The organism is Flavobacterium sp. HSC-61S13 (assembly GCF_024171535.1).
GTDB lineage: Bacteria > Bacteroidota > Bacteroidia > Flavobacteriales > Flavobacteriaceae > Flavobacterium.
Map to the genome: position 1 here is coordinate 1 of NZ_JALJZV010000004.1, position 57,671 is coordinate 57,671.

At 38.6% G+C, this 57,671-nt stretch carries 54 protein-coding genes and 2 tRNA genes (1 of these 56 running past the window's edge); 36 read left to right on the forward strand and 20 right to left on the reverse strand.

The genetic code is table 11. The annotated features are described in order from the left end of the window. Nucleotides 1-547 precede the first annotated feature (547 nt). A complete protein-coding gene (locus L1275_RS04915) occupies nt 548-1,336 on the reverse strand; it encodes an alpha/beta fold hydrolase (protein ID WP_253470418.1) in 789 nt (262 codons plus the stop codon). 219 nt (nt 1,337-1,555) lie between these two features. Here L1275_RS04915 and L1275_RS04920 point away from each other — a divergent pair, with 219 nt between their 5' ends. Further along, the gene (locus L1275_RS04920; protein ID WP_253470420.1) at nt 1,556-3,118 is read left to right on the forward strand and encodes an NAD(P)/FAD-dependent oxidoreductase; all 1,563 of its coding nucleotides are present in this window, start codon (nt 1,556-1,558) and stop codon (nt 3,116-3,118) included. Nucleotides 3,119-3,187: 69 nt separating this feature from the next. On the opposite strand, the gene L1275_RS04925 is transcribed toward L1275_RS04920, so the two are convergent. After that, a complete protein-coding gene (locus L1275_RS04925) occupies nt 3,188-4,477 on the reverse strand; it encodes an aminopeptidase P family protein (RefSeq protein ID WP_253470422.1) in 1,290 nt (429 codons plus the stop codon). A gap of 235 nt (nt 4,478-4,712) precedes the next feature. Here L1275_RS04925 and L1275_RS04930 point away from each other — a divergent pair, with 235 nt between their 5' ends. The 10 genes from L1275_RS04930 to L1275_RS04975 all read left to right on the forward strand — a co-directional run bounded on the left by L1275_RS04930 (nt 4,713) and on the right by L1275_RS04975 (nt 17,121). Beyond that, the gene (locus tag L1275_RS04930; protein ID WP_253470424.1) at nt 4,713-5,567 is read left to right on the forward strand and encodes a ChaN family lipoprotein; all 855 of its coding nucleotides are present in this window, start codon (nt 4,713-4,715) and stop codon (nt 5,565-5,567) included. Nucleotides 5,568-5,748: 181 nt separating this feature from the next. After that, nucleotides 5,749-6,561 carry a succinate dehydrogenase cytochrome b subunit gene (locus L1275_RS04935; RefSeq protein WP_253470426.1) on the forward strand — a complete coding sequence of 271 codons (813 nt, stop codon included), beginning with the start codon at nt 5,749-5,751 and terminating at the stop codon, nt 6,559-6,561. 17 nt (nt 6,562-6,578) lie between these two features. Next, complete coding sequence (locus tag L1275_RS04940; protein WP_253470428.1) at nt 6,579-8,579, forward strand: fumarate reductase/succinate dehydrogenase flavoprotein subunit; 2,001 nt, start codon at nt 6,579-6,581, stop codon at nt 8,577-8,579. 52 nt (nt 8,580-8,631) lie between these two features. Beyond that, nucleotides 8,632-9,375, forward strand: coding sequence for a succinate dehydrogenase/fumarate reductase iron-sulfur subunit (locus L1275_RS04945; protein ID WP_253470430.1), 744 nt, complete (start codon nt 8,632-8,634; stop codon nt 9,373-9,375). A 504-nt stretch (nt 9,376-9,879) separates the two neighbouring features. Then, nucleotides 9,880-10,908 carry a homocysteine S-methyltransferase family protein gene (locus L1275_RS04950; protein WP_253470432.1) on the forward strand — a complete coding sequence of 343 codons (1,029 nt, stop codon included), beginning with the start codon at nt 9,880-9,882 and terminating at the stop codon, nt 10,906-10,908. A 99-nt stretch (nt 10,909-11,007) separates the two neighbouring features. Further along, nucleotides 11,008-13,680, forward strand: a complete 2,673-nt coding sequence (metH, locus tag L1275_RS04955; protein WP_253470434.1) for a methionine synthase — start codon at nt 11,008-11,010, stop codon at nt 13,678-13,680. An 86-nt stretch (nt 13,681-13,766) separates the two neighbouring features. After that, on the forward strand, nt 13,767-14,723 hold the full coding sequence (gene metF, locus L1275_RS04960) for a methylenetetrahydrofolate reductase [NAD(P)H] (protein ID WP_253470436.1): 957 nt from the start codon (nt 13,767-13,769) through the stop codon (nt 14,721-14,723). Nucleotides 14,724-14,919: 196 nt separating this feature from the next. Continuing rightward, nucleotides 14,920-15,477, forward strand: a complete 558-nt coding sequence (locus L1275_RS04965; protein WP_253470438.1) for a hypothetical protein — start codon at nt 14,920-14,922, stop codon at nt 15,475-15,477. A gap of 12 nt (nt 15,478-15,489) precedes the next feature. Beyond that, entirely contained in the window at nt 15,490-16,026 is a 537-nt protein-coding gene (locus L1275_RS04970; RefSeq protein ID WP_253470439.1) for a hypothetical protein, read from the forward strand. A 324-nt stretch (nt 16,027-16,350) separates the two neighbouring features. Beyond that, a complete protein-coding gene (locus L1275_RS04975) occupies nt 16,351-17,121 on the forward strand; it encodes an amidohydrolase (protein ID WP_253470441.1) in 771 nt (256 codons plus the stop codon). Here the strand turns inward: L1275_RS04975 and L1275_RS04980 are convergent. Beyond that, on the reverse strand, nt 17,105-18,706 hold the full coding sequence (locus tag L1275_RS04980) for an Ig-like domain-containing protein (protein WP_253470442.1): 1,602 nt from the start codon (nt 18,704-18,706) through the stop codon (nt 17,105-17,107). The genes L1275_RS04975 and L1275_RS04980 overlap by 17 nt on opposite strands. 66 nt (nt 18,707-18,772) lie before the next feature. Beyond that, nucleotides 18,773-19,456, reverse strand: coding sequence for a ComF family protein (locus L1275_RS04985; RefSeq protein WP_253470444.1), 684 nt, complete (start codon nt 19,454-19,456; stop codon nt 18,773-18,775). A gap of 153 nt (nt 19,457-19,609) precedes the next feature. Here L1275_RS04985 and L1275_RS04990 point away from each other — a divergent pair, with 153 nt between their 5' ends. The 4 genes from L1275_RS04990 to L1275_RS05005 all read left to right on the forward strand — a co-directional run bounded on the left by L1275_RS04990 (nt 19,610) and on the right by L1275_RS05005 (nt 22,424). Next, nucleotides 19,610-19,822 carry a hypothetical protein gene (locus tag L1275_RS04990; RefSeq protein ID WP_253470446.1) on the forward strand — a complete coding sequence of 71 codons (213 nt, stop codon included), beginning with the start codon at nt 19,610-19,612 and terminating at the stop codon, nt 19,820-19,822. After that, entirely contained in the window at nt 19,822-20,211 is a 390-nt protein-coding gene (locus L1275_RS04995) for a YchJ family protein (RefSeq protein ID WP_253470448.1), read from the forward strand. Before L1275_RS04990 ends, L1275_RS04995 begins: the two co-directional genes overlap by 1 nt. Nucleotides 20,212-20,349: 138 nt before the next feature. After that, on the forward strand, nt 20,350-21,747 hold the full coding sequence (gene aspA, locus L1275_RS05000) for an aspartate ammonia-lyase (protein WP_253470875.1): 1,398 nt from the start codon (nt 20,350-20,352) through the stop codon (nt 21,745-21,747). A 38-nt stretch (nt 21,748-21,785) separates the two neighbouring features. After that, nucleotides 21,786-22,424 (forward strand): NAD(P)H-binding protein, encoded by a 639-nt coding sequence (locus L1275_RS05005; protein ID WP_253470450.1) that lies wholly within the window; start codon nt 21,786-21,788, stop codon nt 22,422-22,424. A 66-nt stretch (nt 22,425-22,490) separates the two neighbouring features. On the opposite strand, the gene L1275_RS05010 is transcribed toward L1275_RS05005, so the two are convergent. The 10 genes from L1275_RS05010 to L1275_RS05055 all read right to left on the reverse strand — a co-directional run bounded on the left by L1275_RS05010 (nt 22,491) and on the right by L1275_RS05055 (nt 35,194). Then, nucleotides 22,491-23,066 (reverse strand): YceI family protein, encoded by a 576-nt coding sequence (locus tag L1275_RS05010; RefSeq protein WP_253470452.1) that lies wholly within the window; start codon nt 23,064-23,066, stop codon nt 22,491-22,493. 336 nt (nt 23,067-23,402) lie between these two features. Beyond that, nucleotides 23,403-24,944 carry a glycine--tRNA ligase gene (locus L1275_RS05015; protein ID WP_253470454.1) on the reverse strand — a complete coding sequence of 514 codons (1,542 nt, stop codon included), beginning with the start codon at nt 24,942-24,944 and terminating at the stop codon, nt 23,403-23,405. 101 nt (nt 24,945-25,045) lie between these two features. Further along, nucleotides 25,046-25,768 (reverse strand): BlaB/IND/MUS family subclass B1 metallo-beta-lactamase, encoded by a 723-nt coding sequence (gene bla / locus L1275_RS05020; protein ID WP_253470456.1) that lies wholly within the window; start codon nt 25,766-25,768, stop codon nt 25,046-25,048. Between the two features lie 130 nt (nt 25,769-25,898). Next, nucleotides 25,899-26,321 carry a DUF4190 domain-containing protein gene (locus tag L1275_RS05025; protein ID WP_253470457.1) on the reverse strand — a complete coding sequence of 141 codons (423 nt, stop codon included), beginning with the start codon at nt 26,319-26,321 and terminating at the stop codon, nt 25,899-25,901. Nucleotides 26,322-26,428: 107 nt separating this feature from the next. Then, on the reverse strand, nt 26,429-27,004 hold the full coding sequence (locus L1275_RS05030; protein WP_253470459.1) for a hypothetical protein: 576 nt from the start codon (nt 27,002-27,004) through the stop codon (nt 26,429-26,431). A gap of 192 nt (nt 27,005-27,196) precedes the next feature. Continuing rightward, complete coding sequence (locus L1275_RS05035; protein ID WP_253470461.1) at nt 27,197-28,738, reverse strand: acyl-CoA carboxylase subunit beta; 1,542 nt, start codon at nt 28,736-28,738, stop codon at nt 27,197-27,199. A gap of 6 nt (nt 28,739-28,744) precedes the next feature. Then, nucleotides 28,745-30,184, reverse strand: a complete 1,440-nt coding sequence (gene accC, locus L1275_RS05040) for an acetyl-CoA carboxylase biotin carboxylase subunit (RefSeq protein WP_253470463.1) — start codon at nt 30,182-30,184, stop codon at nt 28,745-28,747. Nucleotides 30,185-30,188: 4 nt separating this feature from the next. Then, complete coding sequence (locus L1275_RS05045) at nt 30,189-30,674, reverse strand: acetyl-CoA carboxylase biotin carboxyl carrier protein subunit (protein WP_253470465.1); 486 nt, start codon at nt 30,672-30,674, stop codon at nt 30,189-30,191. 157 nt (nt 30,675-30,831) lie between these two features. Beyond that, nucleotides 30,832-31,887, reverse strand: a complete 1,056-nt coding sequence (gene thiL, locus L1275_RS05050; RefSeq protein ID WP_253470472.1) for a thiamine-phosphate kinase — start codon at nt 31,885-31,887, stop codon at nt 30,832-30,834. A 100-nt stretch (nt 31,888-31,987) separates the two neighbouring features. Next, entirely contained in the window at nt 31,988-35,194 is a 3,207-nt protein-coding gene (locus tag L1275_RS05055; RefSeq protein WP_253470474.1) for a DUF2723 domain-containing protein, read from the reverse strand. 179 nt (nt 35,195-35,373) lie between these two features. On the opposite strand from L1275_RS05055, the gene L1275_RS05060 reads away from it, so the two are divergent. The 8 genes from L1275_RS05060 (at nt 35,374) to L1275_RS05095 (ending at nt 40,848) form a co-directional block, all read left to right on the forward strand. Further along, a tRNA-Gln gene (locus L1275_RS05060) sits at nt 35,374-35,444 on the forward strand. Between the two features lie 134 nt (nt 35,445-35,578). Then, nucleotides 35,579-35,649: transfer RNA gene (locus tag L1275_RS05065), tRNA-Gln, on the forward strand. A gap of 766 nt (nt 35,650-36,415) precedes the next feature. Continuing rightward, nucleotides 36,416-37,729, forward strand: a complete 1,314-nt coding sequence (locus tag L1275_RS05070; protein WP_253470476.1) for a hypothetical protein — start codon at nt 36,416-36,418, stop codon at nt 37,727-37,729. 8 nt (nt 37,730-37,737) lie between these two features. After that, nucleotides 37,738-38,940, forward strand: coding sequence for an HNH endonuclease (locus L1275_RS05075; RefSeq protein ID WP_253470478.1), 1,203 nt, complete (start codon nt 37,738-37,740; stop codon nt 38,938-38,940). A gap of 10 nt (nt 38,941-38,950) precedes the next feature. Next, nucleotides 38,951-39,367 carry an SMI1/KNR4 family protein gene (locus L1275_RS05080; protein WP_253470480.1) on the forward strand — a complete coding sequence of 139 codons (417 nt, stop codon included), beginning with the start codon at nt 38,951-38,953 and terminating at the stop codon, nt 39,365-39,367. 122 nt (nt 39,368-39,489) lie between these two features. Continuing rightward, nucleotides 39,490-39,804, forward strand: a complete 315-nt coding sequence (locus L1275_RS05085; RefSeq protein ID WP_253470482.1) for an EndoU domain-containing protein — start codon at nt 39,490-39,492, stop codon at nt 39,802-39,804. Beyond that, nucleotides 39,801-40,154 (forward strand): hypothetical protein, encoded by a 354-nt coding sequence (locus tag L1275_RS05090; protein ID WP_253470484.1) that lies wholly within the window; start codon nt 39,801-39,803, stop codon nt 40,152-40,154. The genes L1275_RS05085 and L1275_RS05090 overlap by 4 nt, the downstream gene beginning before the upstream one ends. Before the next feature lie 274 nt (nt 40,155-40,428). Further along, nucleotides 40,429-40,848, forward strand: coding sequence for a helix-turn-helix domain-containing protein (locus L1275_RS05095; RefSeq protein WP_253470486.1), 420 nt, complete (start codon nt 40,429-40,431; stop codon nt 40,846-40,848). A gap of 314 nt (nt 40,849-41,162) precedes the next feature. Here L1275_RS05095 and L1275_RS05100 read toward each other — a convergent pair whose 3' ends face one another. From L1275_RS05100 to L1275_RS05120, 5 genes are read right to left on the reverse strand one after another with little or no spacing between them, the layout of a single operon-like run. Continuing rightward, complete coding sequence (locus tag L1275_RS05100; protein ID WP_253470488.1) at nt 41,163-41,945, reverse strand: enoyl-CoA hydratase/isomerase family protein; 783 nt, start codon at nt 41,943-41,945, stop codon at nt 41,163-41,165. Nucleotides 41,946-41,955: 10 nt separating this feature from the next. After that, a complete protein-coding gene (locus L1275_RS05105) occupies nt 41,956-43,428 on the reverse strand; it encodes an ATP-binding protein (RefSeq protein WP_253470490.1) in 1,473 nt (490 codons plus the stop codon). Then, nucleotides 43,429-43,968 carry a CopD family protein gene (locus tag L1275_RS05110; protein WP_253470492.1) on the reverse strand — a complete coding sequence of 180 codons (540 nt, stop codon included), beginning with the start codon at nt 43,966-43,968 and terminating at the stop codon, nt 43,429-43,431. Nucleotides 43,969-43,976: 8 nt separating this feature from the next. Beyond that, nucleotides 43,977-44,993 carry a ferrochelatase gene (hemH, locus tag L1275_RS05115; RefSeq protein ID WP_253470494.1) on the reverse strand — a complete coding sequence of 339 codons (1,017 nt, stop codon included), beginning with the start codon at nt 44,991-44,993 and terminating at the stop codon, nt 43,977-43,979. 19 nt (nt 44,994-45,012) lie between these two features. Beyond that, a complete protein-coding gene (locus tag L1275_RS05120; RefSeq protein WP_253470496.1) occupies nt 45,013-45,888 on the reverse strand; it encodes an AraC family transcriptional regulator in 876 nt (291 codons plus the stop codon). A 232-nt stretch (nt 45,889-46,120) separates the two neighbouring features. On the opposite strand from L1275_RS05120, the gene hemA reads away from it, so the two are divergent. From hemA to L1275_RS05170, 10 genes are all read left to right on the forward strand, one after another. Further along, nucleotides 46,121-47,380 carry a glutamyl-tRNA reductase gene (gene hemA, locus L1275_RS05125; protein WP_253470498.1) on the forward strand — a complete coding sequence of 420 codons (1,260 nt, stop codon included), beginning with the start codon at nt 46,121-46,123 and terminating at the stop codon, nt 47,378-47,380. Further along, nucleotides 47,373-48,299, forward strand: a complete 927-nt coding sequence (hemC, locus tag L1275_RS05130) for a hydroxymethylbilane synthase (RefSeq protein WP_253470500.1) — start codon at nt 47,373-47,375, stop codon at nt 48,297-48,299. The genes hemA and hemC overlap by 8 nt, the downstream gene beginning before the upstream one ends. A 34-nt stretch (nt 48,300-48,333) precedes the next feature. Further along, complete coding sequence (locus L1275_RS05135) at nt 48,334-48,999, forward strand: uroporphyrinogen-III synthase (RefSeq protein ID WP_253470502.1); 666 nt, start codon at nt 48,334-48,336, stop codon at nt 48,997-48,999. Nucleotides 49,000-49,041: 42 nt separating this feature from the next. Further along, on the forward strand, nt 49,042-50,067 hold the full coding sequence (hemE, locus tag L1275_RS05140; protein WP_253470504.1) for a uroporphyrinogen decarboxylase: 1,026 nt from the start codon (nt 49,042-49,044) through the stop codon (nt 50,065-50,067). Between the two features lie 63 nt (nt 50,068-50,130). Next, nucleotides 50,131-50,493: a hypothetical protein gene (locus L1275_RS05145; RefSeq protein WP_253470506.1), complete on the forward strand. Its 363-nt coding sequence runs from the start codon at nt 50,131-50,133 to the stop codon at nt 50,491-50,493. Nucleotides 50,494-50,547: 54 nt separating this feature from the next. Next, complete coding sequence (hemF, locus tag L1275_RS05150) at nt 50,548-51,450, forward strand: oxygen-dependent coproporphyrinogen oxidase (RefSeq protein ID WP_253470508.1); 903 nt, start codon at nt 50,548-50,550, stop codon at nt 51,448-51,450. Nucleotides 51,451-51,490: 40 nt separating this feature from the next. Continuing rightward, complete coding sequence (gene hemB / locus L1275_RS05155; protein ID WP_253470510.1) at nt 51,491-52,483, forward strand: porphobilinogen synthase; 993 nt, start codon at nt 51,491-51,493, stop codon at nt 52,481-52,483. 77 nt (nt 52,484-52,560) lie between these two features. Continuing rightward, nucleotides 52,561-52,986 (forward strand): c-type cytochrome, encoded by a 426-nt coding sequence (locus tag L1275_RS05160; RefSeq protein ID WP_253470511.1) that lies wholly within the window; start codon nt 52,561-52,563, stop codon nt 52,984-52,986. A 239-nt stretch (nt 52,987-53,225) separates the two neighbouring features. Then, nucleotides 53,226-53,690 carry an N-acetyltransferase gene (locus L1275_RS05165; RefSeq protein ID WP_253470513.1) on the forward strand — a complete coding sequence of 155 codons (465 nt, stop codon included), beginning with the start codon at nt 53,226-53,228 and terminating at the stop codon, nt 53,688-53,690. Further along, the gene (locus L1275_RS05170) at nt 53,687-54,217 is read left to right on the forward strand and encodes a hypothetical protein (protein WP_253470515.1); all 531 of its coding nucleotides are present in this window, start codon (nt 53,687-53,689) and stop codon (nt 54,215-54,217) included. Before L1275_RS05165 ends, L1275_RS05170 begins: the two co-directional genes overlap by 4 nt. Nucleotides 54,218-54,486: 269 nt before the next feature. On the opposite strand, the gene L1275_RS05175 is transcribed toward L1275_RS05170, so the two are convergent. Next, nucleotides 54,487-54,897 (reverse strand): hypothetical protein, encoded by a 411-nt coding sequence (locus L1275_RS05175; protein ID WP_253470517.1) that lies wholly within the window; start codon nt 54,895-54,897, stop codon nt 54,487-54,489. Nucleotides 54,898-55,245: 348 nt separating this feature from the next. On the opposite strand from L1275_RS05175, the gene L1275_RS05180 reads away from it, so the two are divergent. The 3 genes from L1275_RS05180 to L1275_RS05190 form a co-directional block, all read left to right on the forward strand. Continuing rightward, nucleotides 55,246-56,847 carry a fumarate hydratase gene (locus tag L1275_RS05180; protein WP_253470520.1) on the forward strand — a complete coding sequence of 534 codons (1,602 nt, stop codon included), beginning with the start codon at nt 55,246-55,248 and terminating at the stop codon, nt 56,845-56,847. 200 nt (nt 56,848-57,047) lie between these two features. Further along, entirely contained in the window at nt 57,048-57,524 is a 477-nt protein-coding gene (locus L1275_RS05185) for a methylated-DNA--[protein]-cysteine S-methyltransferase (RefSeq protein WP_256499788.1), read from the forward strand. A gap of 58 nt (nt 57,525-57,582) precedes the next feature. Beyond that, nucleotides 57,583-57,671: the beginning of a serine hydrolase gene (locus tag L1275_RS05190; RefSeq protein WP_253470522.1), read on the forward strand. 1,069 nt of this gene lie beyond the right edge of the window; only the first 89 of its 1,158 coding nucleotides appear in the window; the start codon lies at nt 57,583-57,585; the stop codon falls past the right edge of the window.

Genomic DNA, 57,671 nt, shown 5'->3' on the forward strand with positions numbered 1-57,671 from the left:
GATACGCTGATACGCTGATACGCTGATACGCTGATACGCTGATACGCTGATACGCTGATACGCTGATACGCTGATACGCTGATACGCTGATACGCGCATGGGCATATAGGCTTAAAATTAGATATGTTGTAAGGCTGTTCCGTTTTTACGTGATAAAGCGAATTCGCATATCTGCGCATGGGCATATAGGCTTAAGTAGGTAGGTTGCAAGGCTGTTCCGTTTTTACGTGATAAAGCGAATTCGCATATCTGCGCATGGGCATATAGGCTTAAAATTAGATATGTTGCAAGGCTGTTCCGTTTTTACGTGATAAAACGAATTCACACATCTGCGCATGGGCATATAGGCTTAAGTAGGTAGGTTGCAAGGCTGATCTGTTTTTACGTGATAAAGCGAATTCGCGTATCTGCGCATGGGCATATAGACTTTTAAGAGCATTATGTTTTGTAAGTACTCCACCGATCACTGATTACTGATCACTGATTACTGATCACACAGATTACTGATCACACAGATTACGAATCACGAAAAACGAATCACGAAAAACTATTTTAGCTTAAAAAACTTTCCTAGAACATCAAGTAATTCTGTTTCGTTTTCAATGTGTACCATATGTCCGCCTGAAGTGCTGACTAGTTGAACGGGGCTTCCTTCAATTTGATCGAGGGCTTCTTCATACGGGATCACCGTATCGTTTTTTCCTAGGATTAATAAAATTGGATAGGGAGCAAAATGAAAGATGACTTCACGATCTGGGCGGATTTTCATGCCTTCCAGTGCGGCAATCATACCTTGTTTGGAGGTTTTTAAAGCTTCGGATTTCGCTAGCTCAATTGCTTTTGGGAATTGTTTTTGTGCAGCTTCTCCAAAAAGATTTGAAATAGACATGGTAACAAAAATAGAACTGTTCTTCTTAACTAACTCCATGGCGCGATCGCGATTGATTTGACGTTCCTCGCTGTCGGCGCGTGAGGTAGAAGCTACTAACGCTAAACTGCGTACGCTATCGGGATAAAGTTCGGCAAAAGCCAGTGCAACATAACCACCCATCGAATGTCCTATTAAAGTGACCTTACGAAGTTTTAGTTCGGAAATAATAGCGTATACAGCATCAGCCATGTCCTCCATGTTGTGTACATAACCCGTGCAACCTGTCTCTCCATGTCCAAGTAAATCAATGGCAATAACGCGATACTTGGATTCAAAGTAATTCATACAAGCATCCCACATAGACGAGTTTTCCAAAAAGCCATGTAAAAACACCAACGCATTGCCTTTACCGCTCTCCTTAAAAGAGAGGGTGGTGTTTTTGTGAATAATTTGTTTTGTTATCATCGAGTGTAGCCGTTAACTGCAAAAGTACAATTTATAAAAAAGTAACGAGTCATCAATAAATATTTTATTTTGGCGTCTCCTTCGGATCGGGCTGTACGTTTAATCTTTTGTTGCGCAAGCTACACAAAAGGATAACACTACCATCCCTGACGCAATAGCCTACTATTATTTCGTTTGACGTAAAAAAAACTTACTTTTGCAGTCAATTATTCCTTTAGAATGGCTCAAAATATCAGTTTACGAATTTCTCCTGCGGAAGCGGCAGATGAAAATATACTTAAAGCGAGGATAGCACAGGCTGTTAAAGCGCCAATAAGTAAGATCAATGCCTATCAAATCATTAGAAGATCCTTGGATGCGCGTTCGAGAAATATTGTGATGCAATTGCAGATCAATGTTTTTGTTGACGAAGTATTTAAAGATGCTTTTGAGTTTTTTCCGAATCTGCAAAATGTAAGTAATGCTCAGCCAGTTTATATTGCTGGAGCAGGGCCAGCGGGATTATTTGCTGCCTTGGAATTGATTGAGTTGGGGTTAAAACCGATTATTATTGAGCGAGGAAAAGATGTACAAAGCCGTAGACGTGATTTAGCGGCTATGAATAAAGAGGGTATTGTTAATCCTGAATCCAATTATTGTTTTGGTGAAGGAGGTGCGGGAACGTACTCGGACGGAAAACTCTATACGCGATCTACCAAGCGGGGTAATATCATAAAAAGTTTACAGTGGTTTCATTATTTTGGAGCATCAGAAGATATTTTACAAGAAGCGCATCCGCATATAGGTACTAATAAATTGCCGGCGATCATTGCCAATATGCGTAAGGGAATTGAAGAATGTGGAGGTGAAGTATTATTCGATACCAAATTGACTGATATTCAAGTGGAGGGCGATCAACTTAAGGGGATTACGCTTAACGATGAAATCAAAATTAAAACGAATCATTTGATCTTGGCAACGGGGCATTCTGCTCGCGATATTTTTCGAATGTTGGATGCTAAGAAAATTTATATAGAAGCCAAGCCTTTTGCATTGGGTGTTCGGATTGAACATCCGCAAGCGTTAATAGATCAAACGCAGTACCATTGTGGAATTGGCGAAGCTAGAAATCCTTTATTGCCAGCGGCATCATATTCTTTAGTAAGTCAGGAAGCTGGTCGCGGTGTTTTTTCTTTCTGTATGTGTCCGGGTGGGATTATCGCTCCGGCCAGTACGGATGAAGGGGAATTAGTAGTTAACGGTTGGTCTCCGTCAAAACGCGATGGGCTTTATGCTAATTCTGGTATGGTGGTGACGGTTGATGAAAAAGATTTTGCTCAATACGGTTTTACGGGGCCTTTGGCGGCAATGGAATTTCAACAACTAATTGAACGCAGAGCATGGTCTGCGGGTGGTGGTAAATTAAAAGCGCCAGCACAAAGAATGACTGACTTTGTCGGTGGAAAAATGTCTGCTTCATTACCGGATTGTTCTTACCTACCAGGGATCACATCTAATTTATTAGATCAAGTGTTGACTAAAGAAGTACGTGTTGCTTTGCAACAAGGATTTGTTTCATTTGGAAATAAGATGCGTGGGTATTATACAGAAGAGGCGGTAGTTGTGGCAACGGAAAGTAGAACTTCATCGCCAGTGCGTATTCCTAGAGATGAGACTACGCTAGAACATGTTCAAATCAAAGGATTGTTTCCTTGTGCAGAAGGTGCTGGTTATGCAGGTGGTATTATATCTGCCGCTATGGACGGTGTCAAAGTGGCTCAAGCGGTTTTTAGAAAACAGTAACAAGAAAATAGTGATAAGAAAACAGTAGCCGCTGAACAGTTCAATTTCTGTTCAGCGGTTACTGTTTTACTAATTCATCAAATCCTCAATTTCATCCGCTAAAATTGGGATGTTTTTCATAAGGTTGATCGGTTCTCCTTGTTGTTGTATTACAACGTTGTCTTCAATTCGAATTCCAAAACCTTCTTCTGGGATGTAAATACCGGGTTCAACGGTAAAAACCATATTGGCTTCCATCGGGAGGTGTAGTAATCCGTAATCGTGTGTGTCTAGACCCATGTGGTGTGAGGTTCCGTGCATAAAATATTTTTTGTAAGCGGGCCAGGCTGGATCTTCATTTTGTATATCGGCTTTATCGATTAGACCGAGACCTAATAGTTCTGAAGTCATAATCTTACCTACTTCTTCGTGATAGGATCTCCATAGAGTACCTGGGGCCAACATTTTTGTAGCTTCATTTTTTACGCGTAATACCGCATCATAAACTTGGCGTTGACGTTTGCTGTAGCGACCATTAACGGGTATCGTTCTCGATAGATCACTGGAGTAATTGGCGTATTCTGCAGCCGTGTCAAACAAGATGATGTCGCCTGATAAGCATTGCTGATTGTTTTCAATATAATGCAGTACATTGCTGTTGTTTCCTGCTGCGATAATCGGGGTATAGGCAAATCCTTTGGAGCGATTTCTTATAAATTCGTGTATTAATTCTGCTTCGATTTCGTATTCCCAAACTCCGGGTTTTACAAAATTCAAAATGCGTCGAAAACCTTTTTCGGTAATGTCGCAGGCCTGTTGAATTAATGCAATTTCCTCGGGTTCTTTGATCGAGCGAATCTTTTGAAGTATCGGATTGCTTTTTGCAACGCGGTGAGCGGGATAGGTTTCTTTCCACCATTTGATAAAACGATCTTCGCGTGTTTGTGTTTCTACAGCAGAACGATAGTGCTCGTTGGTGTTGATATACATGGTTTCGGCATAAGCCATTAATTCCTTTAGAACCTTTTGGAAGTCATCAAGCCAATATACCGTTTTGATACCGGATACTTCAAAGGCTTGTTCTTTGGTTAATTTGGCGCCTTCCCAAACAGCGATGTGCTCGTTGGTTTCGCGTACAAAGAGAATTTCTCGTTGACTCTCGAAGGGAGCATCTGGAAACAAAACTAAAACCGACTCCTCTTGATCAACACCACTCAGATAAAAAATATCACGGTGCTGGGCAAAGGGTAAAGTGCTGTCGGCGCTTACAGGATATATATCGTTGGAATTGAATACGGCTATGCTGTTTGGGGACATAGCTGCTGTGAATTTTTTTCTATTCTTAATAAATAAATTACTGTCTATCTGTTTATATTTCATAATTTTGATGTTTAATTCCTACATGGTTTTTCAAAGTTACAGACTTTTCTTTTAATACGCTTTTAAACCGATGTGAAATCTAGTTGTAATCGGTGGATTTGGAGCTTTTAAGGCGAGTTGACTGAAGGTATCGATGGTGGCTGAAGAATCGTTATAAATATCAATAATAGATTAAAATCTTTATTATAGGGCTATTGCGAGCTAAGGAATATTGAAAAACACAAAATAACTATTCATGAAACAGTATATCATTGCCCTCATTATATTTATAAGTCCGATATTGGTTCAGGCTCAAAATCCGCTACCATATGTCTTATATACCAAGGATGGAAAGCAAACGAACTTTAACAAACTGATTAAAGATGCTTCTAAAAAAGACGTGGTACTTTTTGGTGAATTTCACGATAATTCTATAGTGCATTGGTTGCAATTAAAACTGGCTCAGGCATTGGTAGAAAAACAAGCTGTTGTGTTTGGCGCTGAAATGTTTGAGGCGGACAATCAATCGGGATTGGATAAATATTTAGCTGGTGAGGTCGATCAAAAAGGAATGGATTCCCTGGTGCGTTTATGGAATAATTATAAAACAGATTATAAGCCATTGGTCGATTTGGCGAAGAATAAAAACCTGGATTTTTTTGCTACAAATGTGCCGAGAAGGTATGCGAGTAAGGTATTTAAAGAGGGGGTTGAATCCTTGGATTTGTTGAGCGATCAGGAAAAAGTTTGGATGGCACCTTTGCCATTTCCATATGATAAAAATTTGCCGGGTTATCTTAAAATGATGAAAATGTTTGAGGATCATGCAAATGATAATTTGCCCAAGGCACAAGCGATAAAAGATGCTACTATGGCATATTTTATAAAAAAGAATCACGTGCCTAATACGTTGTTTTTGCATTTTAACGGCAGTTATCACAGCGATAATTACGAGGGTATCAATTGGTATTTGAATATTTATAGTCCTGATTTAAAGGTGTTAACGATTTCAACGGTATCTCAACAAGATCTTTCTAAGTTGGAAAAAGAACATTTTGATAAAGCGGATTATATTATTGTTACAGATATGGATATGACTAAAACATTTTAGTTTTTTTTAAATATTTGTTAACATTTTGGCTTTTTTAGTAGTGTAATTTTTTTTTTCCTTTAAAACAAAGGGGTTTCAGCTTGTTTATACCGAATATAAATAAATACGCTCCTTTGTTAGTGTGTGGATTTAACTGTATTTTTGTTTTGATTTTTTTCACGAAAACTATTAAAATTACACTATGGCAAAATCTGCACTTTTAAAGTCGTCAATCGGTAAGAAATACTGGATGGCTCTTACGGGTTTATTTTTATGCGTGTTTTTGGTAGGTCACTTAGCAGGTAACCTTCAGTTGATCTTCGGTACTCAGTTGCAGTTCAACGAGTATGCCTTGTTCATGACTTCCAATCCAGCGGTAAAAATTCTTTCTTACGTAACGTACATTTCAATCTTATTCCACGCAATTGATGGAATTTTATTGACAATCCAAAACAAAAAAGCACGACCAATCGGTTATGCCAAGAACAATGCTGCTTCAAACAGCGCTTGGCAGTCGAGAAACATGGCGGTTTTGGGGACGTTAATCTTGGTATTCATTGCCACTCACATGATGAATTTTTGGGCGAAGATGCATTTTGAAGAAATGCCTTTGCACACAACGACTATTGAGGTACAACCGGGTATGGCTCAAGATTTTTATGTGACCACTCAAGGAGGATATTTGCCTAAAGATGGAGTAGAAATTAAAAATAAAACTGATTTTTATGATCCGACTGCTAAAGTTAAAATAGCACAAGGGTACAAAGATTTGCATACCATAACTGTTGCCTTTTTTAAAGATGCAAAATACGGTTTGGCATTTACTGCTTTTTATGTGTTTTCAATGTTGGTTTTAGCCTTCCACTTAATGCATGGATTTAAAAGTGCTTTCCAGTCTCTAGGGGCTAATAATCCTAGATATAATGGTTTGATTTCAGCTACAGGTATAGGGTTCTCTATTATCGTGCCTTTGCTATTTGCTATCATTCCAATTTACATTCATTTTATTAAGTAGTCATAAAACAATTGATTATGAAATTAGATTCAAAGATTCCCAATGGACCTATCGATAAGAAATGGTCAGAATATAAAGATCACATCAGTTTAGTAAACCCTGCAAACAAACGTAATATCGATGTCATTATCGTGGGTACAGGTTTAGCTGGAGGTTCTGCTGCTGCGACATTAGCTGAGTTAGGATATAACGTTAAAGCTTTTTGTTATCAAGATTCTCCAAGACGTGCGCACTCGATTGCGGCTCAAGGAGGTATCAATGCTTCGAAAAACTATCAAGGTGATGGGGATTCGGTTCATAGATTGTTCTACGATACCGTAAAAGGTGGAGATTATAGAGCTCGTGAGGCAAACGTTCACCGTTTAGCTGAAGTATCAGAAAACATCATTGACCAATGTGTAGCTCAAGGAGTTCCTTTTGCACGTGATTATGGTGGACTTTTAGACAACCGTTCTTTTGGTGGTGTACAGGTTTCTCGTACTTTTTATGCTAAAGGACAAACTGGACAACAATTGCTTTTAGGAGCTTATTCTGCTATGAACCGTCAAATCGGTCGTGGTAAAATAAAAATGTACAACCGTCACGAAATGTTAGATATCGTGGTTGTTGACGGTAAAGCAAGAGGAATTATCGCTCGTAACTTAATCAGTGGTAAAATCGAACGTCATTCTGCTCACGCAGTAGTTATCGCTACTGGTGGTTATGGAAACGTATTCTTTTTGTCTACCAATGCAATGGGTTCTAATGCTACAGCAGCTTGGAAAGCGCACAAAAGAGGTGCTTACTTTGCAAACCCTTGTTATACGCAAATTCACCCTACATGTATCCCGGTTACAGGAGATCACCAATCAAAATTAACTTTGATGTCGGAATCGCTTCGTAATGATGGACGTATTTGGGTGCCAAAGAAAAAAGAAGATGCCTTGGCAATTAGAGAAGGGAAATTAAAACCGACTCAAATTGCTGAAGCAGATAGAGATTATTATTTAGAAAGAAGATATCCTTCTTTCGGTAACTTAGTGCCTCGTGATGTGGCATCTCGTGCTGCTAAAGAGCGTTGTGATGCAGGTTATGGTGTTAATGCTACTGGAGAAGCTGTTTATTTGGATTTCGCTTCTGCAATCGAACGTTACGGGAAAGAGCAAGCGAGAATCCAGCATTTAGATGAAAACGATGCCAAATTGGTTTACAAATTGGGTCGTGATCTAGTGGAGAATAAATATGGAAACCTTTTCCAAATGTATGAGAAAATCGTTGACGAGGATCCATATGTTACACCGATGATGATTTATCCAGCAGTTCACTACACTATGGGTGGAATCTGGGTGGATTATAACTTGATGACAACCATTGAAGGATGTTACTGTATCGGAGAAGCAAACTTCTCAGATCACGGAGCAAACCGTTTGGGGGCATCGGCATTAATGCAAGGTTTGGGTGATGGATATTTCGTATTGCCTTACACGATCGGAGATTATTTATCTCAGGATATTCGTACAGGTGAAATTCCTACAGACCTTCCAGAATTTAACGAAGCAGAGAAAAACGTTACCGATATGATTGATCACTTGATGAATAATAAAGGAACGCATTCTGTAGATTATTTCCATAAGAAATTAGGGAAAATCATGTGGGATAAGGTAGGTATGGCTCGTAATGCTAATGGGTTGACCGAAGCGATGAGCGAGATTGCTGTTTTAAGAGAAGAATTTTACAAAGATGTTAGAGTATCGGGTAGTGCAGACAGCTTTAACCAAGAATTGGAAAAAGCATTAAGAGTAGCCGATTTCTTAGAACTAGGAGAATTGTTTGCTAAAGATGCCTTGCATAGAGAAGAATCTTGTGGTGGACACTTCCGTGAGGAACACCAAACTGAGGATGGTGAAGCGAAACGTGACGATGAGAACTTCGCATACGTAGCTGCTTGGGAATACAAAGGCAATCCAAGTGAATCAGTGCTTCATAAAGAAGACTTGGTTTATGAAAACATTAAATTGGTAACTCGTAGTTATAAATAATATTGAGTATTAGATCTCTTTTAGATCAGTATTCACTGTAAAAATTCGATATATGAATCTTACTTTAAAAATATGGCGTCAGAAAAACGCCCAAGATAAGGGTCAGATGGTTGATTATAAAATCAGCGGAATTGAACCTGATATGTCTTTCTTGGAAATGTTGGATGTTTTAAACAACCAATTAGTAGAGAAAGGCGACGATGCTGTAGCATTTGATCACGATTGTCGTGAAGGAATCTGCGGTATGTGTTCGTTGTTTATCAACGGAGAAGCTCATGGACCAGACCGTGGTATCACCACTTGTCAGTTGCACATGAGAAAGTTTAAAGATGGTGACACGATTTACATCGAGCCGTTTAGAGCGAAAGCATTTCCAGTAATCAAAGATTTAGTTGTTGATAGAACTTCTTTCGATAGAATTCAACATGCAGGTGGATTTATTTCTGTAAATACTTCGGGTAATACGCAAGATGCCAACAACATTCCTATTCCTAAACACGATGCAGACCGCGCTTTTGATGCAGCTACTTGTATCGGTTGTGGGGCTTGTGTGGCTACTTGTAAAAACTCTTCAGCAATGTTGTTCGTTTCTGCAAAAGTATCTCAATTCGCTTTGTTACCCCAAGGACGTATTGAAGCTACAGAACGTGTGTTGAACATGGTAGAGCAAATGGATCATGAAGGTTTTGGTAACTGTACCAATACGGGAGCTTGTGAAGTAGAATGTCCAAAAGGAATTTCTTTGGAAAACATCGCTCGTATGAATAGAGAATATTTAAAAGCTAGTTTTAAATAAGCAACCTATATTATTTTAAAAAACCGGCTATCTCAAACTGTAGATAGCCGGTTTTTTGTTTAAAGATGTTGGTGTTTAAACGGTTCTTAATTTGGTTCCGGTTACACATTTCACGTGGAATGTGATGTAGTATTCTATCAAATACAGATCTAGATGTTGGAATTTACTTTTTTTTTTATACATTTGAAGCTTCTAATAAGAATAATGACAAACACTAGATTAAATATGGCAATGATGATGATGTGGAGAAATTCCGCAGAGGTCGCTATTGCTTAAAATCTAACGAAGATATAAAGTTAAAGCCTCTGAAATTCAGGGGCTTTTTTTTTGAGTAAAAATATGAGAACAATTACTTTAAACAGCGGTATGATGATGATGCACATGATGATGTGCCTCCGAATTGTTGTATCCAAAAGTTGACGAGTAGTTAGAAAAACCACTTTAGTTTAAGCCCCTTTGGATCTTCCAAAGGGGCTTTTTTTATTAAAATTAATGCATGTTAGTATGGGAAATGAACGTTTAAATCGTTATGAACAATTGTATAAAGCTTTAGAATCGCGCATTTTGATTTTGGATGGAGCCATGGGAACCATGATTCAAAAGCATCACTTCTCGGAAGTGGATTATCGCGGAGATCGCTTTCGCGAGTTTGAATACCCACTTCAGGGAAATAATGATTTGTTGTCGTTGACACAACCGGAAGCTGTTTTGCACATCCATCAGCAATATCTGGAAGTGGGAGCTGACATTATTGAAACCAATACCTTTTCGAGTACCACTATCGGAATGGCGGATTACCACATGGAAGACTTGGTATATGAGTTAAACTTCGAATCGGCTAGAATTGCCCGTACAGCAGCAGATCAATATACTGCAAAAACACCGTTAAAACCGCGCTTTGTGGCGGGAGCTATAGGTCCAACAAATCGAACGGCGAGTATGTCGCCAGATGTGAATGATCCGGGATATCGCGCCGTAAGCTTTGATGATCTGCGGCTGGCTTATAAACAGCAGGCAGATGGACTTTTAGACGGGGGCTGCGACATTTTTCTTGTCGAAACCATCTTTGACACCTTGAATGCTAAAGCGGCTTTATTTGCTTTAGAAGAGGTTAAAGAGGAACGCGGGGTTGATGTCCCTATTATGGTCAGCGGTACCATTACCGATGCTTCGGGTAGAACGCTTTCGGGTCAAACAGTGGAAGCTTTTTTGATCTCGATTTCACATATTCCCCTGTTGAGTATCGGATTGAATTGCGCTTTGGGTGCCGATCAGCTAAATCCTTATTTAAAAACTTTGGCTAGAAATACACCTTTGGCAATTTCAGCCTATCCCAATGCTGGTTTGCCGAATGCCTTTGGTCAGTATGACGAAACTCCAGAAGAAATGGAAGCTCTGGTACGGGCGTATTTTGAAGACGGTTTGGTCAATATCGTTGGAGGTTGCTGCGGAACTACTCCCGATCACATTCGCCTCATTGCAGAAACGGCACTACAATTTAAACCGAGGAAATTAACGCTTTCGCTTTTGTAAAAAAAACCACACAAGTATGGCTAGGCTGTTTTGGAGATCAACACAGTTCCAAGATGATGAAGCGGATGTGTAATCCTAATGTGAAAATATAAGCTACAAATGAATACAACAGATAAATATTTAAAATTATCGGGACTAGAGCCCTTAATTGTAACACCGGAAACCTTGTTTGTCAATGTCGGTGAGCGAACCAACGTGACGGGGTCTAAGCGGTTTCTGCGACTGATACAGCAAGAAAAGTACGAGGAGGCCTTAGAGGTAGCCCGGGCACAGGTTGATGGAGGTGCTCAGATCATCGATATCAATATGGATGAGGGTATGTTAGACGGAGTGTATGCGATGACGAAATTTTTAAATCTAATTGCTTCCGAACCCGATATTTCAAGAGTGCCTATTATGATTGATAGTTCTAAATGGGAAATCATTGAAGCGGGTTTAAAAGTGGTGCAAGGAAAAAGTATCGTGAACTCCATTAGTTTAAAAGAGGGAGAAGCGGCCTTTAGGCAGCATGCCAAATTGATTCGTAGATATGGTGCGGCTGTAGTGGTGATGGCTTTTGATGAAGACGGTCAGGCAGATACTTACCAACGCCGCATCGAAATCTGTGAACGTTCGTACAATATATTGGTTGACGAAGTGGGGTTTGCGGCAGAGGATATCATCTTTGATCCCAATATCTTTCCAGTGGCTACGGGTATGGAGGAGCATCGGAGAAATGCCTTAGATTTTTTTGAGGCCACAAAATGGATACGCAAAAATTTGCCTTATGTCAATGTTTCGGGCGGAATAAGCAATGTGTCGTTTTCTTTTAGAGGAAATAATTATGTCCGTGAGGCGATGCATGCAGCTTTTTTATATCATGGTATTCAACACGGTTTGTCGATGGGGATCGTCAATCCGGAGATGTTGATGGTATACGACGAGATTCCCAAAGATTTATTGGAGCGCGTAGAAGATGTATTGTTGGATCGAAGGGATGATGCTACCGAGCGCTTGTTGAATTTTGCCGATCAATATCAAAACGAATCAAGTGCGCATCAGGAAGCACCAAAAGAATGGAGGAATGAAAGTTTGCAAAACCGTATTACTCATGCCTTGGTAAAGGGGATCGATGAGTTTATTGAATTAGATGTGGAAGAGGCGCGTTTGTTAGCGGAAAAACCCATTCAAGTCATTGAGGGCAATTTGATGGAGGGCATGAGTGTTGTGGGCGACTTATTTGGAGCGGGGAAAATGTTTTTGCCGCAAGTGGTGAAATCGGCTCGAGTGATGAAAAAAGCCGTGGCATATCTGTTGCCGTTTATCGATAAAGCCAAGGACGGGAGCTCCAATTCTTCGGGTAAGATATTGATGGCTACGGTCAAGGGAGATGTTCACGATATTGGAAAAAATATCGTAGCGGTGGTATTGGCTTGTAATAATTTTGAGATCATTGATTTAGGGGTCATGGTCAGCCCTGAGCGAATTATTCAAACCGCTATTGAACAAAAAGTGGATGTAATTGGCTTAAGCGGATTGATCACGCCATCTTTAGATGAAATGGTTTATTTGGCCAAAGAACTCGATCGTTTAAAGATTGATATTCCGTTGATGATTGGTGGAGCCACTACGTCTAGAGCACACACCGCAGTCAAAATTGCGCCTGAATACTCTTTTTCGGTAGTGCATGTGAATGATGCCTCGCGGGCGGTTGGCGTAGCGGGTAATTTAGTCAGTAAAAAACAGGATTATGCCTCGGAAATTAGACGGGAATATGCCGATTTGCGTACGGGATATTTAAACCGCGCTCGCGAAAAGGACTTTTTGAGTATAGCGGATGCGCGTAAAAACAAATTACAGTTGGATTGGACTATAGATACACCGGTTAAACCAGCTTTTTTAGGAGTACAAAATATCGATGTAAACATCTCCGATCTAACGGAATATATCGACTGGTCTCCCTTTTTTAGATCCTGGGATTTGCACGGTAAATATCCGGAAATTCTAACGGATACGGTCGTTGGTGAGCAAGCTCAAATTTTGTGGGATGATGCCCAACAGATGTTGGAGGAGATTCAAAGAAACCAAAGCCTAAACGGAAAAGGCGTATACGGAATCTTTGCTGCTAATCAGGTTAATGACGATGATATCGAAGTCTATGATCAAGAGGGAAATGTGCTGGATACCTTACTTTTTTTACGCCAACAGCTTCAAAAATCCAAAGGCAAGCCCAATGTGTCCTTAGCGGATTTTGTGGCTCCAAAGAGCAGTGGAATCTCGGACTATATCGGTTTGTTCTGTGTGACTACTGGATTTGGTGTTGATGAAATAGCCAAACAATATGAAGCGCAATTGGACGATTATTCCTCGATTATGATTAAGGCGTTGGCCGATCGATTTGCCGAAGCATTTGCCGAGTATTTACACGCTAAGATCAGAAAGGAGATCTGGGCTTATGACCGAATCGAGAACTGGACCAATGAGCAATTAATTCAAGAGAAATATCAGGGAATTCGTCCTGCTCCGGGTTATCCGGCATGTCCGGATCACTTAGAAAAAGAAACGATATGGAAATTGTTAGATGTCGAAAATAGGACGGGGGTAGTTTTAACGGAGAACCTTGCCATGTGGCCGGCTTCATCGGTTTCGGGCTACTATTTTGCTCATCCTCAAAGCCGATATATCGGTTTGGGTAAAATCAAAACGGATCAGGTAAAGGATTATGCGCAACGTAGAAATTGTACGTTGGAGTATGCTGAAAAATGGTTAGCTCCTAATTTGACAGAATTATAAATAACAACTTAGAGATGCCGATATCAATTACTTAATTCAGTTAAGTTGTTTGAAGTGAGGTGTTTATATAAAGATAGTAAAAAAACATGAAAGTAACAGAACATTTTGCATTGGCTCAGAAAAAGGCTCGTTTTTCTATAGAAATTTTACCGCCTTTAAAAGGGCAGAACATACAGTGTATTTACGATAATATTGAACCTTTATTAGAGGCTAAACCGGCCTTTATAGATGTGACTTATCATCGAGAGGAGTTTGTTTATAAGGAAAAGGAAAATGGATTGCTCGAAAAGAAAATTGTTAAAAAAAGGCCCGGTACCGTAGGTATTTGTGCCGCGATTCAGGAAAAATTTAAAATAGATGCCGTGCCGCATATACTGTGTGGTGGTTTTACGAAAGAAGACACGGAGAACTTTTTGATAGACTTGGATTTTTTGGGGATAGATAATGTGGTGGCGCTACGTGGGGATGCGATTAAAAACGAAACCTACTTTAGAGCAGAAAGTAAGGGGCATCATTTTGCCAATGAACTGGTGAGTCAAATCCACGACTTAAACAACGGGATTTATTTGGATACAGACTTAGAGAACAGTCATGCTACGAGTTTTTGTATTGGGGTAGGTGCTTATCCGGAGAAACACATGGAGGCGCCAAGTTTGGATGACGATATTCGGTTTTTAAAACAGAAGGTTGATTCTGGGGCGGACTACATCATTACTCAAATGTTTTTTGACAATCAAAAGTATTTTGAATTTGTCGAAAAATGCCGCGTTGCTGGAATACTGGTACCGATTATTCCGGGTTTAAAACCCATTACTACTAAAAGACAATTGACCCTAATCCCACATCGATTTAAGGTTGATTTCCCGGAAACCTTGGTTTTGGAGGTCAATAAAGCAAAGGACAATCAGGCCGTAGCGCAAATCGGATTAGAATGGTGTAAACAACAAAGTGAAGAACTATTGAAATCAGGAGTCCCATTGGTTCATTATTATTCTATGGGGAAATCCGAATTGATTCAGCATATCGTTAAGGAATTGTTTTAATAGATGCCTATGTGCCTATATGCGAATACGCGTATAGGCCCATTCTTGTCTGATCGTATCCTCGTATCCTCGTATCTGCGTATAGTTTTAAGCTAGAAAAACGAATTATTTATCAGTAGTCATAATTTTATCTTAAATCGTTATTTTTAGGCGGCTTTTGTTGTTATGTTTGGGTTTTTATAAAAAGATTGTAAGTATGAAGTATTGGACTTTAATGGTTGGTTTAACGGTGTTGGTTCTGGGGACTAGCTGTAATATTATAAAACCCAAAGATGGATATAGTGATTTGCCTAAGGGGTGGAAGGAAATCGTTGTTCCGTTGAGTGATTTCGATCAGGCGCAGCGCTCTGAAATCACTAAAATTAATGGGGTTCAGTTGCAGCAAGAATTAAAGAAACATCCCAAAGCGCTAGTTAGGTTTGTTGTCAACTATTGTCCTGCGAATAGAGATTTAAAGGGATTTGAAGACTATACTCAAGAAAACGGTTATCGTGTATTTATAGTAATGTATGATTTCCGCATGCCTTATATGATTTTTAATCAAGCGATTGTCAGTCCTGTTTTTGCAATAGATACACCGTATTATAATACAAAAAACGTCAATAAATCGACAAAGAGTTTTATCAACCAAATGCTGGGTAAAGAGGTGGATGAAAAAATAGCCTATGAGTCGTTTTATGTATTTAATTCTGGGGTCTATATCCCAGAGGGATCTAAGTTGATTACTGAGGAATTAAATAGCGTTCAGAAATAACAAAACAGTCCTATGAGAAAAATAGTAAATATTGGAGTATTCGTGATGGTTTGTATGATCATGACTTCTTGTGTAGTAGCTGGTTTGACTAATGATTATAACAAACTACCAGATTCATGGAAAGCCATTGTTGTGCCTTTAAAATCTTTTGATCAGGTGAGTCGGGGAGAAATTACAAAAATCAACGGCATGCAATTGCGGGAGGAATTAAAAAAATATCCTGAGGCTGTAGTTTATATAATATCGAATCACCGTCAAGATATCGTTTCTATTAAGCAATTGGAAGATGATGTACAGAAACGGGGCATCAAGTTATTTTTGGTTATGGATGGCTATTTCTTTGCTAATGTGACTTATGATCAGCGAATGTATAGTCCCGTTTTTGTTATGGATAACGATTTTTATAAGAAAAAATATGCGGATGCTTACAAAAGGTATTTCATCAATGACATGCTAGGTCGAGATCGAAAAACCAAACTAAATTCAGATTTTCTGTTTTTCTTTAAAAATGGGGAATCGGTATCCTCTCAAAATTCTTATAAATTTTAACGGAGAGCCTATACGCCCATTTGCACATACGCGTATCAGCGTCTAAAGCCTATATGCCTATTCGCAGATACGCGAATTCGCTTTATCACGTAAAAACGGAACAGCCTTTCAACTTATCTGCTTTTAAGTGCATGTGTTTATTCGTCCATCAGCGTCTAAAGCCGATATGCCCATTTGCAGATAAGCCTATTCGTCTTTACACGTAAAAGGGATCAGCCTTTCAAGCTATCTGTTTCTAAGCCCATATGCCTATTCGCACATGCGCCTATCAGCCAATCCGCGTATCTGCATAATTTTACCTAACTTTGTTAGAAACGACAAAAAATGAAAATAGCTTTAATTCAGGCACCGTTGGTTTGGGAAGTCATCGATGCTAATCTGAGGTACTTCGAATCCAAAATAGAACAGTTGGAGGTGGATACGGATTTGGTGGTACTACCAGAAATGTTTACTTCGGGCTTTACCATGAACCCGGAACGCGCTTTTGAAGTGATGGATGGGTATGCTGTATCATGGATGCAGAAAATGTGTATGCAAAAAAGTATCGCTTTGACAGGTAGTATGATTATTAAAGAAAAGGGCAATTACTACAATAGGATGTTTTTTGTGTTTCCCAATGGTACCTATCAAACCTATGATAAGCGCCATCTTTTTTCCTTAGCGGGAGAAGAGAAAAAATATAAGGCGGGTTCTCAAAGACTAGTGGTAACCTATAAAGATTGGAAAATTTGTCCGTTAGTGTGTTATGATTTGAGGTTTCCAGTTTTCGCTCGAAATCAAGATGAGGCTTATGATTTGTTGATTTATGTTGCCAATTGGCCCGATCAACGCATTTATGCTTGGGACAGTTTGTTTAAGGCACGTGCTATCGAAAATATGGCTTATGCTGTTGGTGTCAATCGCGTGGGGACAGATAGCGGAAATAATGTGTATTCTGGACACTCACAGGTATTGGATTATATGGGAGCATATATAGTGCCTCCTCACAATGGTGAAGCGGTATTGTATGCCAAACTAGAAAAAGCCAATTTAATTCAGGCTAGAAAGAAATTGGCTTTTTTATCAGATGGTGACTCATTTATTTTGAAAGACTAAATACTTGATCGATGTCCCAATTGGCGCGAACGTCAATTTCGTCGGGATAGTAAATAACTTCTTCGGGTTGTCGTCGATCAAAGAAATAACCCGTATCCCATTTGCCATTAGCGTTGTCGTCATAGATGGCGCGTAACAGGTATTTTTTAGGCGGTAACACATCAAAACGAAGTTGTGTTTCCGCTGTTGTTGATAAACTCGCGACTACTTCTTCTTGAGAATTTAATACTTCAACGATAATTGGGAAACGTTTAGCGCCTGTCAGATTAACAACGAGGTTTCCATAGTCGGTATACTGTTTGGTTTCTACCTTATAATTGAGGGTATCGTTGCTCTTTCCGAAAAAGTCGGTTATTGCTTCAGGCAATAACTGAATGTTATACTTGTCTTGTTCTTTCTTTTCAAACTCCAAAGAAATCTCTTGTAGGAAAGCTTGTTGGACGATCTTAAACGGAACGGCAACAGTGTCTTTATTAGTGATAAAGATTTTTGTCGAATCAATTTTTGTAAAAGGCGTACTTGTTTTCAGCCTAAAAACATCTCTGAAATCCAAAATTCCCCCTTGAGCTGGACTAACAGAAAGGGTGTCAACAGCTTTCATCTTACGCGGACGAACGGTAAATTGCTGTTCGTAGTCGCCCTTTTTTAATTGAACTAATAAGGAGTCTACTTCCATTTTAGGAAACCACACTTGTAGGGAATCCTTGTTCGCCAATTTGGTGATGGCATGAGCTACATCGTTGTTTTGATTTTTTATCTTTAAATCGATTTGGTCAACGTCTCCGCTATAAGGTAAATACCACTTGTTTTCAGAAACTTGTGAAGGTCTATTTACTTTGAGTTTCTCTTGCGATTTAAACAGGTTTAGCTCAAAAGTTTGTTCGGTTGGTATCGTAATGGGATCCTTTAAAAAGGCGATTTGATCTTGATCTGGATCAAACTTAAAATTGTTGTTTTTATCTTTTAAAGCAATGATGTAATAGGTGCCTTCTTTGATGTTTTCGATGGCAAAACTGGTCAAACTATCCAGTGTGTTGGTTACATAAAGCGGTTTTTCCTTATAAACGGTAGAATCTTTGAAATTCGTTGCATCGTAAAGCATGACGTTGACAAAATTGGAAGGTTTTTTCTTATAGGCTTCCCGGATGTTTCCATGTACTTTTAGAGAATCGATATAGCTACCTGTTGAAAAAATGTACTTAAATTGCTTTAGCGCATTGCCCTCATTGTTATCGGTGATGCTTTCTCCAAAATTAAAACTATAGGTGGTATTGGGTTTTAAGGTATCGATGATTTTAATGGTCAATTCCTTTTTAGGAGTACCCATCGGACTGATATCCGGTGCGGTTTCCATAGGTGGAGATACGATCAATTGTTGATTGATATTTTTCAATTTAATATATTCATCAAATTGGATTTTGATGACCTTCTCATTAAAATTGATTGAATGATTTTCAGGATTGCTTCGAAGCATGACCGGTGGAAGCGTATCTTGGTCTCCACCGCTGATAAAGCCTCTTTTAGCGCAACTGGCAAAAGTGGTTATTAAAATAAAAAAAAGGGCAATCTGACGTATTCTCAACATGATATAGCTTTTATCCGACAAATTAACGACTATATTTTTTAGGAATAAAATCTAGTTGTAAAAAGTTTATTGAGTTTGTGCTAAACACAGTATACTGATGGTGCTATTGGGAATTTCCAACAACTTTTTCCCGCAGGACTCTAGGGTGCCACCAGTGGTTAGTATATCGTCTACTATCAAAAAATGTTGTCCATGGTGATGAGGCTGCGAGTTGATGCTGAATCGTAATGGGTTGGGTGTAGTGCGTTCAAATAATTTTTTTTGAGTTTGCGAAATGGTAAAAACTTTCTGAGTAAGCAGTTGTTTGTCAACGGGTATTTTAAAAGCTTCTGAAAGTGCTTGTGCAAAACCATCTACCTGATTATATCCTCTGGTTTTTTGCTTCTTTTTGTGTAGGGGCACTGGAATAATGCTGTCGACTGTAGCCAGCCAGGAGAGGTTCTGTAATTGAAAAGCATAAATTTGCCCGAGATAATAACTGATCTGTGGTTGGTTTTTGTATTTTAGGTGATGGAAGAGGCGTTGTACCAAGCCTTCCTTGGTGAAATACAACAGGCAGGAACAGTTTTGGAGGCTCAAGCGACCATAAAATTTATCCAATGCATCGTTGTTTCGATACAAGTGTTGCCCGGTAAAAGGAAGTTGATGGAGACAATTTGTGCATAGGATTTTTTGATTGCGCAATAAGGCGCTTTCGCAACCGAAACAGAGCTGAGGGAAAAACACGTCGATAATATTTTTAATAATCATATCGATACTTTATAAGGGGTAATTCAAATTTATTGAATATCAATTTAGTATGTTTATTTTTTAACTATAAAAAAAGTACGGGAACTTTTTAATTAAAATTTTAAATTCGAAAGAACCTTTTACCTTTGAATATTGAATTTAGAACTAGAAACAATGGAGAACACATTAGAGAGCGCGCAAAAACATATCATGCAATTGATGGTGACTATAGCGCAAAATGATCATCAGAACGCAAAATTACAGTTAGATGAAATTCGCGAGATGATTTTGGAGGGCTTGGACCATGCCGCAGCAGATGAAGAATTGGTGAAATGGAGTAAATTCTTGAAGATAGTCGATGAATTGGAAACCAAACTGACTGTATAATGGACGCTGCGTTAAAAAAACCGTGTTTTTGCGGTACGGATAAAACTTTTGAGCACTGCTGTAAACCGTTTTTGGAGGGTACATCGCTACCGCAGACGGCAGAAGAATTGATGCGTTCGCGATATACGGCTTATGTGCTGGTCAATGCGGACTATATCATTAAAACGACACATCCCAAAACGCGATATCTGCATAAAAAAAGCGACATATTAGCATGGGCGAACGACAGTGAATGGTTGCGTTTAGAGGTGATTGCTGCTCAGGATAATCAAGTGGTTTTTAAAGCGTATTATCGCGATAAAAATCAGCAGATCGTCACGCACTTAGAAAATTCTTTATTCGAAAGGGTTGGTGGGACTTGGTATTATCTAACCGCTGTTTTTGATTGATACTTCTGATTGGAGGGGCTTTATTTAAGACATCTTAACTAAATATCTTATTTGATCTGCCTCAAATAAACGGGATTTTTTTATTAGATACTAGTAAAATGCTTTAACTTGTTGACTCATTAAAAAACTAAATATATGATGGAATCTATTCGTATAGAAAGTGATCTTTTGGGAGAATTGGAAGTTCCTACAACAGCCTATTACGGGGTACAAACACAGAGAGCGATAGCTAACTTTAAAATATCCAATCAAAAATTATCGGATTATCCGGAATTCGTCAAAGCTTTGGCTAAGGTTAAATGGGCTGCTGCTAAGACAAATTATGAGTTAAATATCTTGCCTGAAAACATTTATGATGCTGTACATAAGGCCTGTTTGGAGATTATCGACGGACAATGGTTAGACCAGTTTCCGATTGATATGATTCAAGGTGGTGCGGGTACATCAGTAAATATGAATGCCAATGAGGTGATAGCCAATCGCGCATTGGAATTCTTGGGACATACTAAGGGGGAATACCTGTATTGTTCGCCTAACGATCATATCAATTTATCACAATCAACCAATGATGCCTATCCTACATCCTTAAAAATAGCGCTCTTCACCATGAATAAAAGCTTGGCTGTTGAGCTGTATAATTTAGCGATGGCTTTTCGTGCTAAGGGGATGGAATTTGCTAAGGTTATAAAAATGGGTCGTACTCAATTGCAGGATGCTGTTCCGATGACTTTAGGACAGGAATTTGAAGTCTTTGCTTTTACCTTGGAAAAGGAGTTGAAATCACTAGATGCGGCGGCTCAAAGTTTTTTAGAGATCAATATGGGGGCCACGGCTATTGGAACAGGGCTAAATGCCTTGCCGGGTTATGCGCATTTGTGTGCAACTAATTTGGGTACTATCGTCAATGAGGCGGTTATTTCTGCGCCGAATCTCATTGAAGCGACTTCTGATACGAGTGGTTTGGTTGCTTATTCGTCTGTATTAAAAAAGATTGCGATTAAATTATCGAAGATATGCAATGACTTGAGATTGTTGTCTTCTGGACCGCGTGCTGGTTTAAATGAAATTAATCTACCGCCTATGCAACCCGGGTCTTCGATTATGCCGGGTAAAGTGAATCCCGTGATACCCGAAGTGGTTAATCAGGTTTGCTTTAAAGTAATCGGTAACGATCTAACGGTGACCATGGCGGCAGAAGCGGCGCAGTTGCAGCTCAATGTAATGGAACCGGTGTTAGCTCAATCATTGATGGAGTCGATGACTTTTCTCGAGCATGCGATGAATACCTTACAAGAAAAATGTATTGTTGGAATCACGGCCAATGAACAACATACCAAAGATACCGTTCAACACAGTATTGGTATAGTAACTGCTTTAAATCCGTATATCGGTTATAAGGCGAGTACATCGATAGCAAAAGAAGCTTTGCAAACGGGAAAAGGAGTTTATCAGCTCGTTTTAGAACGTCAATTGTTAACCAAAGAAAAATTGGATGAAATTTTAAATCCAGAAACGATGTTAAAACCGCATGAATAATCTAGTTTATTAAGGTTGAGGATCATTAAAAAATAAATATGTTAAAAGCAGTTGTTATTGGTGCCACAGGCGCTACAGGAAGTGAACTCGTCAAGCAATTGTTACAAAGCGATTCCTTTGAAAAAGTCACGGTTTTTGTTCGTAGAGATTATTCGTTAATTCACCCGAAGTTGGAAGTACATCGGGTTGATTTTGACCAACAAGAGCTGTGGACCGATTTGGTGGTTGGTGATATAGCTTTTTCAGCTATGGGGACTACTTTAAAAGCGGCAGGTGGAAAAGAGCAACAATGGAAAATAGATCATGATTATCAGTTGAACTTTGCCAAAGCTGCCAAGAATCAGGGTGTACCTAGTTTTGTATTGGTATCAGCGATTGGAGCAAATGCGAATTCGAGTATTTTTTATTCGAGAATGAAAGGTGCCTTGGAGCAGGCTGTTTTGCATTTGAACTTTAAAAAGTTATTGATTTTTCAACCGGGGTTATTGATACGGCCACATACTGATCGAACAGCAGAGAAAACTTTTGAAGGGATCATACGGTTTTTTAATAGTATAGGATTGGCTCGAAAATACCGCCCTATAGCCGTGTCGGATTTGGCTAAGAAGATGATTGAAAAGAGTTTGAGTTCCGATGATGCTGTACAGGTCATTACAACGAAAGAGCTATTCTCTTAATAATAAAAAGGACGTTTCTCGGCTAGGGAAACGTCCTTTTAAGTTTAAAACAGGGTGTTGTTTTAATTATGCTTTTTTGGCAAACTCTAAATTCACATTAATAGTAACATCTTTAGCAATAGCTTGTCCTGAAGGATCGTAAGCTACGTCGAAATCAAAACGATTAATTGTAGTAGTAGCTTGGAATCCCATTTTTTGATTTCCTTGGCCATCATCTTTTAATAGACCTCCATAAACCAAGTCAAATTTTACGGGTTTAGCAATACCGCGGATCGTTAAAATTCCATCTAATACATACTTTGTATCCGAAACCTTTTTTATCGATTTTGTAGTAAAGCTAATCGTTGGGAATTTGTCTGTGTTAAAGAAATCATTCGTTCTCAAATGATCGTCACGCATACTAACGCCAGTATTGATGCTTTTCGCTTGAATGGTGAAATCAAACTTACCATCGGTTAAATCGGCCTTGTTGCTAGTAAATGTACCTTCATATTGATCGAACTTACCTTCGACAAAGGAGATGCCTAAATGTTTAACTGAAAAAGTTAAAAAAGAGTGCATTTGATCAACCTTCCAAGTTGTTTGTGCGAACATACTCGCAGATGCGAATACCGCAACAAATAAATAAATAAATTTTCTCATGGCTTTTTGTTTTTGTTAAGTACAAATTTAAGGAGCTATCGCCTCAACTAACTTAATCTAGGTTAATAAATTCGTGATTCGTGATTCGTGATTCGTGATTCGTGATTCGTGATTCGTGATTCGTGATTCTTTGTAAATTTTAGTAATTAAAGTTACTAATTTTTTTTAATATGAGGGCGTTTTTAACTGATAATTAGTCTAGTAGCTGGTTTTTTCCATTCTTTCTCAGTGCTATATGCAAATTTATAACACCCACTGCTGATCACTATTTTGCTGATTACTGATTACTGATCACAAAAAAAAGAGCCACATGTTAATGTGGCTCTTTTTATATAATTACATTCTACGTAACCAGTTTCTGATGGAAACTTCGTCGTTGATAATGTTTTTAAGGTTTGTGATACTTACACGATCCTGTTTCATGCTGTCGCGGTGACGGATAGTGACTGTTTTGTCTTCCAGGGTCTGATGGTCAACCGTAATACAGAAAGGAGTTCCCAAAGCATCTTGACGACGATATCTACGCCCTACAGCGTCTTTTTCATCGTAAGTGACATTGAAGTCCCATTTCAATTCCTCAATGATTTCATGCGCCAATTCTGGCAAGCCGTCTCTTTTGATTAAAGGAAGTACTGCTGCTTTAGTTGGAGCCAATACAGAAGGTAGTCTTAAAACGGTTCTTGTTGTGCCGTCTTCTAGAGTTTCTTCTTGTAAAGATTTTGAGAAAATAGCCAAGAACATACGATCTAAACCTACAGAAGTTTCTACTACATAAGGTACATAACTGGTGTTGGTTTCGTTGTCGAAGAACTGTAGTTTTTTTCCTGAATGTTGTTCGTGTGCTTTTAAGTCGAAATCGGTTCTAGAGTGAATTCCTTCCAATTCTTTAAATCCGAATGGGAAATTAAATTCGATATCCGTTGCGGCATTGGCATAGTGAGCCAATTTTTCATGATCGTGAAAGCGGTAATTTTCCGCTCCCATTCCCAAAGACAAATGCCATTTTTGACGGGTTTCTTTCCAGTATTCATACCATTTCATTTCCTCGCCTGGTTTTACAAAATATTGCATCTCCATTTGTTCAAATTCACGCATACGGAAGATGAATTGACGGGCAACGATTTCATTTCTAAAAGCTTTACCGGTTTGTGCAATTCCAAAGGGAATCTTCATTCTTCCGGTTTTTTGTACGTTTAAGAAATTGACAAAAATTCCTTGTGCCGTTTCTGGACGTAAATACAAATCCATAGCGGTATCTGCTGACGCGCCTAGTTTGGTGCCAAACATCAAGTTGAATTGACGTACTTCGGTCCAGTTTCTAGAACCCGTTTCTGGATCTGCGATTTCCAATTCCTCGATCAAGGCTTTTACATCAGCCAAGTCTCCGGTATCTAATCCGTGAGCCATGCGCTCTAGAATCGCTTTTTTTCTTGAAAGGTATTCTACAACACGTGGGTTGGTAGTTATAAATTCTTCTTCATTAAAAGATTCGCCAAAGCGTTTGCTCGCTTTTTCAATTTCTTTTTGTGCTTTTTGATAGATCTTTTCACAGTAGTCTTCGATCAATACATCTGCACGATATCTCTTCTTAGAATCTTTATTGTCGATTAAGGGGTCGTTAAAAGCATCAACGTGACCCGATGCTTTCCATATAGTTGGGTGCATAAATATTGAAGAATCAATACCTACAATATTTTCATGCATTTGAACCATGGATTTCCACCAATATTCACGAATGTTTTTTTTGAGTTCGACTCCGTTTTGAGCATAGTCATAGACTGCGCTTAAACCGTCATAAATTTCGCTGGACGGAAATATAAATCCGTATTCCTTTGCGTGCGAAATAACATTTTTAAAAATATCATCTTGTTTTGCCATAATGCAAAAATAGCAAAAGACTTGAGATTATGAATAGGATCGGTCGATTTTTAATACATGCAGGTATAGGAACTGTTTGTAGTGCGATAAAAAAAGTCGAATTAATCCCTTTTGTGCTCTTTCAACAATTTTAAAGTGTGTTCCAAATGTCCTTGACCCTTCCAGTTATCGTGGCCGGGGATGATGAATTTGGCATTTTCAAAACGTTTTTGTATATTTATAATAGTGGTAGGCCAGGCTTGTAAATTGGCTTCGGCTATATAACCAAGGTCTGTGGCGGCAATGCTCTTTACCAAACATCCACCATCTAAAACGCTTTGTTGTGGGAACCAAACAACGATGTTGTCAAAGGTATGTCCTTCACCGACAAATAACAGCTCAAAAACATCTTTACCTACTGTAAAAACTGCTTCGTCATCAAAGGTGTGCATAGCTGTTGCTAAACCTTCGTCAGCAAGTTTCTGATTGGTCTTTTGTGAGGCATAGGTTGCTATGCCCAAACGGTTGAAAAACTCAAAACCTCCTGCTCGATCTTCGTGCCAATGCGTTGCAAATACCTTGACAACGGCTAATTGATGTTTTTGTTGAATAGAATCGAGTAGCGGTTGATTGAGTTGTTTGTCCCATGGAGTATCAAAGAGAACAACGCCATCTTGGGTAAGTAAGTATAGTGCATTGCACGAATATAGAGTACCGTTAAAAGTTTGATAGGTGGTATAGGTATATAGGTTTTCGGTTATTTTTTCAATTTGCAATGATCGGTTTTGTGCCTTCAAATTGCAAGTGAATATTAATAAAACGAGAAGTAATGATTTTTGTAGCATGATAATAATTTTAGATGACTGGGAAAGTTGTCAAAAATACGAATTCGTTTTTAGGAGATGTCGAAATTATGGAAATAAAAAAAAGCATTTAATACGAAATTAAATGCTTTTTTATGTTGTGGGTATGCGATTAATCTTGGGCAAAAATAGTATCCTGATCTGCGCCGTATTGATCCAAAGTATCCTGATCTAAGGGATATTCATTTATGGTATCTTGAGAATTGATCTGAATTTCTTTACTGATAGCATTGAAGTCAAAGGCAGAATTAGCAATTGCTGTAGCAAAGATTAAAGTCCAGATCACAACGAATAGGGTGGCTAAAATACCTAAAATCAATCCGGTCAGTGGTAAACCTAAAGAAGCATTTTGCTTTTTAGCTTGCGAATATCCAATAATTCCGAATATGATGGCTAATATCCCAAAAATGATTGCGAACAAGCCGAAACAAGGGATAAAAGCGGTTAAAACCCCTAATATTCCTAAAACTAGGGCTGCAATTCCCATTCCTTGACCTGCATTGCTTTTCTGTACTTGACTGTTTTCGTATTCCATACTGGTGAAATTATATTGTTTTATAACTAATTTTTGTTAAAATTAATTACAAATATAAGTTTAAAAAAATAAACAAGCACAAATTTATTGCTTTTAAGAAGGAAAGTTTAGTTTTTTAAAATAAATATGAATTTCCAGTCTTGTTCGTCTCCATCTCCTGCGCTGGGTTGGTAGAGAAATACTTTGATTTTTTGGCTGGGATTTGATTGTAAGTAAGAACGAGCAAGTAGGAGAGATTGAACACTTGCCCATGCACGACTGTGTTCTATTGGTTCGAAATTGGGATTGATAGTAATCGATTCGAAGCCTTCTTTAGGAGTGATAAAATCGGCGGTTAAGGTTCGTTCAAAATCTTCAGCAGCCAAACGCGGAGAAGGAAAGGTAATCTCCCCTTTACCCATCCAAATTATATCGCCGTCAAACAGCAATTGATCAATTTCTTGATAGAATAGTTTTATATTTCCAAAATCAGAAGGTTCTTTATAAACGCTTTTTATTTTAAAAGTTTCACTCGGTTTGGACAAAGTGATTTCTATACCCCCTTCAAAATTATGGGTTGTATAATCAACAAATAATAACATCACCTTTTTTGGAGTATCAGGCGGTGTAGTATCGGAGTCAGTCGAATTGCAGCTTGATGCTATTATAATGCATAGAATTGCTGAAAGTATATGTGTCTTCATAGTATGGTGTTTGTAAATATAGTTAATACTTGTTTTTTTGTGATATATATTAGTAATAATCAAATCTAAATAAAAAACGGATGTAAATTAATTTTATTTCAAATTTTAACACTGGATATCAAGGTGTTATATAAAAAAATGTCCCTCCTTAAAAATAGGGAGGGACATTGAAGTTGTAAAGAGATATGGAGATTATAGCGGAATATTTCCGTGTTTTCTCTTAGGAGTATCTATTACTTTGTTTTCCAACATTGCAAAAGCTTTTATCAATTTTCTACGTGTTTCGTGTGGTAAGATGACTTCATCGATAAAGCCGCGTTGTGCTGCACGATAAGGTGTTGCGAATTTCTCGGCATACTCGGCTTCTTTTTCAGCTAATTTGGCTATCGGATCTGCAGCTTCTGAGATTTCTTTCTTAAAGATGATCTCACTGGCTCCCTTGGCTCCCATAACAGCAATTTCTGCATTAGGCCATGCGAAGTTTAAATCTGCTCCAATGTGTTTGGAGTTCATCACGTCATACGCTCCTCCGTAAGCTTTACGGGTGATTACCGTAACTCTCGGAACAGTAGCTTCACTTAATGCATAAAGTAGTTTTGCGCCGTGTACGATAATTCCGTTCCATTCTTGATCGGTTCCCGGTAGGAAACCCGGTACATCAACCAAAACCAATAAAGGAATGTTGAAGGCATCACAAAAACGCGTAAAACGCGCGGCTTTGATTGAGCTGTTAACATCCAAACATCCCGCTAAAAACATAGGATTGTTGGCGATGATACCAATACTACGGCCTCCCAATCTAGCAAAACCAACTACGATGTTTTCTGCGTAATCCTTGTGAATTTCAAAGAAAGAATCTTCATCGATAATTCCGTTGATGACCTCCTTCATATCGTAAGGTTTATTAGCGCTTTCTGGAACGATAGCATCTAATTGCTGACGGTATTCTTCGTTTAATTGTACCGGTAACAGGGCTGCTGTCTCGGTGTTGTTTTGAGGTAAATAACTCAACAATTTCTTGATGTCTTCCAAACATACTACATCGTTTTCTGAAGTGGTATGTGCTACTCCTGACTTGGTAGAATGCGTGCTTGCTCCACCGAGTTCTTCTGAAGTAACGGTTTCATTGGTCACGGTTTTTACAACACTAGGACCAGTCACAAACATATAACTAGATCCTTCGACCATCATGGTGAAATCAGTCATCGCAGGAGAGTAAACAGCACCACCGGCACAAGGGCCCATAATGGCAGATATCTGTGGGATCACCCCGGAAGCTTGTACGTTTCTAAAGAAAATATCTGCATATCCACCCAAAGAGCGAACGCCTTCTTGTATACGAGCACCTCCAGAATCGTTTAGTCCGATCATCGGAGCTCCCATTTTTAGAGCCATATCCATGATCTTACATATTTTTTCGGCATGAGTCTCTGATAGAGCTCCTCCAAATACAGTAAAATCCTGAGCAAAGATATAAACCAAACGACCGCTTATCGTACCGTATCCAGTAACCACTCCGTCGCCATAATAGATTTCTTTTTCCATGCCGAAATCGGTAGTTCGGTGCGTCACCAACATACCAACTTCTTCAAAGGATCCTTCGTCTAATAAATACGCAATACGTTCTCTAGCGGTTAATTTTCCTTTGCTGTGTTGTGTTTCAATTCTTTTTTCGCCTCCTCCCAAATGGGCTTGTGCGATTTTATCTTGTAATTGATTTATTTTCGAATTCATGATAGACTAATTAGGTAGGCGTAATTGTTTCTGATCTTCTAAATACTGTTGTAGAGCTACATAAGCCGCTACTTGTGCCTCTTCTTGATATTGCTCTTTTAGAAGGTCAGCACTATAGTATTTCTTAACAAAATTGGTGTCGAAGTTACCCGATTTAAAAGCTTGGTGTTCCATAACAAACTGTCCAAAAGGCAATGTCGTACTGATTCCTTCAACATGGTAGTTTTGTATGGCTTGACGCATGACTTGAATCGATTCTTCACGAGTTTTTCCAAAAGTGATTAACTTGGCCAACATCGGATCGTAATAAATAGGTACATCCATACCTTGTTCGATTCCATTATCTACGCGAATACCTTCACCTACGGGTAAAATATAGGTATCTAAATGCCCGACACTAGGTAAGAAATCGTTTAATGGATCTTCGGCATAAACCCTTAATTCCATGGCATGACCTTGAATTTTTAGGTCTTCTTGTTTAAATGGAAGTACTTCTCCATCTGCAATTCGAATTTGCATCTCAACCAAATCCAATCCTGTGATCAGTTCAGTTACGGGATGTTCCACTTGCAAGCGCGTATTCATTTCTAAGAAATAGAAGTTTTTGTTTTCGTCCAATAGAAATTCTACGGTACCTGCGCCAACATAATCACAAGATGCGGCAACTTGTACGGCTGCTTTTCCCATCTTTTCTCTGATCTCTGGAGTCAATACGGCAGAAGGTGCCTCTTCAACAACCTTTTGATGACGGCGTTGAATACTGCATTCTCTTTCGAAAAGATGCACGATATTGCCGTGTTTATCGGCCAGTACTTGGATCTCGATATGGCGGGGTGCTCCGATATATTTTTCAATAAAAACGGATCCGTCTCCAAAGGCATTGGTCGCTTCGGAAATGGCACGCTGCATTTGTGATTCGAATTCTTTTTCGTTTTCAACAATACGCATTCCTTTTCCACCACCTCCAGCTGCAGCTTTAATTAAAATCGGGAAACCGATCTCGGCAGCTACTCTTTTGGCTTTTTCAATATCGGTAATGGCTTCGTCTAAACCGGGAACCATAGGAATGTCATAGGCTTTAACCGTGTCTTTTGCGGCCAATTTATTTCCCATCACTTCAATAGCATGAGAATTTGGACCGATAAAAGTAATATTGTTCTGCTCGCATTTATTGGCGAATTGTGCATTCTCACTCAAAAAACCATATCCTGGATGTATACCATCAACACCGAGTTGTTGGGCTACTTCTAATATTTTGTCGCCTAACAAATACGATTGACTTGAAGGTGCTTCTCCAATACATACCGCTTCGTCGGCCATCTTTACATGGGGAGCATTACGGTCTGCTGTAGAAAAAACGGCTACGGTTTGTATGCCCATTTTTTTTGCTGTCTTCATAATACGAACAGCAATTTCGCCACGGTTGGCTATTAATATTTTTTTCATGATACTATTCGAATTCGATTAACAATTGTCCTTTTTCAACAGTGTCTCCTTTGGAAACCGAGATGGACTTAATAATTCCGGCACGTGGAGAACTGAGGTTGTTTTCCATTTTCATCGCTTCCAAGATTAAGAGATTGTCATTTTCATGGACCTCTTGACCAACTTGTACGCTAATCTCCAAAATCAATCCCGGCATAGGAGCCTTGATTGCATTAATCTGTTTGTTGGTACCCATTGAAAAACCCAATTGTTTGATCAGTAGATCTAAATGGTTTTGAATGTTGACCGTATAGGTATTGTTGTTTACTTTGACCACATAGTGTTTTTGATCGAAATGAGATTCAGTAATTTCAGAGGTGAAAGACTTATTATTCTTTAAAACGTGGTAATTATTAGTGGAAACTAAGGTCGAATCCATATCGGAACCCAGCAGCTCTGATGACTGGTAATTCGAATCGGAGTTTACAGTAAGTTGATACTTTTTGTTCATTTTTGGTTGATATTTTGCTAACCGTAAAGATAATTATTTGTAAACCATTTTGACCATTTTATTGGATATTTAGAATCAAACTAATATAATATTCGGTTAAGCGTAGTGGTTGGATTAAAAAGCAAAGCACCGAAAGAGATCGGTGCTGTTGATTATTTTATTCGGTTTCTTCTTGAAGTGCGTTCCATCCGCGGGCTTTAAGGGGAATTTGTGTGTTTTCTCTAGTGATTAAATGCATGCCTTCCTCTTCTGGATTGATATATCCAATGATGGAAAGATGTGGATTGCCTTTGATTTTTTCAAAATCCTCCATCTTTATAGTAAATAATAACTCGTAATCTTCACCGCCATTCAAAGCAATGGTTGTGCTGTCTATATTAAACTCTTCACAAGCATTGATAAACTGGGGGTCCAAAGGAAGTTTGTCTTCATACAGTTTGCAACCTACTTGGGATTGTTTGCACAAGTGAATGACTTCAGAGGATAATCCGTCAGAGATATCAATCATCGATGTGGGTTTTACGCCCAATTCCGCCAGTAGTTTTTTAACGTCATTTCTAGCTTCGGGTTTTAACTGTCTTTCGATTAAATAACTGTAGGCATCTAAGTCGGGTTGGTTGTTTGGATTGACCAAGAATACTTGTTTTTCGCGTTCAAGGATCTGTAGGCCCATATATGCAGCGCCTATATCGCCTGTTACAACCAGTAGGTCTTTATCTCCTGCGCCGTTTCTATATACAATTTCTTCTTCTTTGGCATAACCGATTGCCGTGATGCTGATAATTAATCCTTTTTGTGAAGAAGTGGTATCACCTCCAACTACATCAACTTGATAGTGCTTGGCAGCTGTTGCAAATCCGTCAAAGAGCTCTTCTAGGGCTTCTAAAGGAAAGCGGTTTGATACCGCAATAGATATGGTAACCTGACTTGGAGTAGCATTCATAGCATAGATGTCAGAAACATTGGCAACTATGGCTTTATAACCCAAATGTTTTAATGGCATATAGGCCAAATCAAAATGAACTCCTTCAACGAGTAGATCCGTAGATACTACGGTCTTGTTGTCTTTAAAGTCCAATACAGCTGCGTCATCGCCAATCCCTTTAATCGTGGTTTCTTGATTGATTTCGAATACTTTGGTTAAGTGTTCGATCAGTCCGAATTCCCCTAATTGAGAAAGTGCTGTTTTGGATTGGTTTTTATTTTCTATCATGGTGTTTTTTTAGGTCCTAAAAGTAAAGTACAAAAGTACAAAGTTTATAATAGAAAAAAGCGATATGTGATTTTAGTTCATATCGCTTTTTTCGGTTTTGTTATTCTAAGTTACTTCTTTTAAAACGGGTGAAATAGCCGTTGTATTTATTGAAGATGGGAACTCCTTTTTTGTAGTAATCGGCGTCCGACTCTTCTGCAATCTGTAAAAGCTGTCGGTACGTTTCTATTTCGCTCATGATTTCCATGGCGTAATATTCTTGATCGCTAGGAGCTAGACCCTTGTAATAGGTTAGTTTTTCTTGAGATTTGACAATGAGCTTATCTAAGATTTCGCGAGCTTTTTGTTTTTCGCCGACTAAATAGTAAGACTCGGCAAAAGGTTGAACTAAGCTGTAATACTGAAACTGATCAATAGGCATATTGGTCATGGTCATGTCAATCACGTCTTTCGCTTTTTTAAGCTGTCCCTCTGCGATCAGTTGTTCAGTCAATCGAGCGAGATTTATACGATATTGAATGCTGTTTCTACGAGTCTGCGGATCGTGATAGATGTTGCCTCCGCTATTGCCCCAGTACCATCCCATAACGGTATTGTACATTCTGTCTGCGTCAATACTACCCATATATAAAGCATGTGTCTGTTTGTCTACAGGGGTTTTGATAGGAACTAACTTATACGTCAGTCCAGACAATTGTAAATAGTCTTTCATCCATAGATAATCGTCATCTCCAAAACTACCTCCTGAGAAGTAAATCGGACGTTCCCAATTGTTGTTGGCAATGATGTCCAACATAATCAGGCGGTGCTTGTAGATTACCTGATCGTTGATATCAACATCGATATATGGTACAACCTGATCTCTAAGATTTTTAGAAACGACGTTGTTTTTGGCAATGGATACGCTATCAACCGGAATTCTGATTTTGCCGGTAGGTACGGTATAAAGCGTTTGTCCAGATTCAGTAACGGTTTTAGAACGCGGATCATCAGAACGTATAAAGGCTAAAAACTGTGTGATATCAATACGGTCTTTAATTAAATCCTCTACTAAAATCACATCTCGTGTTCCAGAAACATATTGGTCGTGCGTGAATTTAATAGGTAGCGGCTCTGAATCGTATGCTTTTGCTTTCATTTGATCGATATACCAGTCTTGTGGTAATAACGAGGTACAAACCACGCGAACATCTGTACGGTAACCTTCTACTTCCTGTAGGTACCATAAGGGGAATGTATCATTGTCTCCAATGGTAAACAGTATGGCATTAGGATCACAAGAATCTAGGTAAGCTCGTGCATTAGCTAAAGCAGTGTATTTGCCAGAACGGTCGTGATCATCCCAATTTTGGTAAGCCATTAAAACAGGTGCACAAAGCAGTGATAAAGCAATTACGGCAGGACCTGCGATTTTTGGATTTAAATATTTCTTTAGACCATCATAAATGGCATATACACCAAATCCAATCCACATTGCAAATACGTAGAACGAAGCAACGACAGCATAGTCACGTTCTCTAGGTTCAAATGGGCGTTCGTTTAAGAAAATCTTTAAGGCAAGACTGGTAAATAAAAACAATACCAGCAACACATAGAACGACTTTCTGTCTTTTTTAAAGTGAAAGATTACTCCGACTATTCCCAGTATAAAAGGTAAGAAATAATAAAAATTACGCCCTTTATTGTTTAAAACGTCAGAAGGTAAATTGTCTTGAGAGCCCAATCGAATCTCGTCGACAAGCTTGATTCCGCTCATCCAGTTTCCATTTTCTGGCCCGCCATTTCCTTGGATGTCGTCTTGACGTCCTACGAAATTCCACATCAAGTATCTCCAGTACATATAGCCAAACTGATACTCAAACATAAATTTAATGTTTTCGCCTAATGTAGGTTTCTCAATATCTAAATAACGACCGTTTTGGTTGAGGAATTGATCCAAACCTTCTAATCCGATTTCTCCAGTTCTCAGGCCTTGTCGCACACCAGTAACCAATTGAATTAATTGATCTTCATGAGCGTATTCCGGTTTGATTCTGAAATCTAAAGGTTTGCTATAGCGCATGTAGTTGATGCGGTGACTGTTGTCGGTGCTCCACATTCTCGGGAAAAAACCTTTGTGGTTTCCATCGATGTTTTGATCGGCGTTTTTATAGTTGTTGACGATAACATATTTACCGCTTTTATAATCTCTTTCGTAGTTGGGTTTGCCATCGATATAGGGTTCATCTTTGTCAATACCGGAATATTTAGAAGAGAACATCGCATCATAAGTGATGCTCTGAGAGCCGTATTGTTCTCGTTGATAATAGGCTAAAAGCTCAGCCGCATCAGAGGGTCTATTCTCATTGATCACGGTATTGGCATTGGCGCGTATCGGTAGCATAACCCAAGAGGTTAACCCGACAAACATAAAAACAAGGCACAACAGTATGGTATTGTAAAACGGGTGGTTTTTCTTTTTGGTGTATCTGAGTCCAAAAATGAAAAACAACAAGATGATTAGGAAAGCCAGTATGGTTCCAGAATTAAATGGCATGCCCAATTCATTGACAATAAATATTTCCATCTTACCAAAGAAAGCAAGGGTGTATGGAAATAAGAACATAAACACAAAGAAGAGTATTCCCACTATAATCACGTTGGCAATGATAAAGTTGGTAACGGTAATTTTCTGATATTTTTTAAAATAGTATAAAAGTCCGATGGACGGAATGGTCAACAGGGCCATTAAGTGGACTCCAAAGGAAAGTCCGATTATCAGCGAGATTAAGAGTAGCCAACGATGCCCTTTGTTTTGATCCATTTCATCAGACCAGCGAAGTCCCAGCCAAAGTAAAAGAGCTATCAATAACATGGCAGAGGCGTAAACCTCTGTTTCCACGGCATTAAACCAGAAACTATCTGAGAAGGTGAAAGCCAAGGCGCCTACTGCGGCACTTCCTAGCACTGCAATAGCATTGTTGTTGTTCCATTCAGAATAAGAGGAACTTATTTTTCTAAGTAGGTTGGTCAAAGACCAGAATAAAAAAAGTATGGTGAAGGCGCTTGAAAACACAGCAACCATATTGACCATTAGGGCGATATTTTGTGGTGACGAGGCGAACATAGCAAAGAACGCTCCGAGCATTTGATACAAAGGTGCTCCGGGTGGGTGACCTACTTCGAGTTTGGCGGAGGTAGCAATATATTCCCCCGAATCCCAAAAACTGACCGTAGGTTCTACCGTAAGAGCATAGGTGGTTAAAGCAATGGCAAAAACGAGCCAGCCAATGATTAGATCCCATCTCTTAAAATTAAATGTCAACATAAATTATAGATACTTGATTCTTAAATTACTTATAGATACAAAGAAACTGTTTTTTTTGTATCAGCTTACATAAAATAAAAAAAAATGATTTTTTTTGTAGTAAAGTTTGCGGGTTTCAAAAAATGTGCTACTTTTGCATCCGCATTACAGAAGTAATGCATGCTTAGAAAAACAAGCATTGGCCTATGGTGTAGCGGTAACACATCTGATTTTGGTTCAGTCGTCCTAGGTTCGAGTCCTAGTAGGCCAACAAAAGAGATCTTCATTTTGAAGGTCTTTTTTTTACAATAGATTTACAGGAAATTATAAGAGCATGCCTCAAAAAACATAATTTCTAGTACGCGATGAGTTAAGAGTAAAGAATACGCATAAAGAATGATATAGTGGCCTATGGTGTAGCGGTAACACAGCTGATTTTGGTTCAGTCGTCCTAGGTTCGAGTCCTAGTAGGCCAACAAAAAAAGATCTTCATTTCGAAGGTCTTTTTTTTTGCATATACGTTTATTCGCTGATCTGCGAATACGCCCGCCCTGATTGGTTTTTTAATCACCCCTGATTTTCCTGGAAAATTTGTTTATTCGCTAAGATGCGCACAGGTGCTGATGCTTGGCTTTATCACCTATAAAATAGGGTTGGTAAAAGGATCATAATCGATCCTCTAGCAAATCCGCGAATCCGCCAATAGACCATTCAGCTGTAATAAGATAAACAAACCGGTTCACGCATCTAATTCGTCAATCTAATCTGGATATGATGTATGATCTCAAAAAAATTAAATTTCTATTATTGTGTATTTTTTGGTAATTAAAAACATTTAAGTACTTGATATGATGTTGTTAAAGTTTGTTTTTTAACATATTTTATTTGTTTATTAATCTTTGTGTTGTTTATTTTTATTGAAATAATTACCAAAAGTGCGGCATCATGGAAAACGAAAACAACCGGGTGTTTTTTGATTTTTTAGTCTTCGAACTGCTCCAATATCTTTGCTTAAAGCTTTTTTATAGAATTGTTTGATTTCTTTATAAAAGAATTGTTTTTTGACTGTATTAAAATTAACACGACTCGATAGGGCCTTTGCAAGATCTCGTAAAGATTTTAGCGCCTTCTAAGGAAATCCGATTACAAGAAAACTAAAAGAAGTATTGTAGGTATATCTGAACTTTCACCTTGGTGTGCTTTGGTAAATGGTAAAATTTAACAAGGCAAAAAGTATTTTTTATGACAGATTTCGATGATACATCTAGAGAGCTCTGGCAGCATATTCGACTGGGAACCGCATTTGTGCAACCTCCACGAGATACCGGACCCTATCGCGCTGATTTTTACAGTACGGAAAAAGACGGAGGAATAAAATTTGATCAATTGATTCGGTTTCTCAACGATTCGATTTGGGATTCCACTTTGATTTTTAATTGGCAAAACTACGCAGCACCGACCACCTATACCTCGACTCGAGTTCCAGATGGTGAAGGGGGTTTTATAGAACGCTTGCGCCTGACCAATCACCAGGTGCCTTTTACCTATATGAATGAACGCCAACAAAAAGTGGTTTCGGCTTTGTCGGCTAAACTAAATAAACGCATCGATTATTTAGAAAATTATTGGGCCTATGTGCTCGCCTTAGAACCGAAAAAAAAATACCTGGCTGCTGTACTGTGTTTTTATTACGACAATACCATACAATACAGATCTCCAGTGGTAGATGTGTTGGAACCCAACAAATTTAAGATTGAGGAAAAATATATTGCGATACAGTTGACCATGGAAAACCTAGCTGATTTCTATGGCGTGGTCAAAACCATCACCAACAACCATAGTGATTTGCGACATGTCGCAAATCAGTTAGCAGGGAGTTTTTTCGAGCAAATTAAAGGGGCTACACAAGGGGGTGTACTAAAATTTTTATACGAACGTATACCCGACTTTATCATCTCCAGTCTGCGTTCGCATATCGACTTTAAACTGGCGGTTTCCCATCTACACATCTTAAAAACGTATGACGATAGCGGTTGGTTTAGTGTGTTTAGAGATAGCAGCGGTGCGGTTATTAACCTGTTGCGTATCATAGGCGATTCTCAGCAACTGTATAAACTGTTTGTAGACAATCCGACTTTGTTGATTGAACTGTATCAAAATATGGATGGCGTTTCAACGGTAGAAGAGGTCACTGAGAAGAACCGCCAACTGTTGGCCGATTTGATGTTGGTTTTGTGCAGTTCACATACGTACCAAGGGGTTAAAAGCAGTGGAGCCGTTTATAGAATAGGTCGGGATTACAAGGTTTACAGTCGTATTTACCCATGGGATTCGGACGTCAAAGACCGTTTCTTTTTACAGCAAATGCAGCGGAAACAAGATCAAAGATTAGAGCGATATCCCGACGATATTCCGCGTTTAAGTCCGGGTAAAGAAGTGGCTACCTCGTATTTTATTGAAAGTGATTCGGGTAACTACCACCATCCACTAGAAGCGGTTTTCTTAATCGATATGGATGCCCAGGACCAAGTGATATATACCGTTCCCGCCATTTAGTCAAAGCCATGGCGGACGAAGGCGTCTGGAAAGACGTGATGCTTGGACTGCGCATGGGAGGCAACCTGTTGGCTATTGTATTGGGAGTGGCTAGTTTGGGAACGAGTAATGCGTTGCTGTTGGCAGTGGCAGTGGCCGATATCAGTTTGGCAACCACTGATATTTTGGTGGTAATTGCCGAAGATGAGCTGATGAAAACCCAAGAGGGACAGGAGTTTTTGCGCAATTGGAATGCGATACAACCCTTGTTGTTGATGGGTACCTCGGCACCTTTAATGGCGCGTTCGGCAGTGGGAATGGTCAACAATACCTTTAATAGCGGTGCCAAACTGCTGGCTAAAGCGACTGCTCCTGCCACCAAAAACTTTTTGAGAGCCAGCCTTTTGAAAATGGTTTTAGAAAAAAATATCGCTAATTTTACTAAAAGCAGCCTGCAAATCATCGATGACGGTTATGGGGTCTATCAAGCCTCTTTATCGATCATTAAAATACGCGATGCGACGCGTTTGCAACAACAGGGTGTCTTGTTTGTAAAAGGTGAAATGGCGGTGGGTAAAACCACCAAAACCGGATTAGCAGTCCTATACAAAGGGGAAGTTATCGCCAGTGGCGAAGCCAGAGCAGTACGCAAAAGTTTGGAAGAAGCTTGGAAAGCCAAGGGAGTCAAATTAATAGATGCTTTAGAAGGGCGACTGGTTATAAAAAAAATAGATGAGGCTATTGAAAGATTGGGGATTAGCATTCGCATTCCTAAAAACGGTTTAAACATTTTTGAAAGCGAAAGAAGGATACGAAAAATTATATACGCCTTAAAAAATAAAAAACCTCCCAAAATATTTAATCCTAATAAAAGGGCATTGCAAGATTTGGGCATTATATTGCCCAAATCTAAAAACGGTTTAAGTGTAGATTTTGAGGGTACACCGTATTTATATCCGGTAACAGGAGACCAAAAAAATATTGTGAAAATAAAAATGACGGGGAGTGATTATTATGACAAAAAATTAGCAATAGAATTATCTAATATCCCTTTAAAAAAAATAAAAAGTAAATTTACTTGGCATCATTTGGATGATTATGATCCAATAACTAATACTTGTACAATGCAATTAGTGGAAATTAAGTTGCATAGAGATTGTTCTACTCATATTGGTTCAGTCGAATTAATAAAACAATATTATTCCAATAAAAAAATGTATAATAATAGATAAAATAATATTTATGATAAATATAGAAGATTCAGAGAGACGCTTACCGGATAACTCTATAGTTCAGTTTGAGAAAAAATGGAATATATTATTACCTAATAATTATAAGGTTTTTTTAAACAAGTTTAATGGAGGTATAATTTATGATTATCATCCATTCCTAAATAGTTTTAATAGTTTAGTGTATAATGAGAATAACTCCTTGTTAGATGATACATATGAAATTTATTGTTTTATAAATAAAGACATTGAAAAAGAGTTTTTGCCGATAGGAGCCACACATAATAATAACCCCATTACACTCTGTTTAAAAGCTGGTAAAAATTATGGGAAAGTTATTGTTTTCTATTTTGATCGAGATCAAGAACCTGAAATTATAGCCGATTCTTTGGAAGCGCTTTTAGGCGTAAAGAGTATGGATGAAATTTAGTTTGGAAGTTGCTAATAAGCATTCACTGAAAATTTTATTTAATGTGAGCATGTTTTGTCCTCAGAAGAGCTGGTGGACACAATCACGAAGCTATTGGCTTCACAGTTAAAATTCGAAAATACTTGACCAAACCGTTAGACGATATGCCTTTTGATGCGTTGATTTCGGTACGCTATCGCGTTCAAGGCAGATTGGGTCAATGGATAGATAAAGAGGCCAAATCGACGATGTTTCCCTTAAATTGGAATATTACTCGAGTAAAACAAGAAATCGCTTTGGTGTATGATGAAATGATCAAGGCAACAGTTAAGTTTGAATTTGATAATAATATATTTCGTTTTCTTACATCTGACGGTAAGTTTGTTATTCAAGTTGAAGTTGATCAATTAGGAAATATTACTAATGCATATCCATTATTTAAATATAAGAAAGTATGAAATACAAATTTTCATTAAATCCGTATAAACAAAAAGACATGCATGACAAGTTTTATGGACTTGATTTACATGTGTTAGCTCGCGAAGAATGGGCTTTAAACGGTATGAATTGGGATGGTTGGACCCCAGAAGAAATCCAAAAAATAATCGATAAGTCAAAAGGTTTAGAAGAAAATGTGATGTATAAGTATCAAGTAGCGTATAGTGATTTAGTTATCTATATCTATAGTGATGAAGTGTATTTTCACGATGCGTATTCCGAACAAGAAGAGGCGGATCTCATTTGGTCTTTTGAACAGTTTATTGATTTTATGGAGCAGTTTAAAGTATTTGTGGCAGAGAATAGTTGAGAGCAATTGTTGATTAACCATTTTAATAAATAAACCGCCACTGGCAGCACTACTAGATCTGGATTATAGTCTAAAGGCATTACTCTATTTGGTGCACTTCAAAGCAAATCCAACAATAGGTAAATATACGAATAGGCAATCCTTCGTGTTGATCAGACTTTTCAAAATTCCATATAAACATTGTTTTCTTAGATATTTTTATAACTTTACCAGACTTTGTTTTTTAAAGCTGTGAGGCTACCTTTTTAGGGTTTTCTAAAATTTATTTAATATTATGGAACATAAGACAATACATCAGGGTCGAAATATAAAACGTTTCCGAGAAATGCTAGGTATTAAGCAGGAAGCATTGGCGTTTGATTTAGGAGAAGATTGGAATCAAAAGAAAATTTCAATTTTAGAAAATAAGGAAGTTGTGGATAAGTCATTGCTAAAAGATATTTCACAAGCCTTAAAAATTCCTGTAGAAGCTTTTGAAAACTTCGATGAAGAACAGGCTATTAATTTAATTTCCAATACAGCAAATTTTGAAAATTGCTTGCAACCGGCTTTTTTTAGTTTTCAACCTACCTTTCATCCTGTAGATAAAATTTTGGAACTTCACGAAGAGAAAATCGCTTTATATGAACGCATGTTGATCGAGAAAGACGATATGATATTACAGTTAAAAGAATTGATTAATACCTTTAAATAGTTGGGTTTTTGTGTCAACGAGGGTTAGAATGCGTGCTTGTGCTATAAAATAAGTCTTAAAGTCTTTTTGTGCATACCCGTTGATGCGCTGATGTGCGAATACGCCCTGATTGGTTTTTTAATTCCCCTAACTTTTCGAGAAAATTCGATTATTCGCTAAGATGCGCGCTCGTGCTGAGGTGATGCTTTATCCTCTTTAAAATAAAATTGGTGGCAGGATCATAATCGATTCTCTAGCAAATCCGCAAATCTGCGTATCCGCAAATAGGCATAAAAAGACCCAGACCAACTGAAGTTGGTCTGGGTCTTTTTTTATTATAATCCTTTAAAATCTGCTTTGCGTTTTTCAAGGAAGGCCGTTGTGCCTTCTTTAAAATCTTCGGTAGCAAAACATTCTCCAAAAGCTTTGATTTCCTCGTGAAAACCGTTTACGCCATCTTTGAAGTTTGCATTGATCGCCTTAATGGCCTTTCCGATAGCGGAAGGGGAGTTCTTAGCGATTTTAAGAGCGATTTCTTTGGTGAAGTGTAGTAATTGCTGTTGCGGTACAACATGGTTAACCAGTCCGTAGGATTTAGCTGTTTCGGCGTCAATCATATTGGCTGTTAAGATCATTTCCATCGCGCGACCTTTTCCTACTAGTTGTGGTAGTCTTTGAGTTCCTCCATAACCTGGTATTACTCCTAAGGTAACTTCTGGTAGTCCCATTTTTGCATTGTCAGATGCAATTCTAAAGTCAGCTGCCATCGCCAGTTCTAGTCCTCCGCCTAAGGCGAAACCATTGATAGCTGCGATAACGGGTTTGGATATATTTTGAACAAAGTCAAATAATAATTCTTGTCCTTTTGCAGCAAGTTGTGAACCTTCGCTTAGGGAGAAACTGGCAAATTCAGAAATATCAGCTCCGGCGATAAAAGCTTTTTCGCCACTACCTGTGATGATGATCACGCGTATACTGTTGTCTTTCTCAAGTACTTTTAAGGCTTGATGTAACTCTTCAATCGTGGCTTTGTTTAAGGCATTCAGTTTGCTTGGACGATTAATAGTTAAAATAGCCAACGGCTCTTCTCTTTCAACTAAAATGTTTTCAAATTCCATAATTTCTTTTTTATGTGTTAATGATCGGTAAGGTCACTCGAAAACAAGTTCCTTTTTGTGGCTCGGATTCGAAGCTGATCGTACCGTTGTGATTTTCTACTATATTTTTAATAATCCCCAATCCCAATCCCATTCCGCTGGATTTGGTTGTGAATTTAGGTTCGAAAATACGATTTTTATTTTCAATGCTGATTCCTATTCCGTTATCTTTTACCTCTAACACGACGTTATCGTCTACTTTTTTGATCGAAACAATAATTTCTGGAGCGGTGTGATCTTCGGGTATGGCTTGTATAGCATTTTTGACCAAGTTGGTTACGATGCGGATTAAATGCGTGCGGTCCATCTTGGTGATGATGCTTTTTTCTTCGGATTCGAAACGAATATAATTCTCATTAAAAATATCTAATGCCAATTGAACCACCTTAACGATATTTAGGTTTTCATTTTTCTGAGCGGGCATCGAGGCGAAGTTCGAAAAAGCAGAGGCTACCGAATTCATCGTATCGATTTGCTGGATCAGCGTTTTGGAATAATCATCGACTTTCTGTTTGATATTGGGGTCATTGACATCAAATCGCCTTTGGAAACTTTGTACCGTCAGGCGCATTGGGGTCAGTGGGTTTTTTATTTCGTGAGCAACTTGCTTGGCCATCTCTCGCCAGGCTTGTTCTCGCTCGCTTTGCGCTAATTTCGTGGCACTGTCGTCCAATTGATCCACCATGTGATTATACGCGATGATGAGGTCGTTAATCTCCTTGCTCGATGAGGTAACTAAAATCTTTTCGTTTTTCTTGTTGAGTTGCGTCGCTGTTATTTTAGTACTGATGGTTTGCAGTTTGCTCGTGATATAACTCGATAAGAAATAGGCGATGGTGATCGACATGATCAACATAAATAAATAAACCTGACTAAATCGAACTAAGAAATTTTGTATCTCATTTTCATAAAACTCGGTTTCTTCGGGATAGGGTAACTGAAGTACCCCCAGCGGTTTGAACTTATTGTCTTTCAGATAGCTGTAAGCCGTTCGATAGCGTTCATCATTAATGACTTTTAGATCGACAAACCGCTTGGATTGCGAGGATTGTAGGATCTTTAAGATCATTGGTGATATGGGTGGCGGAATACTGTCAATCGAAAAATTCCCCTTGGATGAAATCAAAAGGTGGCCTTCTAAGTCGTGTATGTTGATCTCGATACTGTGTATGGTGGCGAGCTCGTGTATTTTATCTTTAAAAATTAACGGCAGATTTCTCGTGGTTAGAGGGTAGGTGGTTGTGGCGAGTATAAAATTAATGTGTTCATTGACGGAATTTTCTTTGCGTTCCAATCGATCTTGATGAAAGGTACGGGCTTCCTTACGGAATTGATACACCGATACAGCTGCAATCAGGACGGAGGAAATTAGGGTCAAAAAGATCAACGAAATAAAAATTCTATTTCGCAATGAAAAATTCCTCAGTAGAAAATTTTTTTTCATCTAATTTTTGTTCTGTTCGCGGATTTTTTTATAAAATTTATATCCCATCATTAATAAAAAGGAGAAAGCAATAATACCGATGACTCCATAAATCCAATTGACGGCATTTTTTAATACGGCTAAAAAAACCACTGCAAACAAGATAATAGTGGCGCCTTCATTCCAGAGTCTAAAAAAAGAGGAGGTCTTGTTTAGCTCGCCCTTTTTTATCTGCACTACAAATTGATGGCACTTCATGTGGTAGATAAGCAATAAAAGTACAAAAAATAATTTGACATGCATCCAAGGTTGAGTAAATAAAATCGGATTGTACACGAACATAGCAATGCCAAAACACACGGCTAGTATCGCTGCTGGCCAGGTGATAATAGACCATAATCGGTCGATCATTATTCGGTATTGAGTAGATAATATGTTTTTCTCTGGCTCGGATTTTAGTTGTGCTTCTGCGTAATAAACAAACAGTCGGACGATGTAAAACAGTCCAGCAAACCAACAAACGATGAAGATAATGTGTAGGGATTTTAGATATAAATACATCGGTTCTTTTATTTAGTTTTCCATTCGTTGATCCAAGTAACTAAGGCGTCTATCCATTGATCGTTATCGTTAAGACAAGGGATTGTTCTAAACTCGGTTCCGCCGCGATGTAGAAACTCTTCTTTGGCTTCCATACCAATTTCCTCTAAGGTTTCCAAGCAGTCAGCAACAAATGCAGGGGTAACCACAGCTAGGTTTTTAACACCGCGTTCTGCCAATTGATTAACGGTCATGTCCGTTGCTGGATCAAGCCATTTATCGCGTCCCAATCGCGACTGAAAGCTGACCGAGTATTTGTCTGAAGGTATACCTAAGGTTTCTACTACTTGTTTTGTAGTCATATAACATTGGTGACGGTAGCAGAAATCATGTGCCGGTGACGGGGTGTTGCAACAGCTGCCATCGATCTGACAATGTCCTTTTGTGATATCCGATTTTTTAATGTGTCGTTCAGGTACACCGTGGTATGAAAACAGTAAGTGATCGTAATTAAAGTCTTGCAGTTGACTTTTTATAGAATTGGATAGGGCATTAACATATTCTTTTTTATTGTAAAAGGCCGGTAAACTTTCGATAGTCATTTTCGGGAAATGCTTTGCGCGTAATTCCTCTGCAAGTACTGTAATGGTTTCGGTAGTAGCCATGGCAAACTGGGGGTATAGCGGAATCATAAAAACATCGGTAACGCCTTGTTTGTACAATTGGTCTAAACCTTGTTTTATCGATGGTTCTCCGTATCGCATAGCCAAAACAACGGGAATATCAGTCTTTTGTTCGACTTTCGTATGTGTGCGCTGTGAAAGAACTACCAAAGGTGAACCTTCGTCCCACCAAATTTTCTTATAAGCAGCAGCAGATTTTTTTGGCCTAGTATTGAGAATGATGCCTTTTACTAATAAGGCTCTAAATAAATAGGGCATGTCAATCACGCGCTTATCCATTAAAAATTCGCCTAAGTAGGGCTTTACATCTTTGGGTTCAGGGCTTTTTGGAGAGCCTAGGTTTACTAATAATACACCTTTCATTGTTGTTGATTTGGGAGTTTTATGAAATATTTTGACTGATAGACATCAGGTATTTTTTTGGCGTAGTGCCGAATTTCTTTTTAAATGCTGAAATAAAATGACTGGCTGAACTATAGCCTATTTTTAATCCAACTTCGGTGACATTGTAATTGCCGTTGTTGAGAAGTTTTCGCGCGAATTCCATTTTATAGTCAAACAAGAAGCTAAATACCGAATCGCCATAAATTTGTTTAAAACCCATTTTGAGTTTTTTGATGTTGATTCCAACGGTATCTGCCAGTTCTTGTAAGGTAGGAGGTTCGGCCATACGACTAATGATGATATCTTTCGCCCTTCTTATTTTTAATACATTTTCCTCGTCAATTAGGAACGGGCAGTTCTCGGCATTGGGATCCTCATTGCGGTTAAAGTATAAACTTAACAATTCATAGGTTTTACCCTTGTAGTACAGTTTTTTTATAGATGGATTCAGATGGTAATTAAAAACCTGATTGAGAACAATGGCCATAGAAGGGGTGATACTCTCTTCTCCATAATATTTTTTGTCTTTGGTTTCCTCGTTGAGAAAACCGATAAAGGCAGCTTCTGTCGAGAATAGAGAGTGAAACTTTTGTATCGAAATCAATATCGAAACGATCCATGAATTGGGAGCAATTTCTAAATGCACCGGAAGTTCGCGTTGCGGGTTGTACAACACTAAAGACCGCTCCCCTTGGAGTTCTAAAGCATAACTCCCTTGGTTGAATAAAAATCGCGCACTGCCCTTTAAAGCGAAGTGAAATTGGATGATTCCCATTTTCATTTCCCGTTCATAAGTTAAGGTTTCTTCGGTCTGATTGTCGAAGCGTAACAAGATAAAATCATCCTCAATAATAACTTCTTCGTATGGACTCATAGCGGTATTTTTTTTATTTATAAATCGCTTATTCTTATACTTTTTTATTTAGAACGAGTCTAGATAAGTTCTTTTGAAAGTATTGCTGTTGCTACAAAAGTACTGGTTTTTATAATAATATGCACAGTTTTGTGTAGTTTTTCTAAGAACGATATAAATAGTCCCGCTAGCGGTGTTTTTATCGTTACCTAAGTTATACATTTGTCTACTTTTTAGAATAGAAGGGAATAATATGGAAAACTCAACTAAGGTAAAACACACTTCATTTTATGTCATTGGCTTGAATTATCAAAAAGCTGATGCCGAAATCCGAGGCAAATTTAGCTTGAGCGATACAGCCAAAAGTGCTATTTTTGATCAGGCAAATGAAGAAGGTATAGAGAGTTTAATTATTATTTCTACCTGCAATCGAACCGAATTATATGGCTTTGCTCAACATCCTTTTGAGTTGATTAAATTGTTGTGTGAGCACAGTAACGGTTCTATCGAAGATTTTCAAAAGGTTGGGTATGTCCATAAGAATATGGATGCTATTTCTCATATGTTTCGAGTAGGAACGGGATTGGATAGCCAGATTTTGGGAGATTTTGAGATTATTAGTCAAATCAAAAACAGTTTTCTACAAGCTCGCGAGAAAGGATTGACCACCAGTTATTTTGAACGATTGGTCAATGCGGTAATTCAAGCGAGTAAGCGAATTAAAAATGAAACAGAAATCAGTTCCGGTGCTACTTCGGTATCGTTTGCCTCTGTTCAATATATAATGAATACCATTTCCGATATCAGCCAAAAGAATATTCTCTTATTTGGTACGGGAAAAATTGGCCGTAATACCTGCGAGAATTTGGTCAAGCACACCAAGAACGAACATATTACGTTGATTAATAGAACCAAGGACAAAGCCTTGGAAGTTGCGGGTAAATTTAATCTGATTGTAAAGGATTATGCGGACTTGCACTCGGAGCTTCGACATGCCGATGTTTTAATCGTCGCGACTGGGGCTCAAAACCCTACCATTGACAAGACCCTATTAAATTTGAATAAACCCTTGTTGATATTAGATTTGTCGATTCCTAAAAATGTTGACGAGAACGTAAGGGATTTGCCGGGAGTGGATTTGATTCACCTCGATCATTTGTCGCAGATGACGGATGATACTTTGGAACGACGTAGACAATTTATACCACAAGCCGAAGCGATTATCGAAGAGGTTAAGACCGAATTTTTGGCGTGGGCACAAGCGAGGAAATTCGCACCGACCATCCATGCTTTAAAGTCAAAATTGGAAATTATTAAAGATAATGAGTTAAATTATCACCGTAAAAAAATAGAGAACTTTCAGGAAGAGCAAGCGCAGTTGATCAGTATGAGAATCATACAAAAGATCACCACACATTTTGCGAACCATTTAAAACATGAGGATACCATGGTAGACGAAAGTATAGAATGGATTGAAAAAGTTTTTCAAATTGAAACCGTAAAAAATGACTAAAACAATACGTATTGGAACTCGCGATAGTGAGTTAGCGCTTTGGCAGGCGAACACTGTAGCTAAAAAATTGCGCGATTTAGGTTATGAAACCGAAATTATCGCTGTAAAATCGACCGGTGATTTAGTCTTAGACAAGCCCTTGTATGAAATGGGGATTACGGGAATATTTACCAAAACATTGGATGCAGCTATGCTTAATGGTTCGGTAGACATCGCCGTACATTCGATGAAAGATGTTCCTACGGCTTTGCCTGTGGGAATTGTTCAAGCGGCTGTTTTAAAACGAGCCAGTGCAAAAGATATTTTGTTGCATCAGGGTGATTTAAGCTTCTTGGAAAAGGCTACTGCAACAGTGGCAACGGGAAGTTTAAGACGAAAAGCACTATGGTTAAACAAATATCCTCAACATCAAACGGTTGATTTGCGCGGAAACGTCAATACGAGAATGCAAAAATTAGCGGATAATAATTGGGAGGGCGCTATTTTTGCGGCTGCCGGTTTAGAGCGCATTGCTAAAAAGCCAAAGAATTTTATCAATCTAGATTGGATGGTACCTGCGCCAGCACAGGGAGCTATGGTTGTTCTGGCTTTGGATACGGATGAATATGCTTTAGATGCTTTAGCGCAATTAAACGACATTGAATCTGAAATAGCTACCTATATAGAACGCCAGTTTTTAAGAACACTTGAAGGCGGGTGTACAGCTCCTATAGGTGCATTTGTACAGTATAATGAACACGATGATACGCTGACCTTTAAAGGAGTCTTATTATCTTTAGATGGTACTGAAAAATTTGAGGTTTATAAAGAAGTACCCATAGAGGAATGGAAGAAATTAGGTTTCCATGCTGCCAAAGAAATCTTGGACAATGGTGGAGCTGTATTGATGGAGAAACTTCGAGAACAATTAAAAAAATAAGCATTGCTGTTTATTCAGTTTGCTGTATCAAACCATGATTTATCCCCCAACTGTTTTATCGACAAAAGTATTTCACACTACACAAAGAGATTTGGTGAAGCACTGTGATATACAGTTTGTTGAGCGGGATTATATACAGGTGCGACTGTTGGATTTTCATGTCGATCACTTGTTTGATTATTTGTTGATTACCAGTCAAAATGCGGTTAAGAGTTTATTGCAGCATGCGAGTCATGCGGATTTAAAGCGCAAACCCGTTTTTTGTGTAGGCATAAAAACCAAAGCACTTTTGGAAGCTAGCGGATGGCATGTGGTGGCCTGGGCTCATTATGCGATCGACTTAGCGCCGATGATCACTCGCGACTATCCAAATGCTAAAATCAGCTTTTTTAACGGAAACTTACGCAGTGCGGTTTTACCCATAGCCTTGCAAAGCGCTAAGATGGAATTCAACGAATTTCAAGTTTACCAGACGGAATTAACCAGCGAGCTACTGACGATCAAACTAGATGGTATCTGTTTCTATAGTCCATCTGGAGTGTATAGTTATTTGCAACAAAACGAAATTGGTGATGAAGTGTGTTTTTGCATCGGAAAAACCACTGCTGTTGCCTTAGAAGGAATTACAGAACGCTTGATTCTAGCAACTCATCCCACGGTTGAGGCTACTTTAGAAGCCTGTGTTAATTATTATAAATAGAACTTCTTATTTAAAGATAAGAAAATTTTTAAAACAAACAAAATGATTAAAAACGATTTATTCTTAAGAGCTTTAAAAGGGGAGTCTGTTGAACGACCACCGGTATGGATGATGCGTCAAGCAGGGAGGTATTTACCCGAATTTCGTGCTTTACGAGATAAATATGATTTTTTTACGCGTTGTAGAATGCCGGAAATTGCTGCTGAAATCACCGTACAACCGATCCGTATTGTAAAACCGGATGCAGCGATCTTATTCTCGGATATCCTTGTGATTCCGCAGGCTATGGGTATTGATGTGGAAATGAGAGAAAATATAGGTCCTTGGGTGCCCAATCCAATTCGTTCTGCCAAAGATGTAGAGCAAGTTATCGTACCCAATATCGAAGAGACCTTGGGGTATGTGATGGATGCAATCAAGGTAACTAAAGAAATGCTAAACGATGAGGTGCCGTTAATTGGATTTGCCGGTTCACCGTGGACCATACTTTGTTATGCTGTAGAGGGCAAGGGATCCAAGAGTTTTGATACAGCTAAGGGATTTTGTTTTTCACAACCCGAAGCGGCTCACGCTTTGTTGCAAAAAATAACGGATACGACGATTTTATATTTGAAGGAAAAAGTAAAAGCTGGAGTTAATGCCGTGCAGATTTTTGACTCCTGGGGTGGTATGTTGTCTCCAGTGGATTATCAAACTTTTTCTTGGTACTACATCAATCAGATTGTAGAAGCCTTATCAGAAGTAACACCAGTGATTGTTTTTGGGAAAGGCTGTTGGTTTGCTTTAGGCGAAATGGCACAATCAAAAGCTTCTGCATTGGGAGTAGATTGGACTTGTTCTGCAAAGAATGCTCGTTTATTTACCGGCAATAAAATAACCCTACAAGGTAATTTTGATCCAAGCCGTTTGATGTCGCCAATACCTACTATTAAAAAAATGGTGCATGAAATGATTGATGAATTTGGGAAAGACCAATATATTGTCAATTTAGGTCATGGAATTTTACCACATATTCCCGTGGATCATGCTAAAGCATTTATCGAAGCGGTTAAAGAATACGGACAATAAAAAAATAAGGAGTTTGTGGCTATACTGCAAACTCTTTTTCAATCATAAAAAAACGTAAAAACCATGTTAAACAAAGGTATGCGCAGTGAAGAGGATCAACGAATCAACTCGATTTTGAAGAAATTGATGACTTTGGTGTTTCTTCCAGAAAATTGGAATGAATTAGAATTGGAAACCGAGCTGAATAAAATAGGAATGAGTGTCGAAGATCTTCGCAATTTTGATTCTGATACACTAAATCAGCATTTGATAAAATTTAATTTCGATTGGAAACATATGGAGGAGTTTGCCGATGCCTTAGTGGTATGGTCCAAACGAGAAGGATATTCCAATCTTAAAGAAAAGGCCAAGGCACTTTATCAATTTATACAAACTGAGAGCAAGTCGTTTTCGTTTGAAATTATGAGTAAACTAAGTCAATTGTAGTTCATTACTCGTAGTATTGAAATTACAGTTGATTAAAGAAAATAATACCGATACATGAAAAATCAGTTTTATCAATATATCCTAACATTACAGGATACCATAACAGCTAGGTTAGAGCAACTAGACGGTGTAGCTAAATTCCAAGAAGACTTATGGGGTCGTCCAGAGGGCGGTGGTGGAAGAACCCGCGTTATTGAAAACGGTCGTATTTTTGAAAAAGGAGGCGTTAATATTTCTGCGGTTCACGGTGCTTTACCTGCGGCGATGCAAGCCTATTTTGGCGTAGGAGAAGTGGATTTCTTTGCCTGTGGATTGAGTTTGGTGTTGCATCCTCACAGTCCTATGGTACCTACTGTGCATGCGAACTGGCGTTATTTTGAGATGTATGATACCGATGGAACGGTTTTGAAATCTTGGTTTGGCGGTGGGCAAGATCTAACGCCTTATTATTTGTTTGAAGAAGATGCTGTACATTTTCACGCTATTTGTAAAAAGGCCTGTGATCGTCACCATCCCGATTTTTATCCCTTGTACAAAAAACAATGTGATGCGTATTTTTGGAATACCCATCGTGAGGAAGCTCGTGGAATTGGAGGTTTGTTTTTTGATCATTTACAACAAACCGACACCCAGTCCATGCAAGATTGGTATGCTTTTGTAACCGAAGTTGGTGATAGTTTTTTAGAAGCTTATGTACCCATAGTGGAACGCAGAAGTAAAGAGTCGTTTACAGACGCCAATAGAACGTGGCAAGAAATCAGACGTGGGCGATATGTTGAGTTCAATTTGGTTCACGATAAGGGAACCTTATTTGGATTGAAAACCAACGGTCGTATCGAATCGATTTTGATGAGTTTGCCTCCAAAAGTGCAATGGGTTTATGACCATCATCCCGAAGTGGGCTCTGAAGAAGAGCGACTACTAAAGGTTTTAGCAGTGCCACAAGCTTGGATGTAACTACAAGTCTTAAAAGTGATTAATAAAAAAAGTAAAAAATATGTTTCCATTAGAAAGAGGTAGAAGGTTGAGAGTGAGTGAATCCATTAGAAGTTTAGTGCGTGAAACGATTGTAACTCCGGCTGACTTTATGTTTCCGATGTTTATTGCGGAAGGCAGTAATGTAGAAGAAGCGATTCCTTCTATGCCTGGTATCTATAGACGTTCGATAGATTTGACTGTAAAAGAAGTCAAAGAATTGTATGCCTTGGGAATCCGCGCGGTTAATATCTATGTTAAAGTAGGAGAGCATTTAAAAGACAATACGGGTAAAGAGGCATGGAATCCAAATGGATTAATGCAACAAGCGATTAAAGCCATCAAGGACGCTTGTCCGGAGATGATTGTCATGCCCGATGTGGCTTTGGATCCGTATTCGATTTATGGTCATGACGGTATTATCGGCAAAGGTAAAATATTGAATGATCCAACTGTTGAGGCTTTGATGCAGATGAGTGTTTCTCATGCTGCGGCGGGAGCTGATTTTGTGGCTCCAAGTGATATGATGGATGGGCGAGTACTGCGCATTCGTCAAGCTTTGGATACTAGTGGATATACCGATGTGGGAATCATGAGTTATTCTGCCAAATATGCCTCTGCTTTTTACGGCCCTTTCCGCGATGCGCTAGACAGTGCACCGGTGGATAATGCAGAAATTCCGAAGGATAAAAAAACCTATCAGATGGATTATGCCAACCGTTTAGAGGCGATTAAAGAGGCACTTTATGATGTGGAGGAAGGTGCGGATATCGTTATGGTAAAACCGGGGATGGCTTATTTGGATATCGTGCGTGAAGTAAAAGATGCGGTTCATGTACCAGTGGCGGTATTTCAGGTATCTGGAGAATATGCTATGGTTAAAGCGGCATCTGAAAGAGGTTGGTTGGATCACGATAAAATTATGATGGAGCAATTGACTTGTATCAAACGGGCAGGAGCCAGTTTGATATCCACCTATTTTGCTAAAGAAGCAGCTATACTATTATCAAAATAAAATAACTGTTTATCAATGTTGGATGTGGTTTGTTATCCTTAAATTTGGGAGACAAAATAAACAACAAATATACACTTATGACAACAATAATGAAATCGGCACTACTGGTTTTAGGATTGCTTGCATTGACCTCTTGTAAAAAAGAAACCAATGCTAAAGAAGAAGGTTTGTATCCAACAGTAGTGGGTACAGAAAATAAAAGCTCTGAGGAACAAAGTACTGATCCAGCTCAAATGATAGCACAGGGAAAAGTACTTTTTGAGGGGAAAGGTACTTGTAACAGTTGCCATTTGGCAGATAAAAAAGTTATAGGGCCGAGTATCAAGGAAATCACTAAAATCTATGCCGACAACAAGGCGAGTATAGTGACCTTCTTACAAGGAGATGGCGAGCCAATCGTAGATCCGTCTCAATTTCCAATTATGCAGGCTAATTTCGCCATAACTAAAAAGATGAGTGAACACGAGCTTAAAGCTATGGAAGCTTATATGAAAAGTTTTTAATCACGATAAATCAAAGAACCGCTTTTATGGCGGTTCTTTTTTTTTGAATAATTTGAAATAGGTATTTTTTGGTTTGCGTTTGCCGTCACTGTCGTGCGAGTACTGGCGCGTATGAAACAGTAGTATTTTGAATTTTGCTACACAAAGGGATTGAATCTGTCGAATTTTATTTGGTGTGGCAAAGTGGATTATAGCATAGGTAATTTACATATTTGTAAATTATTTTGTATATTTACTATATGGAAATAACTCATATAGCGACTTCCGGATCTAAAAATGTTGTAATAGAATTAGTAGAAGAAACAGATTATCAGTTTATTACAGCAGTAGAGTTCCATTTTGATTGGGTTTTAGAGCGGGAGAATAATGTATACAAGTTAAAATTTCCTGATGAGATCGAGATTTTGGGATTGATGTCTATAAAAGTCTTTTTTAAAGAAATGAGGATTGAAATAGTGTTATTGGCAGCAGCAGTAAAAAACACCGGTACTCATAAAGAATATGATGGAATAGTAGGTAATTTAATTGCATTTGCATGTAGGGAATCCATAAAGTTATGTGGTGAATACGCTTGTGTATCCTTACATCCAAAAACCGAGTTGAAAAAGTACTATATGAAAAAGTATGGATTTGAAAATGCGGGTAGGCAAATATTTCTTGAAGGCAGTTCCTTGTTTAGTCTACTCAATAAATACAAAATATGAAAAATCAAAAAGAGATAGAAAAATATAGTCCTGAAGAACTCGTTGAAGCGGTTGTTTTTAAGAATCCTATTCCTAAGTCGGAACTAAAAGAAGCTGCTGAGGAATTGGCGGAAGCGAGAAAGGATAAAAGAAAAAATCAAAGTGACAATCAGGTGCTTTACTCCAAAATGCTTCAATTGCGGTTTTTAATGGAGGATTATACGGCCTCATTAATATATGATGAAAATCAAACCTTTGCATCATTTCTAAAATCGTATATCAAACTTCTTTATAAAACGAATAAAGATTTTGCGGAAGACATCGATTTAAAGCAAACCGAATTAAGTTTAATTTTAAATGAGCATCGACTGCCTACTGCTAAAATGATTGTGCGTTTAGAAATACATTCTAATAATGCCATACCTGCATTGAGTTGGTCGAGGCTTGTTGAAAAACAGAGGGAATACAAACTTGAAAATGACATTGAATTTAAACAAGAGCAGAAGAAATTTGTAAAAAACTGTCTTGAATTTGAAAATGTAATTTAAACCTTTATACAAACCGTCCTCCATTTCTGTGCGAGTACTGGCGCGTGTGAAACAGTAGTATTTTGCATTTTGTACACAAAGGGATTGACTCCGTCGAATTTTGTTTGGTGTGGCAGCTGAGGTTGATATTAAACAGAAAAGCGCTCAATATTGTTGGGCGCTTTTCTGTTTAGTTTGAAAGTGCTTCTTTGAGATTGAATTTAAAGAATACACTTAGAGTGGGCTTGTTAAAGAGGTTTTGCCTCTATAATATAAATCAAAAAAAGCGCTTATGGTTTTACAATTCCTTTTTCAATCATTTCTAACATTACGGGAGAAGCATTTTTAAAAGTAGGTGCTTGTTCGATAAGACTCCCTATGTTTTTCTTATTGACTTTAAAAGTTAAATCCATTTCTGTAGTAAACAGCAAAGCCGTTGTGAATGGGTTTTTAATATAAGAGCTCAACAGCATAAAAGTTTCATCAACGGTGTGAAAACTTTCTATTTCCTCTGTTTTGTATCGAGATGTAAGGGCAAAGTTGTATCCGCCAGTTTCCAGAATATTCAGGCGTACATAAATATTTTTAAGATCGGTATCGCCCATGGTTTTTGCCAAAGTTAGCTTGGCGAAAGTACCATCGTTAACACTGGACTTGACTTGTTCGTAAAATTGACTAAAAACAGGACTGTATAACATCATGATAGGTTTTGAATTGCAAAATTACATTAAGTGGCGAAATAGCCCCTTCTTTTCGTGTTTTTTTTCAATTGTAAATCTGGAGCAATGTTAGATAGTGTTGAGTATTAGAGTTTTATGATGATTAGTCTTTACGCTCTTGTTAGATGTTGTAGTGTGTTCTGGTATAAAAACCCGTAAACAAATATAAGTGGAGTTAGTATATGACGGTTTTAAAGTATTAAAATTTAAAAAGAATGATTGCAGATAAAAAAGTATCATAAAGCGGAAATCCTTTATTTAGAGTCATTCTAAGGGGTTAAACAAAACTGATTTTGTAATTTTACTTCACAAAAATAAACTAACAATTCCATGGACTTTTTTTATCAAGACCCTTATCCAATCCAGAAGGATACGACCACTTACCGTAAAATCACTTCCGATTTTGTACAAGTAGAAAATTTAGGCAACCGTCAAATTTTAACTGTCGATCCTCGTGGATTGGAATTGTTAGCTGAAACTGCGATGGACGATGTTTCGTTTATGTTGCGTACCGCGCATTTGGAAAAACTGCGCGCCATATTAGACGATCCAGAAGCTACGGACAACGATCGTTTTGTGGCTTATAACTTACTTCAAAATGCTGCTGTAGCTATAGAGGGGCAATTGCCTTCTTGTCAGGATACCGGAACGGCTATCGTTGTAGGTAAAAAAGGGGAGAACATCTATACCGGTGTTAATGATGCCGAATGGTTGTCTAAGGGAATCTTTAATGTGTATCAAAAGAAAAACTTGCGATACTCTCAGATTGTACCGATCAGCATGTTTGAAGAGAAAAATTCAGGTTCTAATTTACCGGCACAAATCGATCTATACGCGACTACAGGAGCTGCTTATGAATTTTTGTTTTTGGCAAAAGGTGGTGGATCAGCCAATAAAACCTTTTTATATCAAAAGACCAAATCGCTGTTGAACGATAAGTCGATGGCTGAATTTATACGTGAAAAAATAAAGGATTTAGGAACTTCTGCTTGCCCGCCTTATCATTTGGCGTTGGTGATTGGAGGGACCTCTGCGGAGGCTAATTTAGCAGCTGTTAAAAAGGCTTCGGCTGGATATTATGACCATTTACCTACTTCGGGTAATATGGGTGGGCAAGCCTTTAGAGACCTGGAATGGGAAAAAAGGCTGCAACTGATTTGTCAGGAGTCGATGATCGGAGCGCAATTTGGCGGGAAATATTTCACGCATGATGTACGAGTGATTCGCTTACCGCGTCATGCTGCATCTTGTCCTGTTGGATTGGGGGTTTCCTGTTCTGCTGATAGAAATATCAAGGGAAAAATTACTGCTGAAGGAATTTTTGTCGAACAATTGGAGCAAAACCCTGCGCGTTTATTGCCAGAGGTTGCGCCACATCTCGAGGCGCCAGTCGTGGTGGACTTGAATATGCCGATGGATGAAATCCTGGCGGAATTGACAAAATATCCGATCAAAACCCGATTGATGTTAAACGGAACCGTAATTGTAGCACGTGATATTGCACATGCGAAAATCAAGGAAATGTTGGACAACGGACAACCGATGCCGGAATATTTTAAAAACCACCCGATCTATTATGCAGGTCCTGCAAAAACCCCGGAGGGAATGGCTTCTGGAAGTTTCGGACCGACCACTGCGGGAAGAATGGATCCTTATGTTAAAGAATTTCAAGCAGCAGGTGGTAGTAAAATCATGTTGGCCAAGGGTAACCGCTCAAAAGAGGTAACCGAAGCCTGTGAACAATACGGCGGATTCTATCTCGGTTCAGTAGGTGGGCCAGCTGCAATTTTGGCTAAAGAAAATATATTAAAAGTAGAAGTAGTCGATTTTGAAGAACTCGGAATGGAAGCGGTTCGAAAGATTACCGTAAAAAACTTCCCTGCGTTTATCATCACCGATGACAAGGGCAATGATTTTTTTGCCAACTTATAGACATTACTTAAAAGCCACCCACATAAGGTGGCTTTTTTGTTTTTGGGCGTTCCCCTTCGGGTCAGGTGTTGCGCTATATCTTTGGTGTCGCTGTCGCTATACCAAAGGATGCCGCTTCACCCCTTAACGCAACTCGTACTAGTGCAAGCTCTATTAAAAAATGTATATTTGTAGTAGTAGTAGAACGCACCCTGATAATTATGATACATACCGCTTTGATGTCCGCCCCATTTGGAATGCTTTTTATCGAAGCAAATTCGAGTGGAATCACGCAGATTCGCATAGCGGAAGTTGTGGACCAATCCACAAAATCCAGTTCTGTATTTATCGAGCAGGCCATTGAGCAATTGCAAGAGTATTTTGCTGGTCAACGCAAAATTTTTGACCTGAGCTTGGATCCCATCGGGACCGATTTCCAACAAAGAGTTTGGGCTGAATTGCAGAAAATTCCACACGGGAAAACCCTTTCTTATTTGGAAATGGCTCAACGCTTAGGTAATGTAAAAGCCATACGTGCCGCTGCAAGTGCCAACGGTAAAAATCCGCTGTTGATCGTTATTCCCTGCCACCGGGTCATTGGTAAAGACGGTGCTTTAGTCGGTTTCTCCTCGGGATTAGCGGTAAAAAAGTGGTTGCTGGATCACGAATCCGAATTCAAACAGCAATCTTTGTTTTAAACAAGCCTTGTCGAAACAATTTAATTTGTATTTTAGTAGGCATTTTAAAAATAAACCGATGAAAAAACTGTTTAAAATACTTAAAATCATAATAATTACGTTGGTGGTACTCGTGGCTTTGATGTATGTTTTCAAAGTGGATTATTT

What these genes read in the sequence shown, in the direction of transcription:
- L1275_RS04915 (WP_253470418.1), bottom strand. Translation starts at nt 1,336, where the DNA reads ATGATAACAAAACAAATTATTCACAAAAACACCACCCTCTCTTTTAAG.
- L1275_RS04920 (WP_253470420.1), top strand. Translation starts at nt 1,556, where the DNA reads ATGGCTCAAAATATCAGTTTACGAATTTCTCCTGCGGAAGCGGCAGAT.
- L1275_RS04925 (WP_253470422.1), bottom strand. Translation starts at nt 4,477, where the DNA reads ATGAAATATAAACAGATAGACAGTAATTTATTTATTAAGAATAGAAAA.
- L1275_RS04930 (WP_253470424.1), top strand. Translation starts at nt 4,713, where the DNA reads ATGAAACAGTATATCATTGCCCTCATTATATTTATAAGTCCGATATTG.
- L1275_RS04935 (WP_253470426.1), top strand. Translation starts at nt 5,749, where the DNA reads ATGGCAAAATCTGCACTTTTAAAGTCGTCAATCGGTAAGAAATACTGG.
- L1275_RS04940 (WP_253470428.1), top strand. Translation starts at nt 6,579, where the DNA reads ATGAAATTAGATTCAAAGATTCCCAATGGACCTATCGATAAGAAATGG.
- L1275_RS04945 (WP_253470430.1), top strand. Translation starts at nt 8,632, where the DNA reads ATGAATCTTACTTTAAAAATATGGCGTCAGAAAAACGCCCAAGATAAG.
- L1275_RS04950 (WP_253470432.1), top strand. Translation starts at nt 9,880, where the DNA reads ATGGGAAATGAACGTTTAAATCGTTATGAACAATTGTATAAAGCTTTA.
- metH (WP_253470434.1), top strand. Translation starts at nt 11,008, where the DNA reads ATGAATACAACAGATAAATATTTAAAATTATCGGGACTAGAGCCCTTA.
- metF (WP_253470436.1), top strand. Translation starts at nt 13,767, where the DNA reads ATGAAAGTAACAGAACATTTTGCATTGGCTCAGAAAAAGGCTCGTTTT.
- L1275_RS04965 (WP_253470438.1), top strand. Translation starts at nt 14,920, where the DNA reads ATGAAGTATTGGACTTTAATGGTTGGTTTAACGGTGTTGGTTCTGGGG.
- L1275_RS04970 (WP_253470439.1), top strand. Translation starts at nt 15,490, where the DNA reads ATGAGAAAAATAGTAAATATTGGAGTATTCGTGATGGTTTGTATGATC.
- L1275_RS04975 (WP_253470441.1), top strand. Translation starts at nt 16,351, where the DNA reads ATGAAAATAGCTTTAATTCAGGCACCGTTGGTTTGGGAAGTCATCGAT.
- L1275_RS04980 (WP_253470442.1), bottom strand. Translation starts at nt 18,706, where the DNA reads ATGTTGAGAATACGTCAGATTGCCCTTTTTTTTATTTTAATAACCACT.
- L1275_RS04985 (WP_253470444.1), bottom strand. Translation starts at nt 19,456, where the DNA reads ATGATTATTAAAAATATTATCGACGTGTTTTTCCCTCAGCTCTGTTTC.
- L1275_RS04990 (WP_253470446.1), top strand. Translation starts at nt 19,610, where the DNA reads ATGGAGAACACATTAGAGAGCGCGCAAAAACATATCATGCAATTGATG.
- L1275_RS04995 (WP_253470448.1), top strand. Translation starts at nt 19,822, where the DNA reads ATGGACGCTGCGTTAAAAAAACCGTGTTTTTGCGGTACGGATAAAACT.
- aspA (WP_253470875.1), top strand. Translation starts at nt 20,350, where the DNA reads ATGGAATCTATTCGTATAGAAAGTGATCTTTTGGGAGAATTGGAAGTT.
- L1275_RS05005 (WP_253470450.1), top strand. Translation starts at nt 21,786, where the DNA reads ATGTTAAAAGCAGTTGTTATTGGTGCCACAGGCGCTACAGGAAGTGAA.
- L1275_RS05010 (WP_253470452.1), bottom strand. Translation starts at nt 23,066, where the DNA reads ATGAGAAAATTTATTTATTTATTTGTTGCGGTATTCGCATCTGCGAGT.
- L1275_RS05015 (WP_253470454.1), bottom strand. Translation starts at nt 24,944, where the DNA reads ATGGCAAAACAAGATGATATTTTTAAAAATGTTATTTCGCACGCAAAG.
- bla (WP_253470456.1), bottom strand. Translation starts at nt 25,768, where the DNA reads ATGCTACAAAAATCATTACTTCTCGTTTTATTAATATTCACTTGCAAT.
- L1275_RS05025 (WP_253470457.1), bottom strand. Translation starts at nt 26,321, where the DNA reads ATGGAATACGAAAACAGTCAAGTACAGAAAAGCAATGCAGGTCAAGGA.
- L1275_RS05030 (WP_253470459.1), bottom strand. Translation starts at nt 27,004, where the DNA reads ATGAAGACACATATACTTTCAGCAATTCTATGCATTATAATAGCATCA.
- L1275_RS05035 (WP_253470461.1), bottom strand. Translation starts at nt 28,738, where the DNA reads ATGAATTCGAAAATAAATCAATTACAAGATAAAATCGCACAAGCCCAT.
- accC (WP_253470463.1), bottom strand. Translation starts at nt 30,184, where the DNA reads ATGAAAAAAATATTAATAGCCAACCGTGGCGAAATTGCTGTTCGTATT.
- L1275_RS05045 (WP_253470465.1), bottom strand. Translation starts at nt 30,674, where the DNA reads ATGAACAAAAAGTATCAACTTACTGTAAACTCCGATTCGAATTACCAG.
- thiL (WP_253470472.1), bottom strand. Translation starts at nt 31,887, where the DNA reads ATGATAGAAAATAAAAACCAATCCAAAACAGCACTTTCTCAATTAGGG.
- L1275_RS05055 (WP_253470474.1), bottom strand. Translation starts at nt 35,194, where the DNA reads ATGTTGACATTTAATTTTAAGAGATGGGATCTAATCATTGGCTGGCTC.
- L1275_RS05070 (WP_253470476.1), top strand. Translation starts at nt 36,416, where the DNA reads ATGACAGATTTCGATGATACATCTAGAGAGCTCTGGCAGCATATTCGA.
- L1275_RS05075 (WP_253470478.1), top strand. Translation starts at nt 37,738, where the DNA reads ATGGCGGACGAAGGCGTCTGGAAAGACGTGATGCTTGGACTGCGCATG.
- L1275_RS05080 (WP_253470480.1), top strand. Translation starts at nt 38,951, where the DNA reads ATGATAAATATAGAAGATTCAGAGAGACGCTTACCGGATAACTCTATA.
- L1275_RS05090 (WP_253470484.1), top strand. Translation starts at nt 39,801, where the DNA reads ATGAAATACAAATTTTCATTAAATCCGTATAAACAAAAAGACATGCAT.
- L1275_RS05095 (WP_253470486.1), top strand. Translation starts at nt 40,429, where the DNA reads ATGGAACATAAGACAATACATCAGGGTCGAAATATAAAACGTTTCCGA.
- L1275_RS05100 (WP_253470488.1), bottom strand. Translation starts at nt 41,945, where the DNA reads ATGGAATTTGAAAACATTTTAGTTGAAAGAGAAGAGCCGTTGGCTATT.
- L1275_RS05105 (WP_253470490.1), bottom strand. Translation starts at nt 43,428, where the DNA reads ATGAAAAAAAATTTTCTACTGAGGAATTTTTCATTGCGAAATAGAATT.
- L1275_RS05110 (WP_253470492.1), bottom strand. Translation starts at nt 43,968, where the DNA reads ATGTATTTATATCTAAAATCCCTACACATTATCTTCATCGTTTGTTGG.
- hemH (WP_253470494.1), bottom strand. Translation starts at nt 44,993, where the DNA reads ATGAAAGGTGTATTATTAGTAAACCTAGGCTCTCCAAAAAGCCCTGAA.
- L1275_RS05120 (WP_253470496.1), bottom strand. Translation starts at nt 45,888, where the DNA reads ATGAGTCCATACGAAGAAGTTATTATTGAGGATGATTTTATCTTGTTA.
- hemA (WP_253470498.1), top strand. Translation starts at nt 46,121, where the DNA reads ATGGAAAACTCAACTAAGGTAAAACACACTTCATTTTATGTCATTGGC.
- hemC (WP_253470500.1), top strand. Translation starts at nt 47,373, where the DNA reads ATGACTAAAACAATACGTATTGGAACTCGCGATAGTGAGTTAGCGCTT.
- L1275_RS05135 (WP_253470502.1), top strand. Translation starts at nt 48,334, where the DNA reads ATGATTTATCCCCCAACTGTTTTATCGACAAAAGTATTTCACACTACA.
- hemE (WP_253470504.1), top strand. Translation starts at nt 49,042, where the DNA reads ATGATTAAAAACGATTTATTCTTAAGAGCTTTAAAAGGGGAGTCTGTT.
- L1275_RS05145 (WP_253470506.1), top strand. Translation starts at nt 50,131, where the DNA reads ATGTTAAACAAAGGTATGCGCAGTGAAGAGGATCAACGAATCAACTCG.
- hemF (WP_253470508.1), top strand. Translation starts at nt 50,548, where the DNA reads ATGAAAAATCAGTTTTATCAATATATCCTAACATTACAGGATACCATA.
- hemB (WP_253470510.1), top strand. Translation starts at nt 51,491, where the DNA reads ATGTTTCCATTAGAAAGAGGTAGAAGGTTGAGAGTGAGTGAATCCATT.
- L1275_RS05160 (WP_253470511.1), top strand. Translation starts at nt 52,561, where the DNA reads ATGACAACAATAATGAAATCGGCACTACTGGTTTTAGGATTGCTTGCA.
- L1275_RS05165 (WP_253470513.1), top strand. Translation starts at nt 53,226, where the DNA reads ATGGAAATAACTCATATAGCGACTTCCGGATCTAAAAATGTTGTAATA.
- L1275_RS05170 (WP_253470515.1), top strand. Translation starts at nt 53,687, where the DNA reads ATGAAAAATCAAAAAGAGATAGAAAAATATAGTCCTGAAGAACTCGTT.
- L1275_RS05175 (WP_253470517.1), bottom strand. Translation starts at nt 54,897, where the DNA reads ATGATGTTATACAGTCCTGTTTTTAGTCAATTTTACGAACAAGTCAAG.
- L1275_RS05180 (WP_253470520.1), top strand. Translation starts at nt 55,246, where the DNA reads ATGGACTTTTTTTATCAAGACCCTTATCCAATCCAGAAGGATACGACC.
- L1275_RS05185 (WP_256499788.1), top strand. Translation starts at nt 57,048, where the DNA reads ATGATACATACCGCTTTGATGTCCGCCCCATTTGGAATGCTTTTTATC.